At 67.7% G+C, this 55305-nt stretch carries 56 protein-coding genes (2 of these 56 running past the window's edge); 35 read left to right on the plus strand and 21 right to left on the minus strand.

Annotated elements, in window-relative coordinates:
• Nucleotides 1-388 carry the 5' end (the start) of an ABC transporter ATP-binding protein gene (locus G7B71_RS01725; protein ID WP_166037223.1) on the minus strand. The gene continues 536 nt to the left of window position 1, outside the view, so only the first 388 of its 924 coding nucleotides appear in the window; it begins with the start codon at nt 386-388; its stop codon lies beyond the left edge, outside the window.
• 74 nt (nt 389-462) lie between these two features.
• On the opposite strand from G7B71_RS01725, the gene G7B71_RS01730 reads away from it, so the two are divergent.
• Genes G7B71_RS01730 through G7B71_RS01755 form a run of 6 tightly spaced genes read left to right on the plus strand, consistent with a single transcriptional unit; the run spans nt 463 to nt 4722 of the window.
• Nucleotides 463-666, plus strand: coding sequence for a zinc-finger domain-containing protein (locus G7B71_RS01730; protein ID WP_166037225.1), 204 nt, complete (start codon nt 463-465; stop codon nt 664-666).
• Between the two features lie 48 nt (nt 667-714).
• The gene (gene tldD / locus G7B71_RS01735; RefSeq protein ID WP_166037227.1) at nt 715-2139 is read left to right on the plus strand and encodes a metalloprotease TldD; all 1425 of its coding nucleotides are present in this window, start codon (nt 715-717) and stop codon (nt 2137-2139) included.
• Complete coding sequence (locus G7B71_RS01740; protein ID WP_166037229.1) at nt 2136-2669, plus strand: DUF924 family protein; 534 nt, start codon at nt 2136-2138, stop codon at nt 2667-2669. Before tldD ends, G7B71_RS01740 begins: the two co-directional genes overlap by 4 nt.
• 1 nt (nt 2670) lies before the next feature.
• A complete protein-coding gene (locus G7B71_RS01745) occupies nt 2671-2880 on the plus strand; it encodes a DUF2007 domain-containing protein (protein WP_166037231.1) in 210 nt (69 codons plus the stop codon).
• Between the two features lie 59 nt (nt 2881-2939).
• Nucleotides 2940-3866 (plus strand): ABC transporter ATP-binding protein, encoded by a 927-nt coding sequence (locus G7B71_RS01750; RefSeq protein ID WP_166037233.1) that lies wholly within the window; start codon nt 2940-2942, stop codon nt 3864-3866.
• On the plus strand, nt 3859-4722 hold the full coding sequence (locus G7B71_RS01755; RefSeq protein WP_166037235.1) for an ABC transporter permease: 864 nt from the start codon (nt 3859-3861) through the stop codon (nt 4720-4722). Before G7B71_RS01750 ends, G7B71_RS01755 begins: the two co-directional genes overlap by 8 nt.
• Here G7B71_RS01755 and G7B71_RS01760 read toward each other — a convergent pair.
• Together G7B71_RS01760 and recQ are read right to left on the minus strand one after the other, a co-directional pair.
• Nucleotides 4719-5120 carry a TIGR01244 family sulfur transferase gene (locus G7B71_RS01760; RefSeq protein WP_166037237.1) on the minus strand — a complete coding sequence of 134 codons (402 nt, stop codon included), beginning with the start codon at nt 5118-5120 and terminating at the stop codon, nt 4719-4721. The genes G7B71_RS01755 and G7B71_RS01760 overlap by 4 nt on opposite strands.
• Nucleotides 5107-6885, minus strand: coding sequence for a DNA helicase RecQ (recQ, locus tag G7B71_RS01765; protein WP_243406044.1), 1779 nt, complete (start codon nt 6883-6885; stop codon nt 5107-5109). The genes G7B71_RS01760 and recQ overlap by 14 nt, the downstream gene beginning before the upstream one ends.
• A 282-nt stretch (nt 6886-7167) precedes the next feature.
• Between recQ and G7B71_RS01770 the strand changes: the two genes are divergently transcribed.
• Together G7B71_RS01770 and G7B71_RS01775 are read left to right on the plus strand one after the other, a co-directional pair.
• Entirely contained in the window at nt 7168-8127 is a 960-nt protein-coding gene (locus G7B71_RS01770) for a L,D-transpeptidase (RefSeq protein WP_243406045.1), read from the plus strand.
• Nucleotides 8128-8211: 84 nt separating this feature from the next.
• Nucleotides 8212-8508, plus strand: a complete 297-nt coding sequence (locus G7B71_RS01775) for a hypothetical protein (protein WP_166037242.1) — start codon at nt 8212-8214, stop codon at nt 8506-8508.
• Nucleotides 8509-8560: 52 nt separating this feature from the next.
• Here the strand turns inward: G7B71_RS01775 and G7B71_RS01780 are convergent, their stop codons facing one another.
• From G7B71_RS01780 to G7B71_RS01790, 3 genes are all read right to left on the minus strand, one after another.
• The gene (locus tag G7B71_RS01780) at nt 8561-8845 is read right to left on the minus strand and encodes a hypothetical protein (RefSeq protein WP_166037244.1); all 285 of its coding nucleotides are present in this window, start codon (nt 8843-8845) and stop codon (nt 8561-8563) included.
• 129 nt (nt 8846-8974) lie between these two features.
• Nucleotides 8975-9289 (minus strand): PRC-barrel domain-containing protein, encoded by a 315-nt coding sequence (locus G7B71_RS01785; protein WP_166037246.1) that lies wholly within the window; start codon nt 9287-9289, stop codon nt 8975-8977.
• A gap of 329 nt (nt 9290-9618) precedes the next feature.
• Nucleotides 9619-11439, minus strand: a complete 1821-nt coding sequence (locus G7B71_RS01790) for an ABC transporter ATP-binding protein/permease (RefSeq protein ID WP_166037248.1) — start codon at nt 11437-11439, stop codon at nt 9619-9621.
• A gap of 118 nt (nt 11440-11557) precedes the next feature.
• Here G7B71_RS01790 and G7B71_RS01795 point away from each other — a divergent pair, with 118 nt between their 5' ends.
• The 5 genes from G7B71_RS01795 (at nt 11558) to G7B71_RS01815 (ending at nt 14610) form a co-directional block, all read left to right on the plus strand.
• Entirely contained in the window at nt 11558-11839 is a 282-nt protein-coding gene (locus G7B71_RS01795; RefSeq protein ID WP_166037250.1) for a hypothetical protein, read from the plus strand.
• 178 nt (nt 11840-12017) lie between these two features.
• Complete coding sequence (locus tag G7B71_RS01800; RefSeq protein WP_166037252.1) at nt 12018-12878, plus strand: SDR family oxidoreductase; 861 nt, start codon at nt 12018-12020, stop codon at nt 12876-12878.
• Between the two features lie 69 nt (nt 12879-12947).
• A complete protein-coding gene (locus G7B71_RS01805; RefSeq protein WP_166037254.1) occupies nt 12948-13301 on the plus strand; it encodes a DUF962 domain-containing protein in 354 nt (117 codons plus the stop codon).
• Nucleotides 13298-14059: a Crp/Fnr family transcriptional regulator gene (locus tag G7B71_RS01810; RefSeq protein ID WP_166037256.1), complete on the plus strand. Its 762-nt coding sequence runs from the start codon at nt 13298-13300 to the stop codon at nt 14057-14059. The genes G7B71_RS01805 and G7B71_RS01810 overlap by 4 nt, the downstream gene beginning before the upstream one ends.
• 371 nt (nt 14060-14430) lie before the next feature.
• On the plus strand, nt 14431-14610 hold the full coding sequence (locus tag G7B71_RS01815; RefSeq protein WP_166037258.1) for a PspC domain-containing protein: 180 nt from the start codon (nt 14431-14433) through the stop codon (nt 14608-14610).
• 39 nt (nt 14611-14649) lie between these two features.
• Here G7B71_RS01815 and G7B71_RS01820 read toward each other — a convergent pair whose 3' ends face one another.
• Nucleotides 14650-15699, minus strand: a complete 1050-nt coding sequence (locus G7B71_RS01820; RefSeq protein ID WP_166037260.1) for an SDR family oxidoreductase — start codon at nt 15697-15699, stop codon at nt 14650-14652.
• A gap of 108 nt (nt 15700-15807) precedes the next feature.
• Between G7B71_RS01820 and G7B71_RS01825 the strand changes: the two genes are divergently transcribed.
• Together G7B71_RS01825 and G7B71_RS01830 are read left to right on the plus strand one after the other, a co-directional pair.
• Nucleotides 15808-16752, plus strand: coding sequence for a cation diffusion facilitator family transporter (locus G7B71_RS01825; RefSeq protein ID WP_166037263.1), 945 nt, complete (start codon nt 15808-15810; stop codon nt 16750-16752).
• Between the two features lie 2 nt (nt 16753-16754).
• Complete coding sequence (locus G7B71_RS01830; RefSeq protein WP_166037264.1) at nt 16755-17177, plus strand: DUF1810 domain-containing protein; 423 nt, start codon at nt 16755-16757, stop codon at nt 17175-17177.
• 105 nt (nt 17178-17282) lie between these two features.
• Here the strand turns inward: G7B71_RS01830 and G7B71_RS01835 are convergent, their stop codons facing one another.
• The 5 genes from G7B71_RS01835 to G7B71_RS01855 all read right to left on the minus strand — a co-directional run bounded on the left by G7B71_RS01835 (nt 17283) and on the right by G7B71_RS01855 (nt 22405).
• Nucleotides 17283-17528: a hypothetical protein gene (locus G7B71_RS01835; RefSeq protein ID WP_166037266.1), complete on the minus strand. Its 246-nt coding sequence runs from the start codon at nt 17526-17528 to the stop codon at nt 17283-17285.
• Between the two features lie 11 nt (nt 17529-17539).
• Entirely contained in the window at nt 17540-20044 is a 2505-nt protein-coding gene (locus tag G7B71_RS01840) for an ABC transporter permease (protein ID WP_166037268.1), read from the minus strand.
• A gap of 27 nt (nt 20045-20071) precedes the next feature.
• Nucleotides 20072-20752, minus strand: coding sequence for an ABC transporter ATP-binding protein (locus G7B71_RS01845; protein WP_166037357.1), 681 nt, complete (start codon nt 20750-20752; stop codon nt 20072-20074).
• Between the two features lie 95 nt (nt 20753-20847).
• Nucleotides 20848-22152, minus strand: coding sequence for an efflux RND transporter periplasmic adaptor subunit (locus G7B71_RS01850; protein ID WP_243406046.1), 1305 nt, complete (start codon nt 22150-22152; stop codon nt 20848-20850).
• A 61-nt stretch (nt 22153-22213) separates the two neighbouring features.
• Complete coding sequence (locus G7B71_RS01855) at nt 22214-22405, minus strand: hypothetical protein (protein WP_166037270.1); 192 nt, start codon at nt 22403-22405, stop codon at nt 22214-22216.
• A gap of 75 nt (nt 22406-22480) precedes the next feature.
• On the opposite strand from G7B71_RS01855, the gene G7B71_RS01860 reads away from it, so the two are divergent.
• The gene (locus G7B71_RS01860; protein ID WP_166037272.1) at nt 22481-23908 is read left to right on the plus strand and encodes a sigma-54 dependent transcriptional regulator; all 1428 of its coding nucleotides are present in this window, start codon (nt 22481-22483) and stop codon (nt 23906-23908) included.
• A 12-nt stretch (nt 23909-23920) separates the two neighbouring features.
• Nucleotides 23921-25261 carry an ATP-binding protein gene (locus G7B71_RS01865; RefSeq protein WP_243406047.1) on the plus strand — a complete coding sequence of 447 codons (1341 nt, stop codon included), beginning with the start codon at nt 23921-23923 and terminating at the stop codon, nt 25259-25261.
• 7 nt (nt 25262-25268) lie between these two features.
• Here the strand turns inward: G7B71_RS01865 and G7B71_RS01870 are convergent, their stop codons facing one another.
• From G7B71_RS01870 to G7B71_RS01880, 3 genes are read right to left on the minus strand one after another with little or no spacing between them, the layout of a single operon-like run.
• Nucleotides 25269-25739 carry an Rrf2 family transcriptional regulator gene (locus G7B71_RS01870; RefSeq protein ID WP_166037273.1) on the minus strand — a complete coding sequence of 157 codons (471 nt, stop codon included), beginning with the start codon at nt 25737-25739 and terminating at the stop codon, nt 25269-25271.
• A 43-nt stretch (nt 25740-25782) separates the two neighbouring features.
• Nucleotides 25783-26976, minus strand: a complete 1194-nt coding sequence (rlmN, locus tag G7B71_RS01875) for a 23S rRNA (adenine(2503)-C(2))-methyltransferase RlmN (RefSeq protein ID WP_243406048.1) — start codon at nt 26974-26976, stop codon at nt 25783-25785.
• A 48-nt stretch (nt 26977-27024) separates the two neighbouring features.
• Complete coding sequence (locus G7B71_RS01880; protein WP_166037277.1) at nt 27025-27507, minus strand: hypothetical protein; 483 nt, start codon at nt 27505-27507, stop codon at nt 27025-27027.
• 144 nt (nt 27508-27651) lie between these two features.
• On the opposite strand from G7B71_RS01880, the gene G7B71_RS01885 reads away from it, so the two are divergent.
• The 5 genes from G7B71_RS01885 (at nt 27652) to G7B71_RS01905 (ending at nt 31368) form a co-directional block, all read left to right on the plus strand.
• Nucleotides 27652-28245 (plus strand): porin family protein, encoded by a 594-nt coding sequence (locus tag G7B71_RS01885; protein ID WP_166037279.1) that lies wholly within the window; start codon nt 27652-27654, stop codon nt 28243-28245.
• A gap of 202 nt (nt 28246-28447) precedes the next feature.
• The gene (locus G7B71_RS01890) at nt 28448-29092 is read left to right on the plus strand and encodes an outer membrane beta-barrel protein (protein WP_166037281.1); all 645 of its coding nucleotides are present in this window, start codon (nt 28448-28450) and stop codon (nt 29090-29092) included.
• A 133-nt stretch (nt 29093-29225) separates the two neighbouring features.
• Nucleotides 29226-30329 (plus strand): DNA polymerase III subunit beta, encoded by a 1104-nt coding sequence (gene dnaN / locus G7B71_RS01895; RefSeq protein ID WP_166037283.1) that lies wholly within the window; start codon nt 29226-29228, stop codon nt 30327-30329.
• Nucleotides 30330-30442: 113 nt separating this feature from the next.
• Nucleotides 30443-30784 carry a DNA-directed RNA polymerase subunit omega gene (gene rpoZ / locus G7B71_RS01900; RefSeq protein WP_166037285.1) on the plus strand — a complete coding sequence of 114 codons (342 nt, stop codon included), beginning with the start codon at nt 30443-30445 and terminating at the stop codon, nt 30782-30784.
• A gap of 14 nt (nt 30785-30798) precedes the next feature.
• Entirely contained in the window at nt 30799-31368 is a 570-nt protein-coding gene (locus G7B71_RS01905) for a methylated-DNA--[protein]-cysteine S-methyltransferase (RefSeq protein WP_166037287.1), read from the plus strand.
• Here the strand turns inward: G7B71_RS01905 and G7B71_RS01910 are convergent.
• Entirely contained in the window at nt 31365-31844 is a 480-nt protein-coding gene (locus G7B71_RS01910; RefSeq protein WP_243406049.1) for a helix-turn-helix domain-containing protein, read from the minus strand. The two genes, G7B71_RS01905 and G7B71_RS01910, sit on opposite strands and share 4 nt — an antisense overlap.
• A gap of 153 nt (nt 31845-31997) precedes the next feature.
• On the opposite strand from G7B71_RS01910, the gene G7B71_RS01915 reads away from it, so the two are divergent.
• From G7B71_RS01915 to G7B71_RS01925, 3 genes are all read left to right on the plus strand, one after another.
• A complete protein-coding gene (locus G7B71_RS01915) occupies nt 31998-34085 on the plus strand; it encodes a bifunctional (p)ppGpp synthetase/guanosine-3',5'-bis(diphosphate) 3'-pyrophosphohydrolase (protein WP_166037289.1) in 2088 nt (695 codons plus the stop codon).
• 220 nt (nt 34086-34305) lie between these two features.
• On the plus strand, nt 34306-38670 hold the full coding sequence (locus G7B71_RS01920) for a M10 family metallopeptidase C-terminal domain-containing protein (protein WP_166037291.1): 4365 nt from the start codon (nt 34306-34308) through the stop codon (nt 38668-38670).
• Nucleotides 38671-38697: 27 nt separating this feature from the next.
• Nucleotides 38698-38955: a hypothetical protein gene (locus G7B71_RS01925; RefSeq protein ID WP_166037293.1), complete on the plus strand. Its 258-nt coding sequence runs from the start codon at nt 38698-38700 to the stop codon at nt 38953-38955.
• 3 nt (nt 38956-38958) lie between these two features.
• On the opposite strand, the gene G7B71_RS01930 is transcribed toward G7B71_RS01925, so the two are convergent.
• Nucleotides 38959-40497, minus strand: coding sequence for a PQQ-dependent sugar dehydrogenase (locus G7B71_RS01930; protein ID WP_166037295.1), 1539 nt, complete (start codon nt 40495-40497; stop codon nt 38959-38961).
• 30 nt (nt 40498-40527) lie between these two features.
• Nucleotides 40528-40887: a hypothetical protein gene (locus tag G7B71_RS01935; protein ID WP_166037297.1), complete on the minus strand. Its 360-nt coding sequence runs from the start codon at nt 40885-40887 to the stop codon at nt 40528-40530.
• A gap of 89 nt (nt 40888-40976) precedes the next feature.
• Here G7B71_RS01935 and G7B71_RS01940 point away from each other — a divergent pair, with 89 nt between their 5' ends.
• Complete coding sequence (locus G7B71_RS01940; protein WP_166037299.1) at nt 40977-41774, plus strand: tryptophan 2,3-dioxygenase family protein; 798 nt, start codon at nt 40977-40979, stop codon at nt 41772-41774.
• On the opposite strand, the gene G7B71_RS01945 is transcribed toward G7B71_RS01940, so the two are convergent.
• Nucleotides 41771-42652, minus strand: coding sequence for a class I mannose-6-phosphate isomerase (locus G7B71_RS01945; RefSeq protein ID WP_166037301.1), 882 nt, complete (start codon nt 42650-42652; stop codon nt 41771-41773). The two genes, G7B71_RS01940 and G7B71_RS01945, sit on opposite strands and share 4 nt — an antisense overlap.
• Before the next feature lie 250 nt (nt 42653-42902).
• Here G7B71_RS01945 and G7B71_RS01950 point away from each other — a divergent pair, with 250 nt between their 5' ends.
• From G7B71_RS01950 to G7B71_RS01985, 8 genes are all read left to right on the plus strand, one after another.
• Entirely contained in the window at nt 42903-43697 is a 795-nt protein-coding gene (locus tag G7B71_RS01950; RefSeq protein WP_166037303.1) for a metallophosphoesterase family protein, read from the plus strand.
• A 75-nt stretch (nt 43698-43772) separates the two neighbouring features.
• Nucleotides 43773-44522 carry a polysaccharide biosynthesis/export family protein gene (locus tag G7B71_RS01955; RefSeq protein WP_243406054.1) on the plus strand — a complete coding sequence of 250 codons (750 nt, stop codon included), beginning with the start codon at nt 43773-43775 and terminating at the stop codon, nt 44520-44522.
• Between the two features lie 39 nt (nt 44523-44561).
• Nucleotides 44562-46790 (plus strand): polysaccharide biosynthesis tyrosine autokinase, encoded by a 2229-nt coding sequence (locus tag G7B71_RS01960; RefSeq protein WP_166037307.1) that lies wholly within the window; start codon nt 44562-44564, stop codon nt 46788-46790.
• Complete coding sequence (locus tag G7B71_RS01965; protein WP_166037309.1) at nt 46783-48006, plus strand: tetratricopeptide repeat protein; 1224 nt, start codon at nt 46783-46785, stop codon at nt 48004-48006. Before G7B71_RS01960 ends, G7B71_RS01965 begins: the two co-directional genes overlap by 8 nt.
• Nucleotides 48003-49382 carry an O-antigen ligase family protein gene (locus G7B71_RS01970; protein WP_243406050.1) on the plus strand — a complete coding sequence of 460 codons (1380 nt, stop codon included), beginning with the start codon at nt 48003-48005 and terminating at the stop codon, nt 49380-49382. Before G7B71_RS01965 ends, G7B71_RS01970 begins: the two co-directional genes overlap by 4 nt.
• Before the next feature lie 51 nt (nt 49383-49433).
• On the plus strand, nt 49434-50732 hold the full coding sequence (locus G7B71_RS01975; RefSeq protein WP_166037311.1) for an oligosaccharide flippase family protein: 1299 nt from the start codon (nt 49434-49436) through the stop codon (nt 50730-50732).
• A 134-nt stretch (nt 50733-50866) separates the two neighbouring features.
• Nucleotides 50867-51283: an acyltransferase gene (locus G7B71_RS01980; protein WP_243406055.1), complete on the plus strand. Its 417-nt coding sequence runs from the start codon at nt 50867-50869 to the stop codon at nt 51281-51283.
• A gap of 4 nt (nt 51284-51287) precedes the next feature.
• The gene (locus G7B71_RS01985) at nt 51288-52586 is read left to right on the plus strand and encodes a glycosyltransferase (RefSeq protein ID WP_166037315.1); all 1299 of its coding nucleotides are present in this window, start codon (nt 51288-51290) and stop codon (nt 52584-52586) included.
• A gap of 17 nt (nt 52587-52603) precedes the next feature.
• Here G7B71_RS01985 and G7B71_RS01990 read toward each other — a convergent pair whose 3' ends face one another.
• Both G7B71_RS01990 and G7B71_RS01995 read right to left on the minus strand, forming a co-directional pair.
• Nucleotides 52604-53470, minus strand: coding sequence for an FkbM family methyltransferase (locus tag G7B71_RS01990; RefSeq protein WP_166037317.1), 867 nt, complete (start codon nt 53468-53470; stop codon nt 52604-52606).
• Between the two features lie 94 nt (nt 53471-53564).
• Nucleotides 53565-55079, minus strand: a complete 1515-nt coding sequence (locus G7B71_RS01995) for a right-handed parallel beta-helix repeat-containing protein (protein WP_166037319.1) — start codon at nt 55077-55079, stop codon at nt 53565-53567.
• A gap of 150 nt (nt 55080-55229) precedes the next feature.
• On the opposite strand from G7B71_RS01995, the gene G7B71_RS02000 reads away from it, so the two are divergent.
• Nucleotides 55230-55305, plus strand: partial view of a class I SAM-dependent methyltransferase gene (locus G7B71_RS02000; protein ID WP_166037321.1) — the beginning only. Its footprint extends 707 nt past the window's final position; 76 of the gene's 783 nt are visible here — the first part of the coding sequence; the start codon lies at nt 55230-55232; its stop codon lies beyond the right edge, outside the window.

Below are 55305 nucleotides of genomic sequence, written 5' to 3' on the forward strand. Positions count from 1 at the left end.
CGGCCTTGTCGTCCAGCCGCACCGCGCGGAGCAGTTCCATGGTCCGGCGCTGCTCCTTGGGCACGCCGTACAGGCCCGCGGTCAGCTCAAGCGTCTCGGCCGGCGTGAAGAAGGGATCGAACAGGATTTCCTGCGGCACGATGCCGATCGCCCGCTTGGCGTTGCGCGGGTGCTCGTCGATGTCGAAGCCCCAGATCGACACGGCGCCGTCGCTCTTCGACACCATCCCGGAGAGGATGTTGATCAGGGTCGACTTGCCGGCGCCATTGGGGCCGAGCAGGCCGAAGATCTGGCCGCGCGGCACGTCGATGCTGACTCCGTCGAGGGCGCGCTTGCCGCCGGCATAGGTTTTCTGGAGGTCGCGGATTGAGATGGCGGCGTCGGTCACCCGCCGGCGCTTAGAAGGTTTGCCGCTTCGACGGAAGCGTTGCCCGCCCGCCGCCGCTCCGCTAATCGCGGCGCATGGCCACCGACCCTTACACGCCTGAGATCGCCTATACCGAGACCGCGCGCGTCGCCTGCGACGGCGCGACGGAGATCTCGCCCGCGCTCGGTCACCCGCGCGTCTACCTGCAGATCGACGAGAAAGGCTTCGTCGACTGCGGCTATTGCGACAAGCGCTTTATCCTCAAGGGCGGACCGGCGGACGACCGCTCCTGCGCCTGAATCGCTCTGGCGGGGTGACGGGGTGAACGAAGCCCCTATATCGGGCGCATGACCCCCGATCCCCGCAGCTTCCTCTACCGGCCCGGCGGCCTCGATCCCGACGCCGCGCTTCGCCTCACCGCCGACGCGCTCGGCCGGCTCGACGATGGCGAGTTGTTCCTCCAGTACACCGCGTCGGAAAGCTTCGGCTTCGACGACGGGCGACTGAAGACCGCCGATTTCAACACGCAGGCCGGGTTCGGCCTTCGCGGCGTGTCGGGCGAGACCACTGCCTTCGCCCATGCCAACGAGATCAGCGAGGCGGCGATTCGCCGTGCCGCCGAGACCCTGACCATCCTCGATCCGACCAAGGGCGTTCGCGCCGCGCCGCCGCGTCGGACCAACGCCCGGCTCTATGTCGACGACGATCCGCTGAGCCTGATTCCCTTCGCGAAGAAGGTGGCGCTGTGCCAGCAGATCGATGCCGCCGCCCGGGCCCGCGACCCGCGCGTTGCCCAGGTCTCGGTGACGCTCGCCGCGTCTTGGAGCGTGGTCGAGGTCGTCCGCGCCGACGGTTTCGTCGCCCATGACGTGCGCCCGCTGGTTCGCCTCAACGTCCAGATCGTCGCCGAGCAGAACGGCCGCCGCGAGACCGGCTATCACGGTCTCGGCGGGCGCTATCTCTATGACAGCCTGTTCGAGCCGGAGACTTGGAACCGCGCGATCGACATCGCCCTCGCCCAGGCGCTGGTGAATTTGGAAAGCGTCGCGGCGCCCGCGGGCGAGATGATTGTGGTGCTCGGCAATGGCTGGCCCGGCGTGCTTCTGCACGAGGCGATCGGCCACCCGCTCGAGGGCGACTTCAACCGCAAGGGGACCTCGGCCTTCTCCGGCCGTCTCGGCGAGCGAGTCGCGGCTCCGGGAGTCACCGTGGTCGACGACGGGGCGATCGACCGCCGCCGCGGCTCGCTGACCATCGACGACGAGGGCACGCCGACGCAGCGCAACGTCCTGATCGAGGACGGCATCCTCAAAGGCTATATCCACGACCGGTTGAATGCCCGGCTGATGGGCGTCGAGGCGACCGGCAACGGCCGCCGCGAGAGTTTTGCGCACGCGCCGATGCCGCGCATGACCAATACCTTCATGCTCGGCGGCAAGGACGATCCGCAAGAGATCCTGGCGCGGGCGAAGAACGGCATCTACGCCAAAAGCTTCGGCGGCGGCCAGGTCGACATCACCTCCGGAAAATTCGTGTTCAGCTGCACCGAGGCCTACCGGATCGAGAACGGCAAGCTTGGCGCGCCGATCAAGGGCGCGACGCTGATCGGCGACGGCCCCAGCGTCCTCACCAAGGTCGCCGCGATCGGCAACGACATGGCGCTCGACGAAGGCGTCGGGGTGTGCGGCAAGGGCGGCCAGTCGGTCCCCGCGGGCGTCGGCCAGCCGACCTTGCTAATCGAGGGCCTCACCGTCGGCGGGACCGCCGCTTGAGCTGGCAGCAGGAGATCCTCGACTTCTGGTTCGGGCTCTCGAGCGAGCAGCATTGGAAGGCCGATCCGGCGATCGACGCCGCCTGCCGAGAGCGTTTCCTCGACATTTGGGAAGGGCAAAGGTCCCGCCCCGCGACCGACTTCCTGGATTCGCCCGAAGAGGCGCTCGCCGCCATCCTCCTGTTCGACCAGATGCCGCGCAACATGTTCCGCGGCGACGCTCGCTCGTTCGCGACCGACAAGCTCGCCCGAGACATCGCCGACGGCGCGGTCGAGCGGGGCTATGACGCCAAGCTGCCGGTGGAGCGGCGGATCTTCCTCTACATGCCGTTCGAGCATAGCGAGGATCTCGCCGATCAGGACCGCTCGGTGGCCCTGTTCGAGGCGCTCGGCGACGATTTCTATACGGGCTTCGCCCGCAAGCACCGCGACGTTATCGCCCGCTTCGGCCGCTTTCCCCACCGCAACGCCGTCCTCGGCCGGGCCTCGACCGAGGCGGAGACCGAGTTCGGGCTGGAGCCGGCCTGGTAGGATGGGCCTGGTCCTCGCCGCGCGCTTCTACAACGGAATCGAGGCGGGCATCGCCCAGTCCCGCCTCACCGACGCGGGGATCGACAGCTTCATCTTCGATCTCGAGATGAACTGGGGCGGCCTTGGCGCCGTGCCGGTGCGGCTCATGGTGCTCAACGAGGATCTCGACGCGGCACGGGCGGTGCTGGACGCGGATTCCCCCGCCAGCTAGCTTGACTCAAGGACTTAGGTGATTTAGCCGAATAACACACCTGGCCTTGGGGGGGGGGAATGAGCGCAGCGGATAGCCCGGTCGTCGAGCTGGAAAGCCTCGGCAAGACCTATGGCAGCGGCGCCCGCGCGGTGCGCGCGGTGCAGGACGTCACCATCTCGGTCGCGCCGGGTGAGGTCTATGGCTTCCTCGGCCCCAACGGCGCCGGCAAGAGCACGACCATCAGGATGCTGCTCGGTCTGATCGCGCCGAGCGCGGGCCGGATCCGCCTGATGGGCCGCGACCTCGCGTCGGACCCGTCGGTGCTTCGCCATGTCGGCAGCCTCGTCGACGGCGGCAATTTCTATCCCTTCCTGTCGGGCCGCAGGAATCTCGAAGTTCTCGCCCGGACCCATGGCGGCGGCCAAGAGCGGATCGACAGCCTGCTCGATCAGGTCGGGCTGGCGAAGGACGGCCGGCGCAAGGTCAAGGGCTATTCCACCGGCATGCGCCAGCGGCTCGGAGTCGCCGCGGCTTTGCTCAACGATCCCGACATCGTCATCCTCGACGAGCCCGCCAACGGCCTCGACGCGGCCGGCATCCAGGAGATGCGCGCGCTGATCCGCCGCCTCGCCGCCGAGGAGGGCAAGAGCGTGTTCCTGTCGAGCCACCTCCTCCACGAGGTCCAGCAGATGTGCGACCGCGTGGCGATCATCAGCCAGGGTGTGGTCATCCGCGAATCCACGATCGCCGACCTGCTCCGCCAGGACGATGGGCTGATCGTCGAGGCGCAGCCGCTCGACACCGCGCAGAGCGCGCTGGAATCGCGCTGGCGCTGCACGCGCAACGGCGTCGCGCTTCACGTCCAGGCGCCGCGCGACGACGCGCCCGAGATCGTCCGCCGCCTCGTCGGCGCCGGAGTCGAGCTGTTCGGGCTCAGCGCGGAGCAGCGCAACCTTGAGGAGGTGTTCCTGTCCATGACCCAGCCGGAGGCGGCCAATGCTTAGCGTGATCTCGGCCGAGGCGCTGAAGTTCACCCGCCACCGCGCCACCTGGGGCCTGGTGTGGATCTGGCCGATCGGCCTCACCCTCATCTGGCTGCTCGCCATCGGCGCCGAGCTGTCGGGCGCCGGCGGGGAGGCCGGAGGCGACGGCCGCGGCGGGCCGACCGCGGCGGGGTGGATCGCCGACAATGTCGGCTTCTGGAGCGTGCCCGGGCACACGTTCGGCCGCTACATCATCGGTGCGTTCGTGGCGGTGGTGTTCGCCGGCGAATATGGCTGGAACACCTGGAAGCTGGTCGTGCCGCACCGAGCGCGGAACACGCTGATCGCCGCCAAATATGCGATCGCCTTCATCCTGATGGCGATCGGCTTCACGCTCGCCGCCTTGCTGTTCAACCTGTTCGGCTGGCTCGAGGACGTCGTCACCGGCGATTCCATACCGGCGGGCATCACGGCGGGCGCTCTGCTCAAGGCCCATGGCGCTGGCGCCCTGGCGGCGCTCCCGGCCGTGCTTCTGACCATGGCCTATGTCAGCCTCGCGGCGATCCTCACCCGCTCGACCGTCGCCGCGTTGGTGATCGGCCTGGTGGTGACGACGGTGGAGCAGCTGTTCTTCAACTTCGCGCCGATGTTCGAGCCTTATGCGCCGTCGCTGGTGAGCACGTTCTACCAGGTGCTGCCCGGCTATCACGTCGCCAACGCGGCCAGCGTGATCTCCCAGGGAAGGGTTGTGGAAATTCCCTTCCAGTCTGGCGCCTTCTCGACGTCCATCGCCACCTCGCTGGCGATGGTGGGGGCATGGACCTTTGCGATGGTCGCCCTGACCTTCTGGAGCTTCAGGCGCCAGGACATCAACTAGCGCAGGAAGCGGCGGATCGGCGTGAGGTCGTAGCCGGCCTCCGCCGCCTGCCCGACGAGCGTGTCGCCGTCGGCGCCGCCCAGCGAACGGGCCAGGGCCCAGACATAGGTGGAGCGGGTGCCGGACCTGCAGAATGCGAGGATCGGACCGGTCGCCTCATCGAACGCCTGACGGGTCGCCTCGATCGCCTCGGGTGTCAGCTGCGAAACGGGGATGGCGCGGTAGGCGATTCCGGCCGCTTCGGCTGCCGCTTCGATCTCGGCGCCGGCGGGCTGGCCGGGCTCCTCTCCGTCCGGGCGGTTGTTGACGATCAGCGCGATGCCCTGCGCCCCCAGCTCCGCCACCTCGTCGGGGCTGATCTGGCCGGCGACGAACATGCCATCTTCAAGCCGCCGCATCTTCGACCTCCCGGATCACTTCGAGGAAGGCGTCGCCATAGCGTTCCAGCTTGGCGGCGCCGACGCCCGGCACCTCCGCCATCGCGCGAAGCGAGGACGGCCGAAGCGCCGCCATCTCGCGCAACGTCGAATCATGGAAGATGACGTAGGGCGGCACACCCGCCTCGGCGGCGAGCGCGCGGCGGCGGGCGCGCAGCGCCTCGAACAGGGGATCGTGCGGGAAGTCCACCGAGCCCTTGCGGTCGCGCCGCTTGCTCCGCTTGGGCGGCACGACGATGCGCAGCGCCTCCTCGCCCTTGAGGAATGCTTTGGCTGCGGGGCCGAAGGAAAGTCCGCCGAAATCGTCGGCCCGAAGCGCGTCGCGGGCGAGGAGGGCTCGGGCGACCGGCTTGACCAGGGCCAGCTCGGCCGCGTCGGCGATCCCGAACACGCTCAGCCGATGGTGGCCCGAGGCAAGGACCTTGTCGGTTTCCTTGCCGGCGAGGACGTCGGTCAAATGGCCGATCCCGAACCGCATCTCGGTCCGGAAGGCGGCGCTGAGCAGCTTCTGGGCGGTGGTGGTCGCGTCGATCGCTTCGGGAGGATTGAGGCAATTGTCGCAATTGCCGCAGGCCTCGGGCGGGTCCTCGCCGAAATGGCGGAGCAGGATCGCCCGGCGGCAACCCGCGGTCTCGACCAGCGTAGCGAGCGCGTTCAGCCGTTCGCGCTCACCCGGCCGGCGGGATTCCTCGACCTCGGTCTCGATCCGCCGCCGCGCGCGCGAAAAGTCCTCGGCGCCCCAGAACAGCCAGGCCTCGGCGGGCTCGCCGTCGCGGCCGGCGCGGCCGGTCTCCTGGTAATAAGCCTCGATCGACTTGGGCAGGCCGGCATGGGCGACGAAGCGCACGTCCGGCTTGTCGATGCCCATGCCGAAGGCGATCGTCGCCGCCATCACCATCTCCTCGGAGCGGACGAACGCCGCCTGGTTGCGCTGGCGGATCTGCGGCTCGAGGCCGGCATGATAGGGCAGGATCGGGCGGCCCTTAGCGGAGAGCTGTTCTGCCAGCTTCTCGGTCGCCGCGCGGCTGGTCGCATAGACGATGCCCGGCCCCGGCTGCTCGGCGAGGACCGCCTTCACCTGCGCCGCCACTCCGTCGCGCGGGCGGACGTGATAGCGGATGTTGGGCCGGTCGAAGCCGGCGACGATCATCCCGTCCTCGGGGATCCCGAGCTGGACCGCGATGTCGGCGCGGGTCCGCCGGTCCGCCGTCGCGGTCAAAGCGAGCCGAGGGACTTGCGGAAAGGCATCAAGCAGCGGCCGGAGCAGGCGATAATCCGGGCGGAAGTCGTGGCCCCATTCGCTGACGCAATGCGCCTCGTCGATCGCGATCAGCGCGAGCTTGGTGCGGGACAGCAGGTTCCTGAACGCCTCCCCGGTCGCCCGCTCCGGAGCGACGTAGAGCAAGTCGAGCTCGCCCCGCTTCAGCCGCTCGACCGTCTCCGCGCGGTTGTTGTCGGCTGACGTCATGGCGGCGGCATGGATGCCGAACGCGTCCGCCGCGCGGATCTGGTCGTGCATCAGCGCGATCAGCGGCGAGATGACCAGCGCCGTCCCCTCCCGCGCCAGCGCCGGCACCTGGTAGCAGAGCGACTTGCCGGCGCCGGTCGGCATGACCGCGAGCGTATGGGCGCCGACCATGACCCGGCCGACGACCTGCTCCTGGACTCCGCGGAAGGCGGAAAACCCGAAAATCGTGTGGAGGATGTCGAGGGGAGGGCCAGGCACGATGCGAGCTTTAGCATCACGGCCGTCACGGCCAAGCCACGACTCGGCCCCGCCGCGCGAAAGGTCCCAATGTTCGCAGTGGCCAAGCATTTGCGCTGCCGGGGAAAGAAACGGACGCGGCCTCAACCGAAACAGAGTGGATGCAGTTCCTGTTGAGAACATATCAAGAATAATCGTGTCATGTCAGAGGGCTTTCCCGCGCCTTGAACCCGTGAACAGCGAAGGAACGAGGCGGCCGCTCGTTCGTAGGTTAGATAAGCCCTCAGCCCGAAGGACGTGCCGATGACGCGTAAGCTCATCGCCGCCCTCCTGCTCGCCGGCGCTCCCTTGAGCCCCGCATTCGCCCAGGACGGCGGCGCCTACACATTCTCTCTCGACCTCTCTTCCGAGGCCTTTGCCGGCGCTCGGAGCCGGGACGTGCTTGCGGTCCAAATTCTGCTTGACCGAAGCCGCCATTCGCCGGGAGTGATCGACGGACTGTCCGGCGGCAACACCGAGCGGGCGATCCGCGCCTATCAGCGCGCCAACGGCCTCGAGGTTACCGGAGAGCTCAGCCAAGGCCTGCTCGACAGACTGGCCGACGCGCATCCGGGCGATCTGGTTCGTCGGCATACCCTCACCGAGGAGGAGGTGAGCGGTCCATTCGTCTCGGTCCCGGACGGCTTCGAGGCGATGGCTGAGTTGGACCGTCTTGCTTACGAGCGGCCGTCGGAGAAAATCGCCGAAAAATATCACATGGACGAGGATTTCCTGCGCGCGCTCAATCCGGATGCGGATTTCGGCCGCGCCGGGACGGAGATCTTGATCGTGCAGCCGGGTGACGAGCAGATCGGCCAGCCGGTCGAACGCATCGAGATCGACAAGGCGGCCCGCGCGGTGCGCGCTTATGCGGGCGACGGGACTCTCCTCGCCACTTATCCGGCAACGGTCGGAAGCAGCACATTTCCAAGCCCCAGCGGCTCGATGACGGTCAACGCCGTCGCGCCCGACGCCACTTATCATTTCAATCCGTCGGGCCGTTCGTGGGGCCCCGACCGACAGATCACCATCGCGGCCGGTCCGAACAACCCGGTCGGCGGCATCTGGATCGATCTGTCCAAGGACGGTTACGGCATTCACGGATCGCCGGCACCGCAGCTGATCGGAAAGACCGCCAGCCACGGCTGCGTTCGCCTGACGAACTGGGACGCGCGCGAACTGGCCCAAGCCGTATCGCAGGGAACCGCGGTCCACTTCGTGTGACCGGGTGCCTGTTCCGCTTCGGGCAGGCAGGGATGCGGAATCACCGGGCGACACCAGGCAGACAGTAAAAACAAAGGAGAGACGATGAAACTTGATCGCCAGCAAGTCGCGACCATTCGAAAGCAGACCGGGATTGCGCCGATCCCGGTGTCGGCAGCCAACGCCTCCGGGCTCACGCGCGTGTTCGGGGAGCAGACTTTCTATGTCGGAGCCCGCTCCCTTTATGTTTTCGAGAGGGTGGAATCGCCGTCCGGAGAGGGTGAACCCGTCATGGCCATTCGAATCGGGCAGGTCCAGGCGCCCGACGATGACGAGGCGCCCCTGGTCGTGCGTGCGGCAGAACCGCGCCTCACCAGTCTGCAGGCGGATCTGGCGGCCTGATCCGAACCACGCCGTCCTTCCGGGACGGAGGGTTGCCGGCGCGGCGGGCCGCCTATCTGACGGCGGCCGCTTCATTCGCGACGATCGCGTCGCGTTGTTCCTGGCTCATGGCAGCGACGTTGCGGTCGGCCGCGGCAATGGCGTCGGCGCGTTCCTCACCGGCCTGACGGACCTGCTCGGCCCGTTGGTCGAGCGCATCGGCCCGGTTCTCCATGGAGTCGGCGCGCGCGTCGGCGGCGTTCTCGACGCGGTCGGCCAAGTTTTCCGTAGGACTTTGATTGCAGCCCGCGACCGCCAGGGCGCCCAGCGCAACGCCGATGATGAGTGAGATTTTCATTTCAAATCCTTCGGTTCGGTTTCCCCGGTGCAGCTTTCCCGCGCTCCCCCGCCGGCGCTCCAGCGACGGCGGGGGTGCGGGTGTCCGGGCAGGTCAGCTTCTGCCCGCCGGGCGATCGTCCTGGCCGTGTCAGCGCGCGCCGTAATAGCGCGACACCTGATCGTTATAGGAGCGGTCCCAGCTCGGCTCTTGGTCCCGCTTGTAGCTCGGGCCGTTCTTCAACTGCTCGACGTCGCGATCCACAGCGTACCCGCCGCGGCGTTCGTCATAGGTGAGCTCGTCCCACGGCAGCGGGAAATAGCTCTCGCCCATGCCGAGGAAGCCGCCGTAGCTGACCACCGCATGGCGGACCTTGCCGTCACGCTTTCCGATCATGAGATGATGCACCGAGCCGATCTGCTCGCCGTCGCGGCTGTAAACGGCGGTGCCGTCGACCTTTCCCACGAGATCGCGTCAAGCGTTTCGTTGCGTTCGATGGTTTGACTGTCGTTCATTCTGTTTCTCCTGGTTGCGGGAATCCCCTTTTTCGCCTCCTTGGGCGCACGGCCGATGGGAGTGTGTCACCGCCCGGTTCGCTCGAACCGAATAGGCCTGGTCGGGCGCGTCCGGTGACGGCGCGCATGATCATCCGACCATCGGGGATATAAAGCGAACGGGGCGCGGGAGGCATTGTTCCGAAGTTTTACAGGTGGTTCGGGCGCGCCGGCACCGATCGTTGGACAGCGACCGGGAGGGGCGTGTCGGGAGCCAAGAAAGCGGTGAAGCCCTCGTAGCTATTCCGCCGCCTGCGTCTCTTCTTCCTGCTCGCTCTGCTGGCGGGTCCACATCTCGGCATAGAGGCCGTTCTTGCGCATCAGCTGCGCGTGGGTGCCGCGTTCCGCGACTCGGCCGGCGTCGAGAACGACGATCTGGTCGGCGTCGACGATGGTCGACAGACGGTGGGCGATGACGATCGAGGTTCGGCCGCGCTCGATGGTCCGGATCGTGTCCTGGATCGCCGCCTCTGTGCGGCTGTCGAGGGCGCTGGTCGCCTCGTCGAGGATCAGGATCGGCGGGTCCTTGAGCAAAGTGCGGGCGATGGCGACGCGCTGCTTCTCGCCGCCGGACAGCTTGAGGCCGCGCTCTCCGACCCGGGTGGCGTAGCCGTCGGGCATCGACGCGATGAAGTCGTGGATCGCCGCGCCGCGGGCCGCCGCCTCGACCTCCTCCTGGCTGGCGCCGTCGCGGCCGTAGGCGATGTTGTAGCCCACGGTGTCGTTGAACAGCACGCTGTCCTGCGGGACGATTCCGATCGCTCGGCGAAGGCTCTGCTGGGTGACCTTGGCGATGTCCTGGCCGTCGATGGTGATCCGGCCGCCGGTCGGGTCGTAGAAGCGGAAGAGAAGGCGCGACAGGGTCGACTTGCCGGCGCCCGAGGGGCCGACCACCGCAACGGTGGTCCCCGCCGGAGCGTCGATGTCGATGCCGTGGAGGATCTCGCGGGTCGGCTCGTAGCCGAAGCGGACATTCTCGAATCGGACATGGCCGGTGGTGACGATGAGCCCCGGCGCGTCGGGCGCGTCCGTGATCTCGGCCGGCGTGTCGATCAGGTCGAACATCGCGGCCATGTCGATCAGGCCCTGGCGGATGGTGCGATAGACCATTCCGAGCATGTCCAGCGGCCGGAACAGCTGGGTGAGGAGCGTGCTGACCAGGACCACGTCGCCGGGCGTGAACCGTCCGGAGGCCCAGCCCCACACGACGAGGCCCATGCCGAAGGCGAGCATGACGTTGGTGATCACCGACTGGCCGACGTTCAGCCAGGCGAGGCTGTTCTCGCTCTTGGTCGCGGCGTTGGCGTAGGCGCGCACCGCGGCGTCGTAGCGGGCGCTCTCGCGCTCCTCGGCGGTGAAATATTTCACCGTCTCGAAGTTGAGCAGCGAATCCACCGCGTGGGCGACCGCGCCGGTGTCGGCGTCGTTCATCTGAGCGCGCAGCGCCGCGCGCCAATCGGTGATGATGCGGGTGAAGGTGATGTAGACCGCGACCATGATCACGGTCGCGATCACCAGCCAGGCGCCGAAGTGAAGGCCGAAGATGATCAGGACGAGGGTGAGCTCGAGGATCGTCGGGGCGATGTTGAACAGGAGGAAATAGAGCATCGTGTCGATGCTCTTGGTGCCGCGCTCGACCACCTTGGTGACCGCTCCGGTGCGCCGCTCGAGGTGGAAGCGCAGCGAGAGATTGTGGAGATGGCGGAAGACGTTCGAGGTCAGCCGACGCGCCGCCTCCTGGCCGACCTTCTCGAACACCGTGTTGCGGAGGTTGTCGAACAGGACGGTGCCGAAGCGCGCCGCCGCATAGCCGACCGCGAGCGCGATGACGAGCCAGGCGAGGTCGCGGCTCCCTTCCGCCATGCGGTCGATCGCGCCCTGCAGGGCGAAGGGCGCGCCATAGACCTGGACCAGCTTGGACAGGATGACGAAGCCGAACGCGGCGACAATCCGAGCTCGGAGGCCCGGCGCGTCGGAAGGCCACAAATAGGGGACGAACCTGCGCAATGTCTGCAGGTCGGCTCGTTTGTCGGATTGGTCGCGCGGTGGGTGAGGGGGCATCGCAGCGGAGATAGGGAGCGGAATGAAAGTTCCCAACCGGCGCACAAATTTCGTGGGCGTAACGGCGGGAACGCGAACCTGGGTTGCCAGTTGAGCGAGGCAAGCAAGGGACAGGCAAATGATTGAAGCGCCGGCAACTTTTCTACTCGCGATCCTGGGCTGCGGCGAAGACGAGAACGCGTGCCGACCGCTCGTGGTGAGCGAGGCCCGCTACGAGAGCGAGGCCCAGTGCCTGGCCGCCTCGACCGACCAGCTCGCGCGCCAGGACGGGCTCGACTTCCCGGTCATCGTCGCCGAATGCCGCCGCGCCGGCGAGATCCGGGTGCCGCTGCGCGCCAACGCCGTCGCTCTGCCCGAGGCGCAGCGGCGCCTGCCGCGGGTGACCATCGCCTCGCGCTAACCTTCGAAAGAAGGACCACCCCCAGCCCCTCCACGAAGGCGTGGAGGGGAGCTTTTGCGCGTGTGGCTCCCCTCCAGCCCTTGCTGGAGGGGCTGGGGGTGGCTTTCCCTTCTGTGGGGGAACGGTCCCGCACTCCGAGCGGTTAACCTTTTCAAATCCCTACCGCGGAGCGCCTCCCATGACCGACGACACCGAAACCCTCGACATGGTCCATGAGGACGACCTGCCCGGGCACGAAAGCGAGCTCGAGCCCAAGCCCGACTGGGAGCCGCGCTATCCCGGCTCTGGCCGGCTCGACGGCAAGGTCGCGCTGATCACCGGCGCCGACAGCGGCATCGGCCGCGCCACCGCCGCCTTGTTCGCGCGCGAGGGCGCCGACATCGCCATCTCCTACCTGTGCGAGCATGACGACGCGCAGAAGACCCGCGAGATCGTCGAGAGGGAGGGCCGCCGGGCGCTGCTCCTGCCGGGCGACCTCGGCGAGAAGGAGGCCTGCGAGAAGATCGTCAAGGAGACCGTCGACAAGCTCGGCGGGCTCGACATCCTCGTCAACAATGCCGGCGAGCAGCATTGGGACAAGGACATTCGCGAGATCAGCGAGGAGCAGCTCAAGCGCACCTTCCAGACCAACATCTTCTCGATGTTCTTCATGGTCCAGGCCGCCCTGCCGCACCTCAAGAAGGGCAGCGCGATCATCAACTGCACCTCGATCACGATGTACAAGGGCGCGGCGATCCTGCTCGATTACGCCTCGACCAAGGGAGCGATCACCGCCTTCACCCGCTCGCTGTCGGAGAATCTGGTCGACAAGGGCATCCGGGTAAACGCGGTCGCTCCGGGGCCGATCTGGACTCCGCTCAACCCGTCCGGCGGCCAGCCCAAGGAGAAGATTCCGGAGTTCGGCAAGGACACGCCGATGGGCCGGCCCGGCCAGCCCAACGAGGTCGCTCCGAGCTTCCTGTTCCTCGCCTGCGAGGATTCCTCCTACATGTCGGGCCAAGTGCTCCACCCGAATGGCGGAACCATAATCAATGGTTAGACTCGCCGGGGCTGGAAAGGCAGCGGCAACCGGCATAGACCGCGTCTGACCCGGCGAGGTGATCCTACCATGACGCGCTACACGAGCTTCGCAGAATTCTGGCCGCATTATTTGCGCGAGCATTCTCGGCCGACCACCCGCGCCTATCATTATGTCGGCACAAGCCTGGTCGTCGCGATCGCGATTGGAGCGGTTGCAAGCGGGACATGGTGGCTGCTCGCCGCGTTGCCGGTCGCCGGCTACGGCTTCGCCTGGGCCGGCCATGCCCTCGCCGAGCATAATCGCCCCGCTACCTTCACCTATCCGTCCTGGTCGCTGCGCGCGGACTTCAGGATGTGGTGGCTGTGGCTGACCGGCCGGATCGGTCCCGAACTGGCCGCAGCCGGCGTCCGGCCGGCGCGCGAGCCCGCCGCCCGGTCATGAGCAGCAACGCGCCCACTCTCGATGTCGCGGCCGAGGACCCGGTCGGCTGCCTCGTCCACAAGCTGCGCGTCCGCGACGAGGTCACCGACGCGGAGGCCGACATCCTGCGCAACGCCGCCGCCCGGGTCGAGGACGTCCCGCTCGGTCGAACGCTCGTCGCCGCGGGCCAGAAGCTCGACCAGTCGATGCTGATCGTGTCGGGCTTCGTCGCGCGCTACAAGGATCTCAGCAACGGCCAGCGCCAGATCACCGACATCCATGTCGCCGGCGACTTCACCGATCTTCACGGCTTCCTGCTGAAGCGGCTCGAACATAATGTCGGTACTCTGGCGCCGACCCGAATCGCCTTCGTGCCCCACGAGCGGCTCACGCGGATCAGCGAGGAGCAGCCGCATCTCCTGCGCATGCTGTGGCTGTCGACCCTGATCGATTCCGCGATCCAGCGCGAGCGGATGCTGTCGGTCGGGCGGCGAAGCGCGGTCGCGCGCATCGCCCATCTGATGTGCGAGCTCTACACCAGGCTCAGCCTGGTCAACGAGGTGGACGGCCTGAGCTTCGCGTTGCCGATCACCCAGATCGACATTGCCGACGTCGCCGGCCTCACCTCGGTGCACGTCAACCGCATGTTGCGCGAGCTTCGCGACCGCGGGCTGGTGACCTTCCGCAATGCGCTGGTCGAGATTCACGACTTGGCGGGCCTGGAAAAGCTCGCCGACTTCGACCGCTCCTACCTGTTCTTGGAATCCGAGCCGCGCTGACTGTTCGCTTCCGGACACTTTGTCCGGACATGGACAGCAATGGCCGCGCGTGGTCGCCGCAAGTTGGCGAATATTCCCAATCCGTGGCGCGAGCCTGGGTCGGATTTTTTCCGTATTTTCCAAAAATGGCGGAAAACCGCGGTAAATTCACTTTGGCACGGCGTCTGCAAAGTTCCTAGCATGCCGGCGGATGGTCCGACCGGCAGGTTCAAGGAGACTTCAAATGACTGCCACCACCACCCTCAGCCAGCGCGCTTTCGCTTCGGTTTCCGCGCTTCTCGTCAGCTTCCTGTTCGTCACCGCCGCCATCGGCCCCGTCCTTCCGATCGCCTGAAGCCGCTTCGACGACACGTCCATAAGGAAACATCGCTATGGACACACCTTACGCACGCGACCCGGTCGGCGGGAAAGTCTTTGGGGTTTGCTCAGGTCTTGCCCGCTCGATCGACTACGATCCCACGCTGATCCGCGGCATCGCCGTGATGGCGCTGGTCTTCTTCGGGCCGATCACCCTGATGGCCTATCTGCTCGTCGCCTGGCTGGCCGACTAAGTTCGACCGCCGGCCGGCGGGCAGAGGCCCAGCCGGCCCTCACACGCCCTCAAGCGGCGGCTCCTCCACTTCCGATCCACGTTCCATTCCGGTCTCGCTCCGCCACTTGGTGAGCAGGAACGCGCCCGCCGCGATTCCGCCGGCCACCGCAAGCGTCGCCAGCGGATGCCGCGCCGCCTTCGAATAGAGGCTGGGGCGGATGACATGGTCATGCTCGCCGCGCACCCTCGCCTCGCCCTGGCCGGCATAGAGATTGTCCTCGGCGGCGGGACGATCGCTTATCTGCCCCGACACCAGGAACTTCTCGCTGATCCAGTCCAGCGTTCGCGGCGCGATCGCCGACAGGGTGCTGATCATCCGCGCCGAGCCGCCGACGAAGGTCTCGCGCATCGGCCGCTCGGCGGCGGCGAGGATCGAGGCGGCGACTTCCTCCGGCGCATAGACGGGCGGCGGGAAATTCGGCTCGACGCCCGGCACCGACATGGCATGCTGGGGCAGCGGCGTGCCGATCGTCGCCGGCTTGACCAGGGTCACCGAGATTGGCGCGCCTTCCTCCTCGAGCTCCATGCGCAGGGTTTCGGTGAACGCCTTCAGCGCATGCTTGCTCGACGCATAGATCCCCTGGAGCGGCAGCGAGCGGTCGGATTCGACGCTTCCGACATTGATCAGAGCGCCGCCGCCGCCCTGGCGCAGGTGGCGCACCGCGACCATCGATCCGTGCACGCTGCCCCAGAAATTGACGTCGAACAGCCGCCGCATGTCGGCCTCGGCGGTCTCCTCGAGATAGCCGAAGATCAGAACGCCGGCATTGTTGACCCAGGTGTCGATGCGACCATGGCGCTCGCGGGCATGGACGGCGATCTTCTCATGATCCTCGGCGCGGCTCACGTCGGCCTCGACGAAGCTGGCATGGCCCGGGCCGGCCTGGTTGATCTCGTCGACCGCCTGCGCCAGAGCCTCGCGGGTCCGCGCCGCAAGCACCACGCGGGCGCCGCGCGCGGCCGCCATCTTCGCGGTCGCGAGGCCTATGCCGCTCGACGCGCCGGTGATGACGACGACCTGCTCGGCGAGCGGCTTCAACTTGGGCATCGGATCGCCTCCTCATGTCGGTGTCCTTCCCCCAACGAGCCGGCGCCGCGATGGTTCTCGCCACGCATGTCCTAGCATCACGGCCCGACCTTCCGCTAAGCATCGGCCATGGCGCACGCCCACCACCATGCCGGCCACGACCATCACGGCCATGGCCATGCGCATCGTCACGGCCACGGGCACAGCCACGCGCCGGCCGATTTCGGCCGCGCCTTCGCGATCGGTATCGCACTCAACCTCGGCTTCGTCGTCATCGAGGGTGCCTATGGCTTCTGGGCCAACTCGATGGCCCTGCTCGCCGACGCCGGCCACAATCTGTCCGACGTGCTCGGCCTCGTCCTCGCCTGGGGCGCGACCGTGCTCGCCAAGCGGCCGCCGAGCCGGCGGTTCAGCTACGGCCTTCGCGGGACCACCATCCTTGCCGCCCTCGCCAACGCGGTCATCCTGCTCGTGGCGGTGGCCTTCATCGTCTACAATGCGGTGATGCGGCTGATCATCCCGGACCTCGTCGAGGGCGGGACGGTGATCATCGTCGCGTCGATCGGAATTGTCATCAACGGCGTCACCGCCTGGATGTTCGCGCGCGGCCGCACCCGCGACCTCAACGTGCGCGGCGCCTATCTCCACATGGTCGCCGACGCCCTCGTCTCGGCCGGCGTGGTGATCGCCGGAATCCTCATCGCCACGACGGGCTGGCTGTGGGTGGATCCGGTGGCGAGTCTCGTCGTCGCCGCGCTGATCTTCCTCGCCACCGTCGACCTCGCGCGGGAATCGACGGCGATGGCGCTCGGCGGCGTGCCGCGCAGCATCGATCCCGAGGCCGTAGAGGCTCATCTCGAAGGGATGGGGGGTGTCATTCGAGTCCACGACCTGCACATCTGGGCGATGAGCACGACGGACACGGTGCTGACTGCCCACCTCACGATGCCCGGCGGCCATCCCGGCGATGCCTTTCTGGCCGATGTCCAGCTCCAGCTCCGCGAGCGCTTCGGCATCGGCCATGTCACGCTCCAGATCGAGCTCGGCGCCGATCGCGATTGCGGCGGCTGCTAGGGTTGGACGACCCCTATGGCCTTGGCCGCTTCGTCGCCGCCCAGGCGGACGTCTGGCCCGCGCCCCTCGAAGAGCTGCGCCGAGGCCGCAAGCAGAGCCACTGGATGTGGTTCGTCTTCCCCCAGGTCGCCGGCCTCGGGATGAGCGCGATGTCGCAGCATTATGCGATCCGCTCGCGGGCCGAAGCCGCGGCCTATCTCGCTCACGACCTGCTCGGCCCCCGCCTCGCCGAAGCAACCGACGCGGTGCTGAGCCATGCCAGCCGGCTGAGCGCGGAGGAGATTTTCGGCGGCATCGACGCCGTCAAGTTCCGCTCGTCGATGACCCTGTTCGACGCGGTCGCACCGGACGATCGCTACCGCCGCGCCCTCGACGCTTTCCATGGCGGCGAACCGGACCCGGCGACCCTGGAGTTGCTGGACTAGACTCCCCTCCGCGCCTTCGCGGAGGGGCTGGGGGTGGCCCTTACTTCCTTGAGGAAAGAGAAGAACCACCCCCGGCCCCTCCAGCAAAGGCTGGAGGGGAGGATCCTAGAGTTCGACGCCGTTGGCGATCGCCTCGAGGCGGCGCAGCCTTTCCTTGACCGAGGCGAGCTCGATCAGGGTCGCGGGCGTCTCCATATCGTCATCGTCATTGGCCGCCGCTGGCTTGGCGCCCAGCTGGAGGCGCTTGAGCTCCAGCCAGCCCCGCCAGGCCCGCAACGCCGAGAGGCAGACCATGGCGGTGACGAGGACAATCGCGGTGGCAAGGATGAGAGGCAGCATCATCTCGCTCATCGTTCCGGTTCCTATTCGTAGCGCAAAGCGTGGATGGGGTTGGCGCGGGCGACGCGAAGGGCGTGGCCGGCGATGGTGCCGATCGCGATCGCCAGCGCGAGCAGGCCAGCGAGCAGGAAGGGCGTCACTCCAAGGTCGACCCGGGTGTCGAACGTGTTGAGCCAGTCGCGCATCGCCCACCACGCGGTCGGCCAGGCGATCAGGTTGGCGATGATCACCGGCTTGGAGAATTGCCAGGCGAGCAGCCGGACGATGTCGCGGGTGCGCGCGCCCAGCACCTTGCGGATCCCGATCTCCTTGGTGCGCCGCTCGGCGGTGAAGGCGGCGAGCCCGAACAGGCCGAGGCAGGCGACGATCACCGCCAGCGCCGCGAAGCCGGCGAACACCCGCGCCCGCGCTTCCTCGCCCTGGTAGAGCTCGGCGACGATGTCGTCGCTGAACTCCGCCTCGAACGGCACGTCGGGGGCGAGCCGGCGCCAGACCTGCTCGACCCGCTCGCGCACCGCATTGGGCTCGGGGTCTTCGTAGCGCACCACGAGGGTGGTGAAGCCGGACGTGCCGAGCGCGAAGGCGATCGGCTCCAAGGGCTCGCGGATCGAGCGCAGCCGGGTGTCCTTGACCAGGCCGACGATGGTGATCGGGACGAGGCCGTTCTCCGGCCGCACCAGGCCCATGCGCAGCTGCGCTCCGACCGCCTCGGACGGGTTGGAGAAGCCGAGGTCGCGCGCGGCGCGCTCGTTGATCACGACGTTGATCCCGCGCGCCGCGAACGCCCGCTCCTGCTCCGGGGTCGGGAACAGCGGCAGCGGCACGACGTCCATCTCGCGGTTCGCCGACAGCTCGCGGCCGGCGAGGATCGGGGCGCCGAGGGTGCGGAAGAAGCTCTCGTCGACGAGATAGCTGCCCATTCCGACCGGGATGTGGCGGCCGGGAACCTGGATCACCGTGCCGACCTGGTTCTGGGGATCGATGCCGATGCCGGTGCGGGCGACCGAGCGCACGCCCGGCACCCGGGCGATCTCGCGCGCGATCGCTTCGGAGCGGTCGATGATCTGGCGGCGGTTCAGGCCCTCGACCTGGAGCAGGCCTTCGCGCTGGAAGCCGGGATCGGCGGTCCGCGCATAGACGGTCTGGCCGTAGACGACCGCGGTGCAGATGATGAGGCCGATCGACACGGCGAACTGACCGATGACCAGCGCGCTGCGCAGCACGCCGGAACCGGACGCCTCGGCGGTCGACTTGTTGGCTTTCAGCACCTGCGCCGGCTGGAAGCGCGACAGGTAGATGGCCGGGTAGACGCCGCCGGCCGCGCCGACCAGGACGGTCAGCAGCACGATCGGCAGAAGCATGCCGTCCGCCCCGACATAGGTCATCGCGAGGTCGGCATCGAGGAAGCGGCCGAGCGCCGGCAGCAGAAGCTCGGCCATGGCCAGAGCGAGCAGCATGGCGAAGCCGGCGACCAGCACCGATTCCATCAGGAACTGGGTCATCAGCTGGCTTCGGCTGGCGCCGAGCACCTTGCGCAGGGCGACCTCGCGGGCGCGGGCGCTGGCCCGGGCGGTCGCGAGATTGGTGAAGTTGATGCAGGCCATCCCCAGGATCAGGAACGCAACGACCGTGAAGGTGAGGATGGTGCGCTCGTCATTGCCGGCGGTGACCGCGCCGCCCTGCGACGTGCCGAGATGGATGTCGCGGACGTTGACCAGCCGCCAGTCGGCGAAGTCGCCCTGGTTGAGCATCTGGTCGCCGAACTGCTGGTCCGGGATGTTGCGCTCTTCCCACGGGCCGAGATTGTCGTTGATCGCGGCCGGATCGGTGCCGGGCCGAAGGGTCACATAGGTCCAGCCCGAATTGGCGCCCCACTGGGTGAGGAAGTCGGGCGTTTCGGCGAAATAGGTCTGCGGGTCGAAGCGGACGACCATGTCGAGCCGCTGGTGCGAATTGCGCGGCAGATCGCGCATCACGCCGGTGACTCGATGGTCGGTGCTCTGCCCGCGCGCGATCAGGGTGAGGGTCCGGCCGATTGGATTGGATTCGCCGAAATAGCGCCGTGCCTCGGTCTCGCTCAGGACCACCGACCCGGCATCGTTGAGCGCTCTGCGCGGGTCGCCCTGAACGAACGGCACCTGAAGGATGTCGAACAGATTGCCGTCGACATAGACGACGTGCTCGGTCGGCAGCGCCTCGCCGTTCAGCGATACGACCGGCGAGGCCGACAGCGCATAGACCTTCTTGTCGATCTGCGGGAAGTCGGCCGCCATGGTCCGCCCGGCGACATAGGGCGACATCTGCAACAGGCCTTCCTCGCCGGTGTTCGGGTCGCGGAACGAGCTCTGGATCTGGTAGACATTCTCCGCATTGGGCAGCCAGGAATCGTAGCTGCGCTCGTAGCGGACGTAGAGGAGCAGCATCAGGCAGGCGGCAAGACCGATCGCCAGGCCGAAGATGTTGATGAAGGCATAGGTGCGGTTCTTGGCCAGCGCCCTCAGCCCCACGATCGCGTAATTGCGCCACATGTCAGCGTCTCCCCCTGCCTGCCCCGGTCACGCGGCGCGCCGGTGCTCGACCAGCACCCGGCCGTCGAGCATGTTGACGACCCGGCTCGCATAATCGGCATGGGCCGGCGAATGGGTCACCATGACGATGGTCGAGCCCTCCTGGTTCAAAGCCTGGAGCATCCGCATCACCTCCTCGCCATGGGCGGTATCGAGGTTGCCGGTCGGCTCGTCGGCGAGGATCAGCTTGGGCGCGCCGACCAGCGCGCGGGCGACGGCGACGCGCTGCTGCTGGCCGCCCGACAGCTGGCTCGGCCGGTGGCGGGCGCGATGGGCGATGCCGACCTTGTCCATCACCGCGTCGACGCGGGCGCGGCGGTCGGCCGCGGGGACGTTGTGGTAGAGAAGCGCGAGCTCAATATTCTCGCGCACGCTGAGCTCGTCGACCAGGTTGAAGCTCTGGAAGATGAAGCCGATGTTGCGCTTGCGGAAGTCGGCGAGCTTGCTCTCGCTCATCTTCGACACTTCGGTGCCGTCGAACAAATAGGAGCCGTCGGTCGGGCTATCGAGCATTCCGATGACGTTGAGCAGGGTCGACTTGCCGCAGCCGGACGGGCCCATGATCGCGACGAACTCGCCCTCGGCGACGTCGAGATAGATGCCGTCGAGCGCGGTCGTCTCGACCGTGTCGGTGCGGTAGACGCGCGATAGGCCGCGCATGCTCAGCATCGTTCCGGAGGCGCCGTCGCCATGGGCGGCCGGCACGTCGTCGATCTGGTCGTCAATCTTGCTCGCGCTGAGCATGGCCTTGGCTCCTTCCCCCGTCATTGTGTGAGATCCAGCCGGTCGCGCTCGGCGAAGCCGGTATAAGGTGAGGTGATCACTCGCTCGCCGGGGTCGAGACCCTCGAGCACTTCGACAAAATTGGCGTTGCGGCGGCCAAGCCGGACGTTGCGGCGAACCGCGGTGCTGCCGTCCGGCGACACCACGAACACCCAGTTGCCGCCGGTCTCGTTGTAGAAGGCGCCGTTGGGCAGGAGCAGCGCGGGCGACGGGTCGCCGAGCGTGAGGCGCAGCTGCACGGTCTGGCCGCGCTGGAGGTCGCGCGGCTCGGCGTCGACGAAGGCGAGATCGACGGTGAAGCTGCCGTTCTGGACCTGCGGATAGATTTTCTGGACGCGCAGCCGGTAGCGGCGGCCGCCCTGCTCGGCGATCGCCGTCTGCCCCTCGGCGACCCGGCCGAGATAGAATTCGTCGACCTGGGCGACGAGCTTGTTGCGGCCGGCGCTGTCGATCTGGCCGAGCCGCTCGCCGCGCTGGAGCGACTGGCCGACCTGGATCGAAAAGGAGGTGAGCTGGCCCGACACCGGCGCGCGCAGGTTCAATGCGTCGAGGCTGGCGCGGGCGAGGCCGAGGCTGTCGTTCAAGGCGCTCGCCGACGAGCGCAGCTGGGCGAGCTGCTGCGACTGGAGCCGCTCGTCGGTCGCCTGCTGGCGGCGAAGCACCTCGGCGCGGCGCTGGGCGGCCTGATAGGTGTCGCGGCTGTCGGCGATCACCCGGCCGGGCACGAAGCCGCGCTCGGCGAGCGGCGCCTGGACCTCATATTGGCGGCGGGCGGTCTGCGCGGTGAGCTGGGCGTCGATCAGCGCGCGCTCGTTGGCGAGGCGGGTCTGCGACAGCGCCAGCTCCTGGCTGCGCATCGAATTGATCTGCTGGGTGACCTCGGTCTGGCGCGCGAGCACGTTCAGCTGGAGGTCGGAATTGGACAGGACCGCGAGCAGCTGGCCCTCCGCGACGATGGCGCCGTCCTCGACGAGGATGCGCTCGACCCGGCCGCCTTCGACCGCGTCGAGAAAGACCGTGAGCGAGGGAGTCACCCGGCCGCGCAGCGGCAGGAAGTCCTCGAACGTGCCGCGATTGACCGCCGAGATCGTCAGCCGCTCGGCGGTCACCGTCTGGCTGTTGCGGGCGGGCGCGGCGAAATAAGCGGCGGGCGCGAGCGCCAGAAGCACGGCGCCGCCGATCGCCAGCTTCGTCCGCGGCGCGAGGCCGCGGCGGGCGACGACCTTGTCCATCGCGCCGCCGCTGACCGCGGCCTCCTCGCGCTTGCCGAGGCGGACGACGCTCATCGCGCGCCCCGATTGTTCGAAAACGGACACTTGCGTTCGGCTTCGGACACTTGGGTCCGGCTCACGCCAGCGGCAGGGTGACTAGGGTGATCAGGCCGGCGCCAATCAGCGCCACGCTGAAGATGAAGTTCTCGATCTTGTCCATGAGGACCTCCGCGATGCACGGCGCGATTGCCGTCGCCGGCCTATCCGCACGAACCGTGCCAACTTCTCCGCACTGTGTAAGGTACGCCTCGAGGCGGTTTCGCGGCATCCGGGCGTCCGCGGGCGGACACTGGCACGGTCCTTGATTGTCCGATATCGAACGCAACGGGAGGACAGGGGGCAAATGGCTGGGCCGGCGCGCTATTCACGCTGTATCGTCATCGACGACGATCCGGACATCCTGCTGTCCGCACGGCTTCTGCTGCGCGACATGTTCGGCGACGTCGCCACCTTCCAGGTGCCGCAGGAGGCGATGGACTCGATGCGCGCCGAGACCCCCGACGTGGTCCTGCTCGACGCCAATTTCGGCCGCGGCGCGACCAACGCCGCCGAGGGCTTCCACTGGCTCGCCGAGATCTTGAAGGCCGATCCGCAGGCCGTGGTGGTGATGATCACCGCCCATGCCGGAGTCCAGGTCGCGGTCGAGGCGATGAAGCGCGGAGCCACCGACTTCGTGTCCAAGCCCTGGTCGAACGAGCGCCTGCTCGCCACCGTCCGCACCGCGGCGGCGCTGCGCAACAGCCGCGTCGAGGCGCAGACCGAGCACCAGAAAGCGGTGGTCGCCGCGTCGCCGGCGGGAAGCGGGACCAGCCCGATCCTCGGCCAGTCGCCGGCAATGGCGCGGGTCTATTCGCTGATCGAGCGCGCCGCGCCGACCGACGCCAACGTCCTCATCCTCGGCGAGAACGGCACCGGCAAGGAGCTGGTCGCCCGCGAGATCCACCGCCGCTCGCGCCGCGCCGACAATGTCATGATCTCGGTCGATCTCGGCGCGGTCGCCGAGAGCCTGTTCGATTCAGAGCTGTTCGGCCATGTCAAAGGGGCGTTCACCGACGCCAAGGCGGACCGGATCGGCCGGCTCCAGGCCGCGGACGGCGGCACCCTGTTCCTCGACGAGATCGGCAATCTGCCGCTCCATCTCCAGCCGAAGCTGCTCACCGCGCTCGAGCAGCGCCAGGTCGTCCCGGTTGGCGCCAACAAGCAGGTGCCCGTCGACATCCGGGTCGTCGCGGCGACCAACCTGTCGCCCTCGGCGCTGTCGGACGAGCATCGCTTCCGCCAGGACCTTCTGTTCCGCCTCAACACGGTCGAGATCGAGCTTCCGCCGTTGCGCGAGCGGCGCGAGGACATCCTGCTCCTCGCCCGGACCTTCCTCGAGCAATATGCCAAGAAGTACGGGAAAGAGGTGCGGGACCTGCCGCCGGCCGTGGCGGTGGCGCTCGAATCCTATGACTGGCCCGGCAACGTCCGAGCGCTCCGCCACAGCTGCGAGCGGGCGGTGATTCTGGCCCAGGGCGATGCCTATGAGGCGGACGACTTCTCGCTGGCGCCGCGCGGCAACTCGGGTTCGATGCGGGCGCCTGTTCCCGCCGCCGCCGCTCCGGTTCCGGCCGCCGCCGCGGAGCCCGACAATCTCAATCTCGAGCGGGCCGAGAAGCAGATGGTCGAGCAGGCGCTCAAGAAGCATCATTACAATATCTCGCTCGCCGCCCAGGAGCTCGGCCTCACCCGCGCCTCGCTCTACCGGCGCATGGACAAGCATGGGCTGTAGGGCGTTCTTCGAGTGATCGGTCAGCGCAACTTCGTCGCCGGGGTGGCGATCCGCCTCGTCGTCCTGGTGGGGACGGTCTTCCTGTTCGTCGCATCGCTTCAGCGCGAGGACTTGGGCGCCGCCAAGGTCGTCGCGGCTCTTCTGGTCCTCGGCGCCTTCTTCTGGCTGCTGCGCTTCGTTCGCCTCACCAATGTCGAGCTCGCCCGATTCATCGATTCGGTGCGCTTCGCCGACTTCGCCCAGGGCTTCGAGCATCGCGACCACGGCACCGGCTTCGGCGAATTGGGCGAGGCGCTCGACCAGGCGATCCGCAAGCTGCGCTCGGAACGGCACGAATTGAACGAGGCGACCCGATTCTACGAGGCGGTGCTCGACGACGCCCCGACCGCGCTGCTCACCGTCGATGCCGACGGCAAGGTCGAGCTGACCAACAAGGCGGCGCGCCGGCTGCTCGTCCGCCACCGCGGAGTCCGCGCCGAGGACTTCGCCGTCTATGGCGAGACCTTCGCCCAGGCGCTGGGCGGCGGCGCGGTTGGCCGCCCGCGGCTGGTGCCGCTGGTCACCGAAGGCCTGCCGCAGACCGTGATGGTAAGCGCTGCCATCGTCCAGCGCTTGGGCGGCCTCGTCCGGGTCGTCGCGGTACAGCCGATCCAGGGCGAGTTGAACGCGGTCGAGATCGCCGCGCAGAGCGACCTCATCCGGGTGCTCACCCATGAGATCATGAACTCGATCACGCCGGTGACCTCGCTCGCGCACAGTGCGGTCGATCTGATGAAGAGCGTCGACCAGGGCGACAATCGCGACATCGCCGACGCCCGGATGGCGGTCGAGACGCTGTCGCGCCGCGCCGACGGCGTGATGAGCTTCGTCGAAAGCTACCGCCAGATCAGCCGCGCGCCCGAGCTCAAGCTCAAGAGCTTCGCGGTGCTGCCCTGGGCGCAGGAACTGGGACGGCTGTTCGGCGCGCTGCCGGCGGCCGAGGGCGTCGCTTTCGAAATGGAGGTCGATCCGCCCACCCTCGGCATGAAGGCCGACCCCGATCTGCTCTGCCAGGTGCTGATCAACCTGCTCAAGAACGGCGCGGAGGCGGCGCGTGGACATGGCGATGCGCCGCGCGTGTCGCTGTCGATCCAGCTGCTCGCGAGCGGCGAGGTGAGCATTGACGTCGCCGACAACGGTCCCGGCGTGCCCAAGAGCCTGCGCCAGGACGTGTTCCTGCCCTTCTTCACGACCAAGCAAAAAGGCACCGGCGTCGGCCTCAGCCTCGCCCGCCAGGTCGTCCTCGCCCATCGCGGCTCGATCGCCGCGGCGGAGGCCCCGGACGGCGGCGGGCTGTTTCGGATCGTGCTCTAGGCCGCGCTCAGCCGGCGGAGGCGGCCGGCTCGGGGATGATTTCCGGCTCGACGCCCTGGGGCTCGTCGGCCGGCAGCGGATCGGCCAGGGTGAGGTGGTCGAGGATTCGCGCGGTCTCGTCGCGGACCATCAGCATGGCCCGGCGCAGGCGGCACTGATCCTCGGTGACGCAATTCTCGCACTTGCGATAGGCGAGCCGGCTCGCGCAGGGCAGCAGGCCGAGCGAGCCGCGGGTCAGCCGGACGATCTCGCCATAGGTGATCTGGTCGGGCTCGCGGGCAAGCCAGTAGCCGCCCTCGCGGCCGCGCAGCGATTCGACCAGGCCGGCGCGGCGCATGCTCGACAGCATGACGGTCAGGAACTTGGGCGGGATGTTCTGCGCGTCAGCGATCTCCGCCAGCTGAACCGGCCCTTCGCCATGGCGGTCGGCGAGGTGGAGCAGCGCCCGGATTGTATATCGCGTGCGTTGAGAAAGCATGGCGTCTCAATAGCCGCTGCGATCCCGAGCGCAACTCCGCGCGTCAGGCGGCGGCCTGCTCCAGCTGAGCCTGCTTTTCCGCCGCGATCCGGTCCAGCTCGGCGCGGGTCTTCTTCTCGGCCGCAGACTTGAGCTGCCCGCAGGCGGCCATGATGTCGCGGCCGCGCGGGCGGCGGATCGGGGCCGAGATGCCGGCCTCGAAGATGATGTCGCTGAACCGCTCGACCCGCTCGTTGGTCGAGGTGTCGTAGGGCGCGCCCGGCCACGGGTTGAACGGGATCAGGTTGACCTTGGCCGGCAGCTTGTACTTGCGGATCAGGCGGACGAGCTCGCGGGCGTCCTCGTCGCTGTCATTCTTGTCCTTCAGCATCACATATTCGAAGGTGATCCGGCGGGCGTTGTTGGCGCCGGGATAGGCCGCGCACGCCTCGAGCAGCTCTTCGATGCCGTATTTGCGATTGAGCGGCACGATCTCGTCGCGGATCTCCTTGGTCACCGCGTGGAGCGAGACGGCGAGGTTGACCCCGATCTCCTCGCCGGCGCGCGCCATCATCGGCACCACGCCGGAGGTGGACAAAGTGATCCGGCGCTTGCTGAGCGCGAGGCCGTCGCCGTCCATGACGATCTTCAGGGCGTCGCGGACATTGTCGAAATTGTAGAGCGGCTCGCCCATGCCCATCATCACGATGTTGCTGAGCAGGCGGCCTTCCGGCTGGCTCGGCCATTCGCCGAGGCTGTCGCGGGCGAGCATGACCTGGCCGACGATCTCCGACGGATCGAGGTTGCGCACCAGCCGCATCGTGCCGGTGTGGCAGAAGCGGCAATTGAGGGTGCAGCCGACCTGGCTCGACACGCACAAGGTGCCACGGTCCGCGTCGGGGATGAACACCATCTCGAAATCATGGCCGTCATGGGTCTTGAGGAGCCACTTGCGGGTGCCGTCGGTCGACACCTGCTCGACGACGACCTCGGGCCGGCCGACGCTGAACCGCTCGGCGAGCCAGGCGCGGTGCGGCTTGGCGATGTCGCTCATCACCTCGAACGAGGTCGCGCCGCGATTATAGATCTGGTGCCAGATCTGCTTCGCGCGAAGCTTCGCCTGCCTGGCGTCCATGCCCGCCTCGGCCAACGCCTCGCGGATCTGTTCCTTGGACTTGCCGACCAGCTCGACGCGCGCGCCGGCCTCCGCTTCAGGACGCGGAACAGGGACGGGGTCGATCAGACCCGGAATAGCCATCGGTGCGGACATTTGCGCCATGTAGGTGCATCGGCGCGATTTTGCCAGTTATCCCCGCAGGCAAGCGAGCGCGGCGGCGTCGATCGCGCTCGCCGCGCCGCGCAGCTGATACCGGTCCCGGATCAGTCGGCCGCTCGCGGAACGGGTCTCGACGGTCATCGCGATCCCGGTCCGCATGGCTGCGAGCAGCTCGGCATCGGCGCGGGCGTCGGACGCCCAGGCGTCCCACCCCTGGCCGGTGAGCTGGAAGCTGCGCCCGTCGATCCGCAGCAGGACCGCCGAGCGGTCGCGCTTCTCGCCGCTGAGCCGGACATGGAGCTGCCCGCGGACGCCGCGCCCGGGCCAGTTGCCGACCGACGCATAAGGACGCGTGCCGCGCACCGACTGGCGAACGGGCTCGGCGATGGCATAGCAGCGGCCGCCGTCCTCGAACGCGCCCCAGACGCCGAACACGCCGAGCGCGCGCGGCTGAGCCGCAGCGGAAGCTGCAAATCCTGCGACGAAAATGACGAATCCGATTGGTCGAAGCATTTGTCGCACTTATCGACACTGCCATGCCGGACCACAACACCCCTGCTTGAAGCCGCTCCAGGCCCGCCCGTCAGAGGCGGCGCTGCCGCCGGTCCTCCCGATCGGCGGCTCAACCAAGATCGAGAGCGAAGGGGAATTTCTTTCATGCGTAAGACTCTGCTTGCCGCCGCGTTGCTCACCGGCGCGATGGCCACTCCGGCGATGGCCCAGGACGACGACAATCGCGGCGGTTTCCATGTCGGCGCGATCGTCGGCTACGACACCGTTCAGGGCGACGTCGACGGCTCGGACGGCGTGGCCTACGGCGTCACCGCGGGCTACGACTTCCAGCTCGGCACCAATTTCTATGTCGGCCCGGAAGTCGAGCTGAGCTCGTCGAGCGTCGACGAGTGCGAGGCCGGAGTCGTCCGCGCCGGCGACGTGCTGTGCCTCGAGGCCGGCCGCGACATCTATGTCGGCGCCCGCTTCGGCACCCGCGTCGGCCCGAACCGCGACGTGTTCCTCTATGCCGGCGGCGGCTACACCAACGCCGAGTTCCGGGCGACCTATGACGCCAACCTGCCCGGCACCACCGACGACTTCGACCTCACCGACGAGGCCGACGGCTTCCGCCTGAAGGCCGGCGTCGAATGGGACTTCCTTCGCAACGCCTTCGTCCGCGCCGAATATCGCTACTCCAATTACGAGGGCGACATCGACCGTCATCAGGCGGTCGCGGGCGTCGGCCTGCGCTTCTAATCACGAGCTTCCGTTGGGGAGACGGGAGGGGGGCCGGGTCCGCGAGGATCCGGCCCTTTCTTCATGCCCCGACCTGCGGACAACCGGTGTCGAATCGGCAACGCTGCGACCCGTTTATCTCCCGTTCATGCAACTTTCCGGCGCGCTCGCGCTTTCGGGAGGCCGCGTCCGCAAGGACCAGTTGCATATCAGGAGTGATTTCATGTTGAAGTATGTTGCCGCCGCGCTCGTTGCCGGCACCGCGCTGACCCCCACCATCGCCGCCGCCCAGGATTCGCCGTTCAGCGGTCCGCGCGTCGAAGCCCTTGTCGGCTACGATTCGATCCGCTCCGGCGAGACCGAAGGCCAGTTCGACGAGACGGTCGACGGCGTCGGCTACGGCGTCGGCGTCGGCTATGATTTCGATCTCGGCGGCGTGGTGCTCGGCGCCGAGGCGGAGCTCAGCGATTCGAGCGGCGAGCAGGACCTCGACGAGACGATCGACGGCGTCAACTATGTCGGCCGTTTCGAGACCGGCCGCGACATCTATGTCGGCGCGCGCATCGGCGTTCCGGTGACTCCGCAGACCCTGCTTTACGCCAAGGGCGGCTACACCAATGCCGCGGTCGAGGCGGGCTTCGAATCCAACAATGACGTGTTCGAAGAGGACACGACGCTCGACGGCTGGCGCGTCGGCGCCGGCGTCGAGCAGGCGATCGGCTCCAATGCCTTCGCCAAAGTGGAATATCGCTATTCCAACTACAATTCGCTGCGCATCGACGACGAGGTGACCGGCGGCGACCCGCTCGAGCTGGACGTCGACGTCGACCGCCACCAGGTGATGGCCGGCTTCGGCCTGCGCTTCTAAAAAGCGCGTGAAATGGGCCGGGGCGCTGGCGGGCGCCCCGGCCTTCTTTTTGCTCGCATAATCCACTGGCGAGGGCCGCATCGCCCGCTATAACCCTTCGACAAACCACATGAGCGGGTAAGCAGGGGTTAGCATGAAGGCGACGATCGAACGGGCGACTCTTCTGAAGGGGCTCGGCCACGTCCATTCCGTGGTGGAGCGGCGCAACACCATTCCGATCCTGTCCAACGTGCTGCTGGAAGCATCGGCTGACGGCGGTTTGCGCCTGATGGCGACGGATCTCGACCTGCAGATCAACGAGACGGTCGAGGCGCAGGTCAGTGATGCCGGCGCCACCACGGTCCCCGCCCACACCCTGTTCGACATCGTCCGCAAGCTGCCCGAAGGCAGCCAGGTCGAGCTGACCGCCGCGGAAGGGCGCATGCAGATCATCGGGGGACGCGCCCGCTTCACCTTGGCCGCGCTGCCGCGCGACGACTTCCCGATCATCGCCGAGGGCGAGCTGCCGACCCGCTTCGAGCTGCCGGCCGCGACTCTGCGCCAGATCATCGACAAGACCCGCTTCGCCATCTCCACCGAGGAGACGCGCTACTATCTCAACGGCATCTACCTGCACGTCACCGACGGCGAGCTGAGGGCGGCGGCGACCGACGGCCACCGCCTCGCCCGGGTCACCGTGGCCCGGCCGGACGGCGCCGAGGCGATGCCGGGCGTGATCATCCCGCGCAAATGCGTCGCGGAACTCAGGAAGCTGCTCGACGAGGTCGACGGCACCGTCGAGGTGTCGCTGTCTGAATCCAAGGTCCGCTTCGGCCTCGGCAACGCGGTGCTGACCAGCAAGCTGATCGACGGCACCTTCCCCGACTATAGCCGGGTCATCCCGACCGCGAACGACAAGCTGCTGAAGCTCGATCCGCGCAGCTTCGAGGAAGGCGTCGACCGCGTGTCGACCATCGCCAGCGAGCGCACCCGCGCCGTCAAGATGACTCTCGACCGCGACAAGATCACGCTTTCGGTGACGTCGCCCGAAAATGGCACCGCGGCGGAGGAAGTGCCGGCCGATTATGCCGCGCAGGGGATCGAGATCGGCTTCAACGCCCGCTATCTGCTCGACATCCTCGGCCAGATCGACGGCGACGTCGTCGAGGTCCACCTCGCCGATGCCGCCGCGCCGACACTGCTGCGCGAGAATGACAACGCCCCGGCGCTCTACGTCCTCATGCCGATGCGGGTGTGAGGTTCGGGGCGCCACTGGCGCTCCGGGCTCAGGCCTCCTACATTGACTCTAGAGAGGCTCGCTGCTAGCCGCGGCCGCTTCCCAACAGGGCCAGTTTCTTTCGGAGTCGCTTCATGGCGCGCGTTACTGTCGAAGATTGTGTCGACAAGATCCCCAATCGGTTCGATCTCGTTCTGCTCTCCGCCCAGAGGGCGCGGCAGATTTCGGGCGGCGCCGAGCTGACCATCGATCGCGACCGCGACAAGAACCCGGTCGTCGCCCTGCGCGAGATCGCCGAGACCACGGTGAAGCCGCGCGACCTCGAGGAAGCGCTGGTCTCCGGCCTGCAGCGCGTCCAGCTGGACGACGACGACGTCGCGGACGAGGTCGGCTCGCTGAGCCAGTCGGCCGAGGCGCTTCGTCTCACCGCCGCCGCCCCGCCGCGCAACACCAACATGTCCGGCGACTACGAGTAACCGGTGAGCGGCCCATGACCGAGGCCGCCCATTACAGAGTCTTCGACACGGCGATCGGCCGCTGCGGCATAGCCTGGCGCAGCGGCCTTGTCGTATCCACGGCACTTCCCGGCGAAGGTGACGCCGCGACGGTTCGCCACCTGATCCGGCGAAACCCGGGCGCCGCCGAGGCGGAGCCGGACGGCCCGGCGGCGGACGCGATAGCCCTGGTCCAGCGGCTGCTTGATGGTGAGGCAGTCGACCTCAGGGCCATCCCGGTCGATCTCGATTCCTGTCCCGACTTCGAGCGCCAGATCTACGCGCTGCTGCGCGAGGTGCCGACCGGTGCGACCGTCACCTATGGCGAACTGGCCGCACGCGCCGGGGCGCCGGGCGCTGCGCGGGCGGTGGGCATGGCGATGGGCCGCAACCCGGTGCCGATCATCGTTCCCTGCCACCGCGTGCTGGCGAGCAGCGGCCGCAGCGGCGGCTTCTCAGCCCCCGGCGGGGTGACGACGAAGTTCAGGATTCTTCAGATCGAGCAGGCGGGGCGCGGCGGCGACGCGATGCTGTTCGACAGCCTTCCGCTGGCGATCAAGGCCTAGGCGGCCTGGTTGGCGAGGCCGTCCAGCTCGCTGCGGTCGATCCATTCCATGTCGCCGAGTTTGAGGATCCGGCCGTCGGCGGATCGCGGCGCCATTTCGGCGATCGGCTGGCGGGTGACCCGGTCGACCAGGACCGGGTTGCTCGGCCGGCAATTGATCCACTTCTCGCCCCATTGACGGAGCGACAGCAGCACCGGCAGCAGGTCGCGGCCCTTCTCGGTCAGGCGGTAGGAAATCCGGCGCCGGTCGGCGGGGTCCGGCTCGCGCTCGAGGATGCCGTGCTCGACGAGCCGGGCGAGGCGGTTCGACAGGATGTTGCGGGCGATGCCCAGCGTCGACTGGAATTCCTCGAAATGCTTGAGGCCGTTGAACGCGCCGCGCAGGATCAGGAACGACCAACGCTCGCCGACCGTGTCCAGGGCCGCCGCGATCGAGCATTGCCGCAGCATCTCGCGGTGGCGATCGATATCCAGCATCGCGGCATCCCGTATTCTTTTGATCTGCGCCGGACCATGCGCTTTTGCGTCCCGATCCGCAACCTAGCCGGGCGGGCGGGGGAATCACGGTAACGCGCGGCTTTCCAACATTTCCGTTTGCATCGCGGCCGCTGCGCACCCCATCTTAGCCCGGTGCTGAGACAATATGAGCTGGTCGAAAAGGTCCGGGGCTATGATCCCGACGCCGACGAGGCGATGCTGAACCGCGCCTACGTCTTTTCGATGCAGAAGCACGGCACTCAGAAGCGCGCCTCGGGCGACCCCTATTACAGCCACCCGATCGAGGTCGCCGGTATCCTCACCGACCTCCATCTCGACGACGAGACGATCGTCACCGCCATCCTCCACGACACGATCGAGGACACGGTCGCGACCCATGAGGAAGTGGAGAAGCTGTTCGGGCCCAACGTCGCCCGCCTCGTCGACGGCGTGACCAAGCTCAGCAAGATCGAGGCACAGACCGAGAGCCAGCGGGCGGCGGAGAATCTGCGCAAGTTCCTGCTCGCCATGTCGGACGACATCCGCGTGCTGCTGGTGAAGCTCGCCGACCGGCTCCACAACATGCGCACGCTCCACCACATCAAGAATGACGAGAAGCGCCGCCGCATCGCCCGCGAGACGATGGACATCTATGCGCCGCTCGCCGAGCGGATCGGCATGTACGAGTTCATGACCGAGATGCAGACGCTCGCGTTCAAGGAACTCGAGCCGGCGGCCTATGAATCGATCACCAAGCGGCTTGAGCAGCTGCGCTCGGGCGGCGGCGGCGACCTCATCACCCGCATCGGCCGCGGCATCAATGCGCACCTGGAGGCCAACGGCATCGACGCCGAGGTCAAGGGCCGCGAGAAGCATCCCTATTCGATCTGGCGCAAGATGGCCGAGCGCCACGTCAGCTTCGAGGCGCTGTCGGACGTCATGGCCTTCCGCTGCATCGTCGACAGCGTCGAGGATTGCTATCGCACGCTGGGGCTGATCCACCAGCGCTGGCCGGTCGTGCCGGGGCGTTTCAAGGACTTCATCTCGACTCCCAAGCGCAACGGCTACCGTTCGCTCCACACCACCGTGATCCACGACGAGCGGATGCGCATCGAGGTGCAGATCCGCACCCGGGAGATGCATGCCCAGGCCGAGTTCGGCCTCGCCGCCCACTGGGCGTACAAGGAAGGCAAGGATGCTGCGCACACCCAGCATCCCTGGATCAGCGATCTCGTCGAGATTCTCGACCATGCGGCGACGGCCGAGGAGCTGCTCGAGCATACTCGCATGGCGATGTACCAGGACCGGATTTTCGCCTTCACGCCGAAGGGCGAGCTGATCCAGCTGCCCAAGGGCGGCACCGCGGTCGACTTCGCCTATGCCGTCCACACCGATCTCGGCGACCAGACCGTTGGCGCCAAGATCAACGGCCGGCTGGTGCCGCTGCGCACCGTGCTGGAGAACGGCGACCAGGTCGAGATCCTCGTCTCCAAGGCGCAGCATCCCCAGCCGACCTGGCTCGGCTTCGTGATCACCGGCAAGGCGCGCGCCAACATCCGCCGCTGGGTGAAGTCGAAGGAGCGCGAGGAGACGATCGCGCTCGGCCGCAAGATCTTCGACGAGATCACCCAGCGCCTGCCCGACCCGCTCGGCTGGGAAGCGATCGCCGAGGCGCTCAAGCGCCTCCACCTGCCCGACGACAATGCGCTGATGGAGGCGATCGCCACCAAGCGCATCGACGACGTCGCGGTGATGGAGGCTTTGCTGCCCGGCTCGACCCGAACCGGATCGAAGCCGCCGCCGCAGCGGACCGCCATTTCGGTGAAGGGACTGACCCCGGGCGTCGCCTTCCAGCTCGCCGAATGCTGCCACCCCATCCCGGGCGACCGAATCGTCGGCCTCAGGCGCGAGGGGGTGGGGATCGAGGTCCACACGATCAACTGCGACAGCCTCGCCGACGGCCAGGATGCCGACTGGGTCGACCTTCATTGGGGCGACGAGACCGACGGCGGCACCGCGCGGCTGTGCCTCGTCATCGCCAACCAGCCCGGCTCGCTGGCGGCGGTGGCGGGGATCATCGGCCGAGATGCCGCGAACATCGTCAGCATGGAGCAGACCGCCCGCGACGGCGTCTTCCATACCTTCATGTTCGACGTCGAGGTCCATGACGTCGAGCATCTGATGCGAATTCTCGCCGCCCTGCGCGTCAGCGACGTCGTGTCGAGCGCCGAGCGACTCTAGGCTCCGGCGCGCCGCCGTTCATGCTCGCGTAACTGAAACTAAACTATTCGCGCCGTTGTATTTTGGGGACGTTGCCGATTGCGGCGACGTGCGCAGCGGGTCGATCCAGCCGGCGACGCGGCATGAGAACAGACCCTGCAACAGGGACCCCGCGCATTGAGACTTTGACGCCGCGCCGTGTTCGAGGCGATGACGGTACGACGCCCGCCAGGAGAGAATGATGGCCGTTATGGTTGGTACGACGGGTAACGACTTTCTGACGGGCACGCCGCAGGACGATCATATCCAAGGTCTCGACGGTAACGACCGCATCGACGGCGCGGCCGGCAACGACATTCTGGAAGGTGGTCTCGGCGACGATCTATACTATGTGGATTCCTCCCTGGACGTTGTCCGGGAGGGCCTGAACGCCGGATTGGACATCGTCTATGCAACCGTCAATTATGCGCTGAGAGCCGGGCAGCATGTCGAGGTTCTGGCCGCACAGAGTGGCGCCGGCACCGTCAGGATCGACCTGACCGGGAACGAGCTGAACAACAGCATTGCGGGGAACGAAGGCGTCAACGTGCTGAACGGCGGCGCCGGCGCCGACTATCTGCGGGGCTATGGCGGCGACGACCGCCTCGACGGCGGGGCTGGCAACGACATCGCGGAAGGCGGCCTTGGCAACGACATTTATTATGTGGACTCGGCACAGGACATCGTCCGGGAAGGGATCGGGGCGGGGTTCGACATCGTCTATGCCCGGGTCAGCTACACGCTGACGGCCGGGCAGTATGTCGAGCTGCTGGCGGCGGAGAACGGCGCCGGCACCGCCAGAATCGATCTGACCGGCAATGAGCTGAACAACAGCATTGCCGGAACCGAAGGCGTTAACGTGCTGAACGGGGGCGCCGGCGACGACACCCTGCGCGGCTATGGCGGCGATGATCGCCTGGATGGCGGGCTCGGCAACGACCTCATGGAGGGCGGGCTCGGCAACGACATCTATTATGTCGACTCTCCCCTGGACATCGTCCGGGAGGGCCTGAACGGCGGGCTCGACATCGTCTATGCGCGGGTCAGCTATGCGCTGAGGGCCGGCCAGCATGTCGAGCTGCTGGCGGCGGAGAATGGCGCCGGCACCGCCAGGATCGATCTGACCGGCAACGAGCTGAACAACAGCATCGGCGGGACCGAGGGCGTCAACGTGCTGAACGGCGGCGCCGGTAACGACACTCTGCGCGCCTATGGCGGCGACGATCGCCTAGATGGCGGCGCGGGCATCGACCTTATGGAGGGCGGGCTCGGCAACGACCTCTATTTCGTGGATTCCGCCTCGGACGTGGTTCGGGAAGGCGCGAATGCCGGCCTCGACATCGTCTATGCCAGCGTCAGCTACGCGCTCACGGCCGGCCAGCATGTCGAGGTCCTCTCGACCAGCAATGGGGCCGGCACCGCGGCCATCAACCTCACCGGCAACGAGCTCAACAACAGCCTTGCCGGGAACGAAGGCGCCAACACGCTGTCCGGCGGCGCGGGCGCCGATACGCTGCGCGGCTATGGCGGCAACGACATTCTCGACGGCGGCGCCGGGCAGGACATCCTGGAAGGCGGAACCGGAGCGGACATCTTCCGCTTCACCGCCGCGGCGCATTCCGCGGTCGGCGCGTTCGACACGGCCCGGGACTTCGAAACCGGCCTCGACACGATCGATCTCGCCGCGATCGACGCCAACAGCCTAACCGGTGCCCGCGACTCGTTTCTCTTCATCGGCGCGGCCGGCTTCAGCGGCCGCGCGGGCGAGCTGCGCTACGTCCAGTCCGGTTCGGTGTTCGACCTCTACGCCGACCTCAACGGCGACCGCATCGCCGACATGCACATCCGCGTCGTCGGCAACGGCCTCGTCGTCGGCGACATCGACGGCGCGGTCGCCGCTCCGATCAATCGGGCGCCGGCGATCACCTCCGGCAGCACCGCAAGCGTCGCCGAGAACAGCTCGACCGCGACCATCGTCTACCAAACGGTCGCCAGCGATCCGGACGGCGATCCGGTGACCTACCGCCTGAGCGGCCCCGACGCGGCGCTGCTCAGCATCGACGTCGTCTCGGGTGCGGTACGGCTGCTCTCGTCGGCCAATTTCGAGGCGCGCAGCAGCTACAATTTCACCGTCCATGCCGAGGACGGTCGCGGCGGCACCACCGCCCAGCCGGTCACGCTGGCCATCCAGAACGTCAACGAGGCGCCGGTGATCACGTCCGGCGCCGCTGCGTCGGTCGCCGAGAACAGCGCGGCGTCGACGATCGTCTATCAGGCTGTCGCCAGCGACCCCGACGGCAACCCGATCAGCTATCGCCTGAGCGGGGCCGACGCGGCGCTGCTCAGCATCGATTCGAACGGTGCGGTGCGGCTGCTCTCCTCGGCCAATTTCGAGGCGCGCAGCAGCTACAGCTTCACCGTCCATGCCGACGACGGCCTCGGCGGCACCGACGCGCAGGGCGTCACGCTCACCGTCCAGGACGTCAACGAGGCGCCGGTGATCACCTCCGGCACCACCGCGACGATCGCCGAGAACAGCCCGACCTCGACCGTGGTCTATCAGGTCCTCGCCAGCGATCCCGACGGCAATCCCCTTGCCTATACGCTGAGCGGCGCCGACGCGGCCTCGTTCACGATCGACGCGAGCGGCGCGGTCCGCTTCATCCAGTCGCCCGATTTCGAGGCGCGCAGCAGCTATTCCTTCTCGGTTCAGGCCAGCGACGGCAGCCTCGCCGCCACCCGCGGCGTCACCGTGACGGTCACCGACGTGAACGAGAGCGTCGGAGCGACTCCGATCATCGCCGAGACGAGCGCGGCCAATGACGGAATCGCTCAGGCGCAGACGATCCTGCGCTCGCAGCTCGCGGTCGCGCCCAATCCCAACCTCGAGGACCAGAGCCTGCCGTCGGTGCAGATCAACGGCAACATCTCGCCGCTCGGCGACAGCGACTATTTCAGCATCACGCTGAAGGCCGGCGAGCTGCTGATCCTCGACGTCGACGGCACCAACTCGCTCGACGCGTTCCTGCGCGTGTTCGGGCCATCCGGCACCCTGATTGCAGAAAATGACGATTCGGTGAGCTTTGACGCGGGCTCGTCGGCTCATTCGGGGATCAGCCACAATCTCGATTCGCTGGTCCGCTTCCGGGCGTCGGTCGACGGAACCTACACGTTCCAGATCCGCTCGTACGAGGCGGACGGCACGCCCACCTCGAGCGGTGCCTACACGATCAATCTCAGCATCGGGCCGTCGGTGCCGCAGTCCGTCATCGACCAGGAGAATATCGACGCGCTCATCTCCGGCTCGCGGTGGAACACGTCGACCATCACCTACGGCTTCCCGACCGACCCGAGCCAATATCCGGGCACTGAAGGGACTCCGGAGCGCGACACCAATTTCGAGACGCTGAACGCTGCGCAGCGCGCGGCCACCGTGACCACCTTTGCGATGATCGCGCACTATACCGGCCTCGTGTTCAGCGAGAATGTCGCCACGCCTGGATCCGCCCAGATCCGCCTCGCGCAGAGCGACGACCCAGGAACCGCCCATGCTTATTATCCGGGCCTGGGCGACGGCGGCGACGTATGGTTCCGCAACAGCGCGCCGGAGAGCGGCGGCCTGCCCCGCTTCGATAATCCGGTGGCGGGCGGCTATGGCTACATGACCTTTCTGCACGAGATCGGCCACGCGATGGGCCTCAAGCACGGCCATGACTCGCCGGCGCTGAGCCCCGACCGCGATTCGATGGAATTCTCCATCATGACCTATCGCGGCTATATCGGCGCGGACGTCGAGGGTGGCTATAGCAACGAGACCTGGGGCTTCGCCCAGAGCTTCATGATGTACGACATCGGCGCGCTGCAAAAGGTCTATGGCGCCAATTTCAACGCGCAGTCCGGGAACTCGGTCTACAGCTGGAGCCCGACCAGCGGCGCCTTCTTGATCAACGGCGTCACGCAGTGGACGCCGGGCGGCAACCGCGTGTTCCAGACGGTCTGGGACGGCGGCGGCACCGACACCTACAATCTGTCGGGCTACTCGAACGCCGTGACCATCGATCTGCGGCCGGGCGAGTGGACGATCACGTCGCAGGTCCAGCTCGCCAATCTCGGCGACGGCAATTTCGCGCGCGGCAACGTCGCCAACGCGCTGCTGTTCAACGGCGACACCCGCTCGCTGATAGAGAATGCGATCGGCGGCAGCGGCAACGACACGCTGATCGCGAACCAGGCCCGCAACGAGCTCACCGGCGGTGGCGGCGCGGACATCTTCGCCTGGAAAGCGGCCGGCGACGCGCAGATGTCCAACCCGGACCAGATTCTCGATTTCGTGCAGGGCAGCGACAGGATCGACCTGTCGGCGATCGACGCGATCAGCGGCACGACGGCGGATGACGCGTTCAGCTTCATCGGCACCAGCGCCTTCACCGGGGTCGCCGGCCAGCTGCGCTACGCGGTCGATGCCAACGGCGTGAATGTCTACGCAGACGTCGACGGCAACGGCCTCGCTGACCTGCATATCATCGTCAATGGAACCAGCATCGCCGCCACGGACTTCATCTTCTAGAGGTCCGGACGGTCCGGAGAGGCCATGATGAACGTGATGATCGGACTGCTCGCCGCCACGGCGGCAGCATTGAGCATGGAGGCGACGACGCCCGACACACCGCCTTCCGCGAAGGAGATCGCGCCCGCGCGCGACGGCAATATCGCGATCCAGGAGGAGCTCGACGCCGCGCGCAAGGCGCGTACGGTCGCGGCCTACGACCTGTTCATCGCGCGCCATCCGGGCCACCCGCTCGAGGCGGTGGCGCGCGAGGAGCGCGCGCGTCTGCTCAGGAGCGCGCGTTAGAGGCTATTGCGCCTCGACCCGAAAGATCTCGCCGTCGAAATCGACGATGTAGAGGTTGCCCGCCTGGTCGATTCCGAAGCTGGAGATGTTGCCGATCGCGCCGGCATTGGGCGTGAAATCGGCGCGGCGCAGGATGAAGCGGTCGCTGAACAGGGTGGTGCCCAGCATCAGCTCGCGGATCGCCAGCGACCAGATGTTGCCGGTGACGAAATCGCCGAAGATATATTGGCCCTGCAGGCTCTCCACCGGTCCGCGATAGACGTAGCCGCCGGTCACCGAATTGCCCTGCCGCGGGCCTGTGCCGTGCGCATATTCCGCGACCGGCGGGGTGAGGCCGGCCGTCGGCGACCCGCCGAAGGGCTGGGTGCCCTCGAGGATCCGCCAGCCGAAATTGGCGCCGCCGTCCTGCGGGCGCATCAGGTCGATCTCCTCGCGTGCGCCTTGGCCGACGTCGCCGATCCACAAATGGCCGGTGACGGGGTCGAAGCTGGCGCGGAACGGATTGCGCAGGCCATAGGCCCAGATCTCGCCGCGCCCGCCGCCGGCGGCGAACGGGTTGTTGGCGGGAATGCGATAGTCGGCCTCGTCATCCGCCGGGAAGGCATCGCCGCCGACGTCGATGCGCAGGATCTTGCCGAGCAGATTGCCGGTGTTCTGCGCGTTGTTGAGCGGATCGCCGCCGCCGCCGCCGTCGCCCGAGGCGATATGGAGGAAGCCGTCATTGCCGAAGCCGATCCAGCCGCCCTTGTGGTTGTTGAAGCCGGGCGGCTGCGCGAAGGTCAGGACGAGGTCGGCGCTGGCGGGGTTGGCGAGGTCGCGATTGCCCGCCTGGACCCGGTAGCGGCGCACCTCGCTGTTGCCGGTGAGCCCGATCAGATAGACGTAGAAGGCGCCGCTGGTCGCGAAATCGGGCGCGGTGGCGAAGCCGAGGAGGCCGCGCTCGCCGTCGGTGAGGATCTGCCCTGACAGGTCGAGGAAGGGCTGGGCGGCAATCGCCCCGGTGGCGGGGTTGAGGATTCGGATTCGGCCGGTCCGCTCGACCACGAAGACCCGGCCTGTATTGTCCGGCACCGGAGCCACGAACAAAGGCTGGACGAAGCCGGCGCCGACGCGCGCGATGCGAAAGGCGTCGGGTCCGACATTGGTCACCGTCACGGTGAGCGGCAGGGTTGTCGTCGCCTGCCCGTCTGAGACCGCGATCGTCACCTGATAGACATTGTTCGCGTCGGAGTCGGCCGGTGCCTCGAAGTCGGGCGGAGTCACGAACGACAAGGCGCCCGCCGCGGTGATCCTGAAATCGCCCTGGTCGACACCGCCGGCAACGGAGAAAGTGAGGGCCTGCCCGTCCGGGTCGGTGGCGGTCGCCTGGTAGAAGGTGCCGGCGCTGTTCTCGGGCGCGGCCGCGGTGGCCGGGGACGTGAAGGCCGGTGCGCTGTTGGCGGGATTCGGGGGCGGGGGAGGATTGCCGCCACCGCCGCCTCCGTTGCACGCCGCGAGGGCCAGGGCGATTGCGGAGGCGGGGACAATACGCAGCGCGGACATGGCGTCACTCCAAGCTGGCAGCACGCATGTTCAGTCGCCCGAAGGCGCCTGGTCCCCCATCGGCTCCATACCATCGGACGGTTCCGGCCGCACCAGGAGATGCGGCGCGAAGCGGCCGGCGAGCAGCAGCAGGCTCGGCATCGCCATGGTCGTCGCGAGGTCCTTGGCGGTCTCGCTGCCCTGCCCGGGCCAGGTCTCGTGGAGATAGTCGGCCCATTCGTTGGCGAGCGCCGCCGCCAGCACCACCAGCCAGGCAAGCCAGCGCGGCGCCCCGCGCGGAAGCATGGCGACGAGCAGAAGATAGAGCCCGATGCCGACCAGCAGGTGAAGCGCGTCGCGGCTGAGGCCGGTCTCGCCCGTGATCACCGTCTTGATCGCCGCCCAGTCCACCCGAATTCCTTTCGCAGCGGGGTGGTAGCGACGGCGGCGAGCCGCGCACAGCCCCTTGCATGCGCATCGCGGGCGGATACACCGGCGGCATGAAATCAGCCGACGACATGACCTATGGCGACTATCTGGGCCTCGACCAGCTGCTCGCCGCCCAGAACCCGCAGTCCGAGCATCATGACGAGCTGCTGTTCATCATCATCCACCAGACCAAAGAGCTGTGGCTCAAGCAGATGGTCGCCGAATTGAAAGCGGCGGCCGAGCTGATCCGAGGCGACCGGCTCACCGAGGTCCACAAGATCCTGTCGCGCGTGTCGCGCATCCAGGCGGTGCTGACTCTGAGCTGGGACATATTGTCGACCATGACCCCGGCCGACTATCTCAAGTTCCGCGGGGTGCTCGGCACGTCGAGCGGCTTCCAGTCGGCGCAGTTCCGCCAGATCGAGTTCCTGTTCGGCTTCAAGGATGCCGGCCACCTGCGCTTCCAGCCGGAAGGTTCGGCGGCGCGCGCGGCGCTCGAGGAGGCCTATCAGTCGCCCAGCCTGTGGGACGAGGCCAACCGCGCGCTCGCCCGCGCCGGCTTTGAACTGCCGTCCGAGGCGATCGAGCGCGACTGGACTCAGGCCTATGTGCCGAACGAGCAGGTCGAGGACGCGTGGGCGACCATCTACCGCGATCCCGAGCGATGGTGGGTGTTCTACCAGCTCGCCGAGAAGCTGGTCGACATCGACGACGCCACCGCGACCTGGCGCCACAAGCATGCGATCACCGTCGAGCGGGTGATCGGCTTCAAGCGCGGCACCGGCGGCACGGCCGGCGTCTCCTACCTCCAGTCCACGATCGGCAAGCGCGCCTTTCCGGAATTGTGGACCCTGCGGACCAAGCTCTAGCGCAGAAGGTCGGTCCTGACCTCGCACCCGGCATAGGCGACCAGCAGGTCGAGCCCCGCCGCGGGCTCCAGCGCGGAGAGTGCGGGAACCCGCCAGACCTCGCCGGCCCTGAGCGGCGCGGCGTCGATGCGGCCGGCGTCCGCGAGCGGGATCAGCAGCAATTCGGTGGCGCGGCCGTCGACAAGGACGGGCGAGCCCAGCCGCCACCGTTCCAGCACGAAACTGTCGCCCGCGAGCAGAAGCTCGCGGCCCTCGCCGAGACGCCGCGCCGCGGGCGCCGGCGGCGCCGGACCGGCGACAGCGACCGCGACCGCATCGTCGAGATGGAGCTCGCGCGGCCGGCCATAATCGTAGAGCCGGTAGGTGAGGTCCAGATTCTGCTGGACCTCGATCAGGCTGATGCCGCCGCCGATGGCGTGGATGGTGCCGCCCGGGCAGGCGAGCACGTCGCCCGGTGCGACCGGGCGCCAGTCGACCAGTTGCTCGATCGACCCGTCGCGTGCCGCTTCGCGCAGGTCGTCGGCAGCGACCGGTCGCTTGAGGCCGAGGCCGATCACCGCCCCCGGCTCCGCGTCGAGGATCAGCCAGGCCTCGTCCTTGCCGCACGGCAGGCCGCGCGCCTCCGCCTGGCTGGCGTCGGGGTGGACCTGGACCGAAAGGAGTTCGGCGGTGAACAGTTGCTTGACCAGCAGGCGACACTCGCCCGGACCGGACTCCTCATGCCAGATCTCGCCGATCGTCTCGTGAGGACGTTCGAAGCCGGCGAAGACAGACGGCAGCACCGCGCGGCCCCACGGGCGTGCGAACGCGCGCGGAGCGAGCCGCGTCGCCAGGTCGGTCCGATCTTCCCACCGCCGCGGCGAGAGCATTCGCTTCATGCCGTCACGCTACCGCCGCGACCCGTCGGGCCGACGGCGGCGTCCCTTTTCGCGAGAGCGGCGAAGCACGACGCCGCGCCAACCTCTCCCGCCCCTTCTGGGGCTAAGTGCTTGACATTTGGTTGCGGGTACGATGGAGCCGGCGACCGGGGGCCGGCTGACCGATTGCGGCTTCACGCAAGCACGATCGGTCCAGACAGAAGGCGAGATAAGTGGCGAGTCGGCATGGCCGGCTCGTCGCAGATAAAATATGTTTCTTCGCAAGCTCCTAAGCGGTCTCGGCGGCGGCTCCGGCCCGAAAGCCCCGCATGGCAAGCCCGGCGCCCGCGCCTATGCGGTCGGCGACGTCCATGGCTGCCTCGCCCAGCTCGACCGGCTGATCGGGCTGATCGAGGCGGACCTCGACGCCCGTCCCGTCAGGGAGGCGTTCCTCGTCTTCGTCGGCGACCTCATCGACCGCGGCCCGGATTCGGCCGGGGTGATCGAGCGGCTGCGCACCTATTCGCGCCCCGGCCTCAAGCCGATCTTCCTGTCCGGCAACCATGAGGAATATTTCCTTCGCGTGCTCGCCGGGGAGCGCGGCGTCATCGACAATTGGCTCGATTATGGCGGCCGCGAGTGCGCGGAGAGCTACGGAATCTCGTCGGACCAGCTCGTCGCGCTGCCGGAGGACCAGGCGATCGCGCTGCTCAGGCGGCAGGTGCCGGACGCGCATCGCCGCTTTCTCAAGAGCTTCGGCGACACCTTCCGCTTCGGCGACTATCTGTTCGTCCATGCCGGCATCCGGCCCGGCCTTCCGCTCGAGCGGCAGACCCGCGCCGACCTGCGCTGGATTCGCGAGCCCTTCCTCCACGACACCGGCGATCACGGCTTCGTCGTCGTCCACGGACACACCATCGTGGACTCGGTAGAAGAGCTCCCAAACCGCATCGGCATCGACACCGGCGCCTATCGCAGCGGGGTGCTGACCGCCCTCGTGGTCGACGGCGGCGAGCGCCGTTTCCTCTCGGCAACGGCCGACAAGGATGCGTTCGAAACGACTTGATGACGTCTTGAACCGTGGACGCCGAGACTTGCCACGGTCCGGAACTAGCTCCTAATGGGAGAAATCGAAGTGAAGATGCGTGTGGGGACCATGAGCCAGCGGAATTTGTTCGAACGCCTGCGGGCATTCAGCCGCGATATCGCGCGGCTGTCATTGTGCCTGTTCGCAGCCGCGCTGGTGACGGCTTGCGCCGCCGAGCGTGGCGGCTCGATCCCCTATGCGACCCAGCCGCTCGCCGCGCCGGACACCCCGCGCGCCGCGATGCTGACCGCCGACTACCGGATCAACACCGGCGACAAGCTGGCGGTGACGGTCTACCGGGTCGAGGACCTGTCGCGCGAATATCGCGTCGACCTGTCCGGCAACCTTTCGATGCCGCTGATCGGCAACGTCCAGGCGGTCGGCCGGACCACCGCCGAGGTGCGCGACGAGGTCGCCCGGCGGCTCGGCGAGCGCTACCTGCGCGATCCCGACGTCACCGTCGCGGTCACCGAATCGACCAACAACAACGTCACCGTCGAGGGCGGCGTGCGCCACCCGGGCGTGTTCCCGCTCACCGGCCAGACCACCTTGCTTCAGTCGGTCGCGATGGCGCAGGGCATCGACCCCGACAACGGCAATCCGCGGCGCATCGCCATCTTCCGCCGCGTGGGTGGGCAGCGCATGGCGGCGGCCTTCGACCTGGTCAGCATTCGCGATGGATCGATGCAGGATCCCGACATCTACCCCGGCGACATCGTCGTCGTGCAGAGCAACACGCGGCGAGGCATCTTCCAGGACGTCCTTCAGGCGCTCCCGCTCATCGCGATTTTCCGTCCCTTCTGACGACGCCCGGCGCGTCATTTAACAGGCAGCAGTTCCTCCATGGGCAAGAACGAGATCGAACCGAAGGGAGCCGGCGGCGTGTGGCCGATCGCCGAGCAGGCGCGCGTGGGAACGCCGCTGCACCCGCTCCAGGACCAGCCGGACTATGCGCTGGCCCCGGCGGGATCGGACATCAACCTCGCCATGCTGTGGAACGTCGTCTGGGCGTGGCGCTGGCTGATCCTCGGCGCGATCGCCGCGGGCCTCGCCGGCGGCGTCATCGTGACCTTGCTGATGACTCCGACCTATCGCGCGACCGCCGTGCTGGAGCTGAACCCGCCGGTCGTCGAGGTGATGGAGAACCAGCAGCAGGTCCAGCGCGCGCAGAACGACCGCCAGTATCTCGAGACCCAATATGGCCTGCTCAAGAGCCGCGCGCTTGCCGAGCGGGTGAGCCAGGAGCTCAATCTCGCCTCCAACCCGGCCATGGTGTCGGAGGAGATGAGCCGCGACGTGCGCCAGCGCGTCGTCGTCAACGAGCTTCTGGGCAATCTCACCATCGATCCCAATCGCGAGAGCCGGCTGGTCCGGATCGCGTTTGAATCGGAGGACCCTCAGCTGTCGGCGCGGGTCGCCAACGGCTTTGCCGAGAGCTTCATCAATTCGAGCCTCGAGCGGCGCTACCAGGCCTCGTCCTATGCCCGCGACTTCCTGCAGCGGCAGATCGCCGCGGTGCGCCAGGAGCTCGAGAACAGCGAGCGCCAGCTCGTCGCCTATGCCCAACAGCAAGGCATCATCAACACCGCCAGCGCGGCCGCGGGAAGCGGCGGCGCCGGCACGACATCCGACGCCAACTCGCCGACCGGCGACACGCTCGTCGCCCTGAACCGCGAACTGTCGGAGGCGACGGCGCGCCGGATCGCCGCCGAGCAGCGCTTCCGCCAGGGTCAGTCGACCGGCCCGACCGCCGAAGGGGTGGAGCGCACCTCCCAGCTGCGCAACCAGCTCGCGGTCCTGCGCGCCCAATATCAGGAGCAGCTCGCGATCTTCCAGCCGGACTATCCGGCGATGGTCCAGCTGCGCGCCCAGATCCAGGCGCTCGAGCAGGCGATCCAGAACGAGGCGGGCGCCGTCCGCACCGGCCGGGTCAACACCCTGCGCTCCGAATATCAGGCCGCGCTCGCCGAGGAGCGCGCGTTGCAGGCCCGCGTCGACCAGCTGCGCGGCGCGGTGCTCAACCTGCGCGGCCGCTCGATCCAGTACAACATCCTGCAGCGCGACGTGGACACCAACCGCGCGCTCTACGATGCCCTGCTGCAGCGCTACAAGGAGATCGGCGTCGCCGGCGGCATCGGTACCAGCCAAGCCTCGATCGTCGACCGCGCCGAAGTGCCCTCGGGGCCCTTCCGCCCGAACCTGATGATGAACGTGCTGATCGGTCTCGCGCTCGGCGCGATCACCGGCCTCGCGCTCGCGCTGCTGCTCGAGTTCATCAACGACACGATCAAGACCCCGGGCGACGTGCGCGAGAAGCTGCGCCTCGCTTTCCTCGGCGGCATTCCGGTCTCCAAGGGGAAGGCGGTGGACGAGCTGGGCGATGCCAGCACCGGCATAAGCGAAGCCTATTTCTCGGCGATGACGTCGCTCCAGTTCACCACCGAAAGCGGGGCGCCCAAGGTCCTGCTGGTGACCTCGACGCGGCCGTCCGAGGGCAAGTCGACGACATCCTGGGCGCTGGCCTCGTCCTTCGCCCGGCTCGGCCGCAAGGTGCTGTTGATCGACGCCGACATGCGCAAGCCGGCCTTCGTCACAGGCGGCGAGAAGTCGGACGGCCTCGCCAACCTGCTGACCAACCGCGACCCGCTCGCCGACCACGTCGTCAAGCCGGACGTCGAGGGCCTGTGGCTGCTGCCGTGCGGGCCGCTGCCGCCCAACCCGGCCGAACTGCTGTCGTCGCCGCGGCTCAAGGCGATCCTCGTTGAGGCGAGCGCGCAATATGACATGGTCATCGTCGACAGCCCGCCGATCCTCGGCCTCGCCGACACGCCGCTGCTGTCGTCGATCGCGAGCGGCACCTTGATGGTCATCGAGGCCGGCAAGACCCGCACCCGCGCCGCCACCGAAGCGCTCGGACGCCTGCGCCAGGCCGGCGCCAACGTCGTCGGTGCGGTGCTGACCCGCTACAAGCACGATCCGGCCGGCTACGGCTATTCCTACGAAGCCTATCGCTACAGCGCGGTCGAAGGTCGCGAACGCGAGATCCGGCTGATCGTGTCGAAGAATGGCTGATGCGGGACGGCGCGCCCGCGGCGCGCTGTGGTGGGCGAGGCTGCTGGTCCTGATCGTCGCCGCCATCGGCGTCGGCTGGGTGGCGGTGAACGTCACGGCGATGCGTGCCTTCCCGTTGCGGACCGGCATTCCGCAGCGCCTCGACGCGAACCATCCGGACATCGTGTTCCGTGAGGCGGCCGAGGCGCTGCTGAGCAACCGCGGGCGCCTTCCCGCGCAATTCTATCCTCGCATCGCCGAGGCCGCGAAGCGCGAGCCCTTGTCGGCCGAGCCCTACATGTTCTTCGCCATGCAGGCGCTAGAGCAGCAGGATCTCGCCCGTGCCGAGCGGCTGCTGACCGAGGCGCGCCGCCGCGACCCGCGCCTGCGCCTCGCCCGGCTCGCCCTGCTCGGAGTCTACCTTCAGACCAACCGCGTCGCCGAGGCGAGCGAGGAGATCGCGGTCATCGTCCGCCTCGTGCCGCGCGCCGAGCAGCTGCTGGTGCCCGAGCTGGCCCGGCTCGCCGCGGCGCCCGCCACCGCCGATGCGGTGGTCGCGGCGATCGGCGACGACCCCCTGATGGCGGCGGTCATCGTTCGCCTCGCCCAGCAGAATCTCGACCCGGAGCACCTCCTGCGGCTCGCCGCGCGGCAGCCGCGCGCGGCCGGCGCGGCGGCAACCGGCTGGCAGGCGACCGTTCTGGACATGATGGTTCGCCGCGGCGAGGTGCGGCGCGCGCACCGGATCTGGCAGCGGCTGGTCGGGATTTCCGGCACTCCGCCGCTCGTCTATGACGCGCGGTTCGAGGGCCGGCCGGGGCCGGTGCCGTTCAACTGGGCGTTGAGCGGATCCGGCGCCGGGGTCGCGGAGCCCGCCGCGGGCGGCGCTCTCGACGTCGAATATTATGGCCGCGCCTCGGCCCCGCTCGCCAGCCAGCTGCTGGCGCTGCAGCCCGGCCGCTACCGCCTCGCCATGCGCGCGGAGGGCAGCGCGACCGGTGAGGGCAGCCGAATCGAATGGAATGTCGCATGCAGCGGCAGCGGCGCCGTCCTCGCGGCCGAGCCGCTGCGCGACATCACCTACAATCCTCGCGACGTCGCGGTCGAGTTCACGGTGCCGGCGAGCGGCTGCGAAGGCCAATGGCTGCGGCTGCAGGGCGTCGCCGCCGAATTCCCGACCACCCAGGCGGTCAAGATCAGCGAACTGTCGCTCCAGCGCGCCGGAGGCGGCCAGTGACCCTGCGTCATTTCATTGTGCCGGCCTATCTTCTGCTGTGCATCCTGCTCGGCGGCGCCAGCGCGGCGGGCTTCCTGCCCAATCTGGTGCTCCAGCTGCTGGCCTTGCCGATCATCGTCGCCGCGCTGATGACGTCGCGGAGCAATATGTCGCGTGCGGCGCGGGCCCTGCTGTGGCTCACCGCGGCGATGATCGCCCTCGCGCTCATTCAGCTGATCCCATTGCCCCCGGGCCTGTGGCGCGGGCTGCCGGGCCGCGAGCGGGTCGCCGAGGGTTTCGAGCTTCTCGGCCAGCCGGTGCCTTGGCTGCCGCTGTCGCTGAGGCCGGAGCGCGCCCTGGCGGGCCTGCTGTGGCTGCTCCCGGCGTTCGCGGTGTTGCTCGGAATCCTTCGGCTCGGCGCCTATCGCGCGCCCTACCTCGCCTGGGCGCTGATCGCGGTGACGGTGGCGGCGGTGATGGTCAGCGCGATGCAGCTGACCGGGGGGGCTCAGAGCCCGTTTTATTTCTACTCGGTGACGAACTGGGGACAGGGCGTCGGATTCTTCGCCAACAGCAACCACATGGCGACCCTGCTGCTTTGCGTGATCCCATTCCTTGCAGCGCTTCACGCCGAAGCGCTCGGCAACGGCGCTCAATCGAGCTCGAAATCGATGCGGCGCTCGTCCGGGATCATCGTCATCATCGCCGGCGTCGGGATGATCATCCTCGTCGGCCTCGCCATCAACCAGTCGCTTGCCGGGCTCGGCCTGGCGGTGCCGGTGATCGGCGCCAGCATCCTGCTGGTCCGCTACCGCCGCAAGGCGCTGCCCGCCTGGGCGCCGGTGATCGGAACCGTCCTCACCATCGCAGCGGTGGCGGCGATCTTCGTCGCTCCGCTCGGCAGCGGCGCCTTCTCCGAAACCGCGCGGTCGAGCAGCGAATCCCGCGGCATGTCGGTCGCCATCACCGGCAACGCGGCGGTCGAGCATCTGCCGCTCGGCTCGGGCCTCGGCACCTTCGTCGACATCTACCGGACCCACGAAGACCATCGCGCGGTCGAGCCGCCCTATATGAACCACGCGCACAGCGACCTTGCCGAGATCGCGCTCGAGACCGGCGTGCCGGGGATCATCCTCGTCCTCCTCCTGCTCGCATGGTGGGGCCGCCGCGCCTGGACGATCTGGGGCGCCGGCCAAAAGCGGCCCGACCATTTCGCCCGCGCCGCGACCATCGCGGTCGCCGCGATCCTCGCCCACAGCCTCGTCGACTATCCGCTGCGCACCGCCGCCATCTCGGTGCTCTTTGCGATCTGCCTCGCCCTGATGGCCGAGCCGCGTCCCGTGGTGCGAGCCGCGGCGGATCGGCACGAAGAGGGCCTGCGCCACCTCAGCGCCTGAGCCTCGACGGGCAGAGGCCAGCCCACTAAGCAGGGCTGCGGCGGGACGAGCATGAACTGGACCGATTATTTCAAACACTTCCTGGTCCTGTTCTCGGGATCGGCGCTCGCCCAGGCGATAAACCTGCTGAGCTACCCGCTCCTCGCCCGGCTCTATTCGCCGGCGGAATACGGGCTCTTCGCGCTGTTCATCGCGATCTGCGCCATCCCCGCGGCGCTCGCCTGCGCGCGCTTCGACGTCATCATCCCGACCGTTCGCGGGGCATCCCGCTTCGCGGTGCTCTGGGTCTGTCTCACGGCGGCGCTGCTGACGGCGACGGTGACGACCGCGCTGGTCGGACTGTATTTCCTGGTCTGGAATAGCAGCCAGCCGGCCTATGTCGCGTTCCTGGCCGGCGGAGCGGTGTTCCTCGCCGGCTTCTGCTCGTCCTCGTCGATGCTGCTGATGAGGCACGACCGCTATGTCGCTTCCTCGCGCGCCGTCGTCGTCAGGACCGCCATAACCGTCGCTGCGCAGGTCGGACTCGCGGTCGCGGTCGGGGGCGCAGCGGGGCTGATCCTGGGTTATTGCATCGGCTTCCTGGCCCAGGCCGTCGCTCTCGCGCTTGCGGCGCGCGGTCTTGGCTGGCGGCGGCCGCGGGTACGGCAGATGAAGGCGATCTTCCAGCGCTACCGGAGGCAGATCGCGATAGATGTGCCCGGAACCGTGATCGGTGCGGGGTCCGCTCAGCTCCTGAGCGTCTTCCTGGTCGCACTGCACGGGCCGCGCGCGGCCGGCGTCTATGCGATGGCAAGCCGAATCACGATCGTCCCGATGGAATTGTTCAGCACCTCGCTGTCGCAGGTCTTCTTCCAGAAGGCGGCGCGCGCCCAGGAGGCGACCGGCTCCTTCTGGGGTCAGATGAAGCTCAACCTCGCCCTGATGGCGGTCGTGACCGGCGCCGTGGTCGTCGCGATCTGGCTGTTCGCGCGCGCCGTCGTCGACATCTATCTGGGGGCGGAATGGGCGCTCGTCGGAGACGTGCTGATCATTCTTGCGCCCATGCTCGCGCTTCGCAGCATCGCGGTGTCGGTGGCGACGGCGGTGTTCATCATCAAGCGGCCGGCCTGGCTGTTCATGCACAACCTTGCGGCTGCGCTGGCGCAAGGCGCCGCCTTTGCGTTCGCCTTGTGGGGCGGCCTCGACATGCGCTCGTTCCTGATGGTCGCGGCGACCCTGATGGCGATCGAGTCCGCCTCGTTCATCCTCATCCTCGTCGTGGCTGCGCGCCGCCGGCATCTCGGGCGCGCCGCGCCCGTCGACCCCGCCGATCGTGCCGCGGCCTTGGCGACTGCTCCCGATGCAGGTTAGGTTGTGATCAGGTCCCGCTCGTGAGGCAGATGTTGTCGAAATTCGCCGCCCGCCTCTGCTTCTTCCTCTACCTCTGCATCATGAGGAAGGAGCTCCCGATCTATGTGCGGATCAGGAGGCGCCTGTTGAATGTCATGCTGGGGCGGAAGCATGTCGGCCTGCTGGTGTTCCCGGACGTCCATCTCGGCGACTGGCGGCACCTCAAGATCGGCGATCACGTCAGCATCAACCGCGGCTGCAACTTCTCCTGCCTGGGCGGCATCGAGATCGGGGACTATGTGTCCATCGCGCACGGCACCTCGCTCATCAGCACCGAACATGAATATCGCGACCCCAGCCTGCCGATCAAAGCGCAGCCGGTTTCGCTTCATCCGATCGCGGTCGGGTCCAATGTTTGGATCGGAGCCCAGGTCTGCATCCTGGGCGGCGTGAAGATCGCCGAGGGCAGCATCGTCGCCGCCGGCGCGGTCGTGACCAAGTCGGTTACCGAGCCCAACTCGATCGTCGGAGGCATCCCGGCGCGATTCATCAAGTCCCGGTTCGGGGATTGATGGCATGGCGGAAGCAGTGAACGTCTCCCCAACGGGGGTTGAGCAACGTGACGACGGCGCGGCGAAGAAGCTGCTCGTCATCGACACCACCTACACGATGGAGGCGATCAAGGTCCGCGGGATCGAGGATTCCGTCACCTGCCGCGACCTTGACGGGTTCTTCAGCCATGTTTGGAGCGTCCACCCGGTCGCCACGCTCACGACGTCGAATGAGTGGACGGCGCCCGTCGGCAAGCCGGTCCACTACAGGCTGAATGACCGCCATACCTTCGTCGAGGGCAAAGTCGGGCGCTTCGCGAAGCTCCGCCGCCTGTTCGTACCCAACTTCCTGCTGGCCCAGATCGGGTTGATGTGGTGGCTCCTGCGGTTGATCCGGCGGGAACGGGTCGCGGTGATCCGCGCGGGGGACCCGCTCTACACGGGTCTCGTCTCATGGGCCCTCGCGAGGCTGACCGGCATCCCCTTCGTGGTGCGCGTCGGCGGCAATCACGACAAATTCTACGAGGAGACCGGCCAGGCGATGATGCCGCGGCTGTTCAGGCGGCGATCGGTCGAGAAGCGGGTCGAGCGGTTCGTGTTCCGCCGTGCCGACCTCGCTGCCGGGGCCAACCAGGACAATCTCAATTTTGCCCTGGCCAATGGCGCGGTGCCCGATCGCGCCACGGTGTTTCGCTACGGCAACCTCATCGACCGCCGCCATTTCGTCGAGCCGGAGAGGCGCGACGGCGGCGCCGACGCCTGCGCCCGGCTCGGTGTCGAGCCGGGAGGTTTCCTGCTCTACATCGGGCGGCTCGAGCCGGTGAAGCGGCCGCAGGACGTGGTTCGAGTCCTCGGCCACCTCCATGGCCAAGGCCACAAGCTCAAGGCGCTGTTCCTCGGCGACGGGACGATGAAAGGCGAGATGGCCGCGCTGGGCGAGGAGCTCGGCGTCGGTGCCGACATGATCTTCGCCGGCAGCGTCGACCAGGGCATCCTCGCCCAACTGATCCCGCAATGCGCCGCGGTCGTGTCGCCGCATACCGGCCGAGCGCTGTCGGAGGCGGCCCTCGGCGGCGCTCCGATCGCGGCCTATGACATCGACTGGCAGGGCGAGCTGATCAAAAGCCAGGTGACCGGGGAGCTGGTGCCCTATGGTGACGCGCCGGCACTCGCCGAGGCGACCGCGCGCTTCGTCTCCGACAAGGCCTATGCGGAGCGTATGGGGGAAGCGGCCCGCGCCGCCGCTCTCGAGATGCTCGATCCGGACATGCTCGATGAGCATGAGCGGTCGATGTATCGGAAGCTGCTCGCGAAGAGCCGGTAGCGGCAGCGCGCCGGCGATCAGGCTGTCTTGGCGGTCGCCAGCTCGCTTGGGTCGATCAGCGCCGGATTGTAGGCGTTGATCTGGTCGGTGACCTCGGCCAGCTGGCTTTCGCGCGGGACGATCACGAAACCGTTTTCCTCGACGAACTGGCGGACGATCTCCTTGGTCTTGAAGAAGTCGTTGCCGGTCCTCGCGAACTTGAAGTCGTGGCAGCTGATGCACATCACCGCGATCTTCCCGAGCGCCTTGCCGAAGCCCTGGATCGCCAGGCGCTCAGCGCCCTCGATGTTCATCTTCAGGAAGTCGATCCGCTCGATCCCTTCGGACTCGCACAGCGCCTCGAGCGTGGTGGCCTCGACCGACACGCCCTTGCCCTGCTCGACGAGCGCGTTGCCGAGCAGCTCGTCCATATTGTCCTCGATGTAGACCGTCTCCTTCTTGTCCGAGAGGGCGAGGTTGAGGACCTTCGTCGACCTGCGGCCGCCCAGGGCCACGGACCTCTCAAGGTAGCGGCAGATGCCCGGGTGGGCCTCGATCGCGATGACCCGCCCGTTGGGCTCGACCCGCTTGGAATAATAGAGGCTTTCGGCGCCGAGGCCGGCGCCCACATCGACGATGGTATGGCCCGGCTTGGGCTCGTAGAGGAAGCCCCAGAGGAAGCGGTTTCGCGCCTCGCCGATGTCGTATGAGCGCATGCGCGGCTGCGGCTCGACGACCAGCCCTTCGTCGAAGCGGTGGATCCAGCCATTATCGTAGCGGATGCTCCGGACCCCGTCGGGCAGGGGGCGCGCCGCGAGCGGCAGCAAGCCCGAAACCAGCCAGCGGGTGCCGCGGCGGTCGAGAAGCAGGGTCACCCGCCTTGCCATATTCCAGACTGAACTCACGATTGCCCCGCTTTGCTTGTCCCGGCCCGGTTACTTGCGTGCCAGATCGCTGACAAGGCGCAACAATTAGCCTCGCTTGGCGGGCGGCTGCGGCCTAGCCGGAGGAGAAAGGCAGCCGCGTGTCGTGGGCATCGTTGGGAAGCGGCCGGATCGTATCCTGGCGGCCCGGGAATGCGCCCCGGAACCGCTCGTTGCGGACGGTGCAATTCTCCCGATTGAACAGGCGCACGAAATATTCGCCCGGAACGGCGAGATCGGTGCGGTACTCGTTCCCCTCCAGGTCGGTGTGGTGGAAGTTCGGCTCGAAGTCGAAGGCGCGGCTGTGGTCCTTGCGCGCCGCCGGGATGAACATGCGGTTGTTGCGGAAGACATGGCGCCGCCCTTCCCCGGGATTGCCGGCGAAGAAGACGAAATGGCCGCTCTCGGCGGTCGTGTGGGTGCCGATGATCTCGCAATCCTCGACCTCGCCGACGCCGCCCGGGTGGGCGAGGAGCATGCCGTGGATGTGGCTGGTGCGAATGGTCATGCCCTCGAGGCGGACCCGGCTTCCCGGCGATTGCCAGGTCAGCCAGATGCAGCCGCGGCCGGCATCGTGAACGCCGCCGCGGACCAGCATGCCCTCGCCCGGCCAAGACAGGATCATGTGGTTGGGATCGTTGTTGGCGTTGCGGCTGTTGCAGTCGATGAAGCGGCAATAGCCCTGATAGTTACCGGGATAGGCGGCGAGGATCGCGCTCCTGTTGTCGTTGAACGTGCAGCGCAGGAATTCGAGATTGCCCGTCTTCACGTCGATATTCTGGCCCGGCCGCGAGCGGTCCGGCTCGACATCGACCCCGAAGCCGGGCGGGTGGCCGCGATAATTGGGAGCGGGAAAGCCGTTGCCGCTGAACTCGCAATCGACCGCCGAGAGGCCGAGCACCTGGAGCGCGGCGAGGCCGCCGCGGCCGTTGTTGCGGCACTTAACGTTTTCCAGGCGAACGTTGCGGCAGGCGCGGCCGGGCAGGCGGCCCGAGGTGATATAGTCGTCGCTGAGCAGGATCGCGTCGACCTGGCTGTGGTGGAGGTCGAGGTCCTTGAGGAGAACGTCGCTGCAGCCGTTCAGCGAGACGAGATGGGCATAGCCTTCGGGGACGCTGAGCTCGCGGGTCATGTCGCGGATGCCGCCGTCTATCTCCAGACCTTCGATGACGATGTTGCGGCCGAGCCGGATCTCGAAGGGCATGAAGGTGGAATCGTGGACGTGGGTCCGGTGGGTCCGTCCGTTGAGGCGGATCACGGCGCCGTAGCCGGAGATGCGCAGGCCATCGACGCCGACATATTCGGCATTCTGGACCTCGCGCGGATCGCGGTTCGCCTGCGGTACGCGGCGGCGCTGGGCGACATGATAGATGCCGCGCGGAAACACGAAATGGCCGCCGCCCGCCTGGGTCGCGTAGGCGGCGAGGCGGTGGAAGGCCTCGTAATTGTCGGTGCGCCCGTCGGGCACGAAGCCGAACCGCTCGACGACGTCGATCGCCGGCTGGCTCGGTTGGGCGAGGGCGGCCGATCGGGAGAGCGCGGCGAGAGCCGGAATCGCGGCGGCCCCGGTCACGAAGGTCCTTCTGTCCATGACCGCCATCCTTCCGAGAAATGCCTGTCCGCGTCTAGACTTAGCCGGGGCCGACAAGCACTATGGACCGGTCGAGGAGACGCGGCTAACGGACATTGAAGTGCGCGGCGGCCTTTGAGGTTCCGGCCGCTCGAGCAGAGGCGGTTGTCCATGTTGTCGCGCGTACGTTCGATCCTCAGGCGGCGTCGGATCGGAGAGCTCGCCGTGATGGCGTTGGACCGGGTGG

The sequence above is a fragment of the Sphingosinicella sp. YJ22 genome (genome assembly GCF_011320075.1).
Classification (GTDB): domain Bacteria; phylum Pseudomonadota; class Alphaproteobacteria; order Sphingomonadales; family Sphingomonadaceae; genus Allosphingosinicella.

What these genes read in the sequence shown, in the direction of transcription:
- G7B71_RS01730 (WP_166037225.1), top strand. Translation starts at nt 463, where the DNA reads ATGGCCACCGACCCTTACACGCCTGAGATCGCCTATACCGAGACCGCG.
- tldD (WP_166037227.1), top strand. Translation starts at nt 715, where the DNA reads ATGACCCCCGATCCCCGCAGCTTCCTCTACCGGCCCGGCGGCCTCGAT.
- G7B71_RS01745 (WP_166037231.1), top strand. Translation starts at nt 2,671, where the DNA reads ATGGGCCTGGTCCTCGCCGCGCGCTTCTACAACGGAATCGAGGCGGGC.
- G7B71_RS01750 (WP_166037233.1), top strand. Translation starts at nt 2,940, where the DNA reads ATGAGCGCAGCGGATAGCCCGGTCGTCGAGCTGGAAAGCCTCGGCAAG.
- G7B71_RS01755 (WP_166037235.1), top strand. Translation starts at nt 3,859, where the DNA reads ATGCTTAGCGTGATCTCGGCCGAGGCGCTGAAGTTCACCCGCCACCGC.
- G7B71_RS01760 (WP_166037237.1), bottom strand. Translation starts at nt 5,120, where the DNA reads ATGCGGCGGCTTGAAGATGGCATGTTCGTCGCCGGCCAGATCAGCCCC.
- G7B71_RS01770 (WP_243406045.1), top strand. Translation starts at nt 7,168, where the DNA reads ATGACGCGTAAGCTCATCGCCGCCCTCCTGCTCGCCGGCGCTCCCTTG.
- G7B71_RS01775 (WP_166037242.1), top strand. Translation starts at nt 8,212, where the DNA reads ATGAAACTTGATCGCCAGCAAGTCGCGACCATTCGAAAGCAGACCGGG.
- G7B71_RS01780 (WP_166037244.1), bottom strand. Translation starts at nt 8,845, where the DNA reads ATGAAAATCTCACTCATCATCGGCGTTGCGCTGGGCGCCCTGGCGGTC.
- G7B71_RS01790 (WP_166037248.1), bottom strand. Translation starts at nt 11,439, where the DNA reads ATGCCCCCTCACCCACCGCGCGACCAATCCGACAAACGAGCCGACCTG.
- G7B71_RS01795 (WP_166037250.1), top strand. Translation starts at nt 11,558, where the DNA reads ATGATTGAAGCGCCGGCAACTTTTCTACTCGCGATCCTGGGCTGCGGC.
- G7B71_RS01800 (WP_166037252.1), top strand. Translation starts at nt 12,018, where the DNA reads ATGACCGACGACACCGAAACCCTCGACATGGTCCATGAGGACGACCTG.
- G7B71_RS01805 (WP_166037254.1), top strand. Translation starts at nt 12,948, where the DNA reads ATGACGCGCTACACGAGCTTCGCAGAATTCTGGCCGCATTATTTGCGC.
- G7B71_RS01810 (WP_166037256.1), top strand. Translation starts at nt 13,298, where the DNA reads ATGAGCAGCAACGCGCCCACTCTCGATGTCGCGGCCGAGGACCCGGTC.
- G7B71_RS01815 (WP_166037258.1), top strand. Translation starts at nt 14,431, where the DNA reads ATGGACACACCTTACGCACGCGACCCGGTCGGCGGGAAAGTCTTTGGG.
- G7B71_RS01820 (WP_166037260.1), bottom strand. Translation starts at nt 15,699, where the DNA reads ATGCCCAAGTTGAAGCCGCTCGCCGAGCAGGTCGTCGTCATCACCGGC.
- G7B71_RS01825 (WP_166037263.1), top strand. Translation starts at nt 15,808, where the DNA reads ATGGCGCACGCCCACCACCATGCCGGCCACGACCATCACGGCCATGGC.
- G7B71_RS01835 (WP_166037266.1), bottom strand. Translation starts at nt 17,528, where the DNA reads ATGAGCGAGATGATGCTGCCTCTCATCCTTGCCACCGCGATTGTCCTC.
- G7B71_RS01840 (WP_166037268.1), bottom strand. Translation starts at nt 20,044, where the DNA reads ATGTGGCGCAATTACGCGATCGTGGGGCTGAGGGCGCTGGCCAAGAAC.
- G7B71_RS01845 (WP_166037357.1), bottom strand. Translation starts at nt 20,752, where the DNA reads ATGCTGAGCATGCGCGGCCTATCGCGCGTCTACCGCACCGACACGGTC.
- G7B71_RS01850 (WP_243406046.1), bottom strand. Translation starts at nt 22,152, where the DNA reads ATGAGCGTCGTCCGCCTCGGCAAGCGCGAGGAGGCCGCGGTCAGCGGC.
- G7B71_RS01855 (WP_166037270.1), bottom strand. Translation starts at nt 22,405, where the DNA reads ATGCCGCGAAACCGCCTCGAGGCGTACCTTACACAGTGCGGAGAAGTT.
- G7B71_RS01860 (WP_166037272.1), top strand. Translation starts at nt 22,481, where the DNA reads ATGGCTGGGCCGGCGCGCTATTCACGCTGTATCGTCATCGACGACGAT.
- G7B71_RS01870 (WP_166037273.1), bottom strand. Translation starts at nt 25,739, where the DNA reads ATGCTTTCTCAACGCACGCGATATACAATCCGGGCGCTGCTCCACCTC.
- rlmN (WP_243406048.1), bottom strand. Translation starts at nt 26,976, where the DNA reads ATGGCTATTCCGGGTCTGATCGACCCCGTCCCTGTTCCGCGTCCTGAA.
- G7B71_RS01880 (WP_166037277.1), bottom strand. Translation starts at nt 27,507, where the DNA reads ATGCTTCGACCAATCGGATTCGTCATTTTCGTCGCAGGATTTGCAGCT.
- G7B71_RS01885 (WP_166037279.1), top strand. Translation starts at nt 27,652, where the DNA reads ATGCGTAAGACTCTGCTTGCCGCCGCGTTGCTCACCGGCGCGATGGCC.
- G7B71_RS01890 (WP_166037281.1), top strand. Translation starts at nt 28,448, where the DNA reads ATGTTGAAGTATGTTGCCGCCGCGCTCGTTGCCGGCACCGCGCTGACC.
- dnaN (WP_166037283.1), top strand. Translation starts at nt 29,226, where the DNA reads ATGAAGGCGACGATCGAACGGGCGACTCTTCTGAAGGGGCTCGGCCAC.
- rpoZ (WP_166037285.1), top strand. Translation starts at nt 30,443, where the DNA reads ATGGCGCGCGTTACTGTCGAAGATTGTGTCGACAAGATCCCCAATCGG.
- G7B71_RS01905 (WP_166037287.1), top strand. Translation starts at nt 30,799, where the DNA reads ATGACCGAGGCCGCCCATTACAGAGTCTTCGACACGGCGATCGGCCGC.
- G7B71_RS01910 (WP_243406049.1), bottom strand. Translation starts at nt 31,844, where the DNA reads ATGCTGGATATCGATCGCCACCGCGAGATGCTGCGGCAATGCTCGATC.
- G7B71_RS01920 (WP_166037291.1), top strand. Translation starts at nt 34,306, where the DNA reads ATGGCCGTTATGGTTGGTACGACGGGTAACGACTTTCTGACGGGCACG.
- G7B71_RS01925 (WP_166037293.1), top strand. Translation starts at nt 38,698, where the DNA reads ATGAACGTGATGATCGGACTGCTCGCCGCCACGGCGGCAGCATTGAGC.
- G7B71_RS01930 (WP_166037295.1), bottom strand. Translation starts at nt 40,497, where the DNA reads ATGTCCGCGCTGCGTATTGTCCCCGCCTCCGCAATCGCCCTGGCCCTC.
- G7B71_RS01940 (WP_166037299.1), top strand. Translation starts at nt 40,977, where the DNA reads ATGAAATCAGCCGACGACATGACCTATGGCGACTATCTGGGCCTCGAC.
- G7B71_RS01945 (WP_166037301.1), bottom strand. Translation starts at nt 42,652, where the DNA reads ATGAAGCGAATGCTCTCGCCGCGGCGGTGGGAAGATCGGACCGACCTG.
- G7B71_RS01950 (WP_166037303.1), top strand. Translation starts at nt 42,903, where the DNA reads ATGTTTCTTCGCAAGCTCCTAAGCGGTCTCGGCGGCGGCTCCGGCCCG.
- G7B71_RS01955 (WP_243406054.1), top strand. Translation starts at nt 43,773, where the DNA reads ATGCGTGTGGGGACCATGAGCCAGCGGAATTTGTTCGAACGCCTGCGG.
- G7B71_RS01960 (WP_166037307.1), top strand. Translation starts at nt 44,562, where the DNA reads ATGGGCAAGAACGAGATCGAACCGAAGGGAGCCGGCGGCGTGTGGCCG.
- G7B71_RS01965 (WP_166037309.1), top strand. Translation starts at nt 46,783, where the DNA reads ATGGCTGATGCGGGACGGCGCGCCCGCGGCGCGCTGTGGTGGGCGAGG.
- G7B71_RS01975 (WP_166037311.1), top strand. Translation starts at nt 49,434, where the DNA reads ATGAACTGGACCGATTATTTCAAACACTTCCTGGTCCTGTTCTCGGGA.
- G7B71_RS01980 (WP_243406055.1), top strand. Translation starts at nt 50,867, where the DNA reads ATGCTGGGGCGGAAGCATGTCGGCCTGCTGGTGTTCCCGGACGTCCAT.
- G7B71_RS01985 (WP_166037315.1), top strand. Translation starts at nt 51,288, where the DNA reads ATGGCGGAAGCAGTGAACGTCTCCCCAACGGGGGTTGAGCAACGTGAC.
- G7B71_RS01995 (WP_166037319.1), bottom strand. Translation starts at nt 55,079, where the DNA reads ATGGACAGAAGGACCTTCGTGACCGGGGCCGCCGCGATTCCGGCTCTC.